The organism is Sphingopyxis sp. CR5 (assembly GCF_059693785.1).
Map to the genome: position 1 here is coordinate 57,249 of NZ_JCATIE010000006.1, position 54,566 is coordinate 111,814.

General features: G+C 63.8%; 63 protein-coding genes and 2 tRNA genes (2 of these 65 cut by a window edge). 25 read left to right on the forward strand and 40 right to left on the reverse strand.

The window, feature by feature from the left end:
* The 4 genes from AC58D2_RS10565 to AC58D2_RS10580 all read right to left on the reverse strand — a co-directional run.
* Positions 1–1,231, reverse strand: partial view of a pilus assembly protein TadG-related protein gene (locus AC58D2_RS10565; RefSeq protein WP_497390071.1) — the 5' portion only. 395 nt of this gene lie to the left of the window's left edge; only the first 1,231 of its 1,626 coding nucleotides appear in the window; it begins with the start codon at positions 1,229–1,231; its stop codon lies off the left edge, out of view.
* Between the two features lie 5 nt (positions 1,232–1,236).
* On the reverse strand, positions 1,237–1,605 hold the full coding sequence (locus AC58D2_RS10570; RefSeq protein ID WP_497390073.1) for a TadE/TadG family type IV pilus assembly protein: 369 nt from the start codon (positions 1,603–1,605) through the stop codon (positions 1,237–1,239).
* Positions 1,606–1,850: 245 nt separating this feature from the next.
* Complete coding sequence (gene yghU, locus AC58D2_RS10575; RefSeq protein WP_497390075.1) at positions 1,851–2,735, reverse strand: glutathione-dependent disulfide-bond oxidoreductase; 885 nt, start codon at positions 2,733–2,735, stop codon at positions 1,851–1,853.
* Positions 2,736–2,809: 74 nt separating this feature from the next.
* Positions 2,810–3,988, reverse strand: a complete 1,179-nt coding sequence (locus tag AC58D2_RS10580; RefSeq protein ID WP_497390077.1) for a CaiB/BaiF CoA transferase family protein — start codon at positions 3,986–3,988, stop codon at positions 2,810–2,812.
* 146 nt (positions 3,989–4,134) lie between these two features.
* On the opposite strand from AC58D2_RS10580, the gene AC58D2_RS10585 reads away from it, so the two are divergent.
* A tRNA-Ser gene (locus AC58D2_RS10585) sits at positions 4,135–4,224 on the forward strand.
* Positions 4,225–4,376: 152 nt separating this feature from the next.
* On the opposite strand, the gene AC58D2_RS10590 is transcribed toward AC58D2_RS10585, so the two are convergent.
* Positions 4,377–4,577: a DUF6961 family protein gene (locus AC58D2_RS10590; protein ID WP_497390079.1), complete on the reverse strand. Its 201-nt coding sequence runs from the start codon at positions 4,575–4,577 to the stop codon at positions 4,377–4,379.
* Between the two features lie 156 nt (positions 4,578–4,733).
* On the opposite strand from AC58D2_RS10590, the gene AC58D2_RS10595 reads away from it, so the two are divergent.
* From AC58D2_RS10595 to AC58D2_RS10605, 3 genes are all read left to right on the forward strand, one after another.
* The gene (locus AC58D2_RS10595) at positions 4,734–5,855 is read left to right on the forward strand and encodes a DUF6551 family protein (protein ID WP_497390081.1); all 1,122 of its coding nucleotides are present in this window, start codon (positions 4,734–4,736) and stop codon (positions 5,853–5,855) included.
* 101 nt (positions 5,856–5,956) lie between these two features.
* Positions 5,957–7,081 carry a hypothetical protein gene (locus AC58D2_RS10600; RefSeq protein WP_494227216.1) on the forward strand — a complete coding sequence of 375 codons (1,125 nt, stop codon included), beginning with the start codon at positions 5,957–5,959 and terminating at the stop codon, positions 7,079–7,081.
* Positions 7,082–7,086: 5 nt separating this feature from the next.
* Positions 7,087–7,593 carry a hypothetical protein gene (locus AC58D2_RS10605; protein ID WP_494227215.1) on the forward strand — a complete coding sequence of 169 codons (507 nt, stop codon included), beginning with the start codon at positions 7,087–7,089 and terminating at the stop codon, positions 7,591–7,593.
* A gap of 21 nt (positions 7,594–7,614) precedes the next feature.
* Here the strand turns inward: AC58D2_RS10605 and AC58D2_RS10610 are convergent, their stop codons facing one another.
* The 6 genes from AC58D2_RS10610 to AC58D2_RS10635 form a co-directional block, all read right to left on the reverse strand.
* A complete protein-coding gene (locus AC58D2_RS10610) occupies positions 7,615–9,567 on the reverse strand; it encodes a hypothetical protein (protein ID WP_494227214.1) in 1,953 nt (650 codons plus the stop codon).
* Between the two features lie 155 nt (positions 9,568–9,722).
* Entirely contained in the window at positions 9,723–9,905 is a 183-nt protein-coding gene (locus AC58D2_RS10615; RefSeq protein WP_494227212.1) for a hypothetical protein, read from the reverse strand.
* Positions 9,902–10,957, reverse strand: a complete 1,056-nt coding sequence (locus AC58D2_RS10620) for a hypothetical protein (protein WP_494227211.1) — start codon at positions 10,955–10,957, stop codon at positions 9,902–9,904. Before AC58D2_RS10620 ends, AC58D2_RS10615 begins: the two co-directional genes overlap by 4 nt.
* Positions 10,957–11,625 (reverse strand): hypothetical protein, encoded by a 669-nt coding sequence (locus tag AC58D2_RS10625; protein ID WP_494227210.1) that lies wholly within the window; start codon positions 11,623–11,625, stop codon positions 10,957–10,959. The genes AC58D2_RS10620 and AC58D2_RS10625 overlap by 1 nt, the downstream gene beginning before the upstream one ends.
* 193 nt (positions 11,626–11,818) lie before the next feature.
* Positions 11,819–12,031, reverse strand: coding sequence for a hypothetical protein (locus AC58D2_RS10630; protein ID WP_494227209.1), 213 nt, complete (start codon positions 12,029–12,031; stop codon positions 11,819–11,821).
* Positions 12,032–12,162: 131 nt separating this feature from the next.
* Positions 12,163–12,384: a helix-turn-helix domain-containing protein gene (locus AC58D2_RS10635; protein WP_494227208.1), complete on the reverse strand. Its 222-nt coding sequence runs from the start codon at positions 12,382–12,384 to the stop codon at positions 12,163–12,165.
* Between the two features lie 131 nt (positions 12,385–12,515).
* Here AC58D2_RS10635 and AC58D2_RS10640 point away from each other — a divergent pair, with 131 nt between their 5' ends.
* The 4 genes from AC58D2_RS10640 to AC58D2_RS10655 are packed head-to-tail and all read left to right on the forward strand — an operon-like array spanning position 12,516 to position 14,351.
* On the forward strand, positions 12,516–12,950 hold the full coding sequence (locus AC58D2_RS10640; protein WP_497390085.1) for a hypothetical protein: 435 nt from the start codon (positions 12,516–12,518) through the stop codon (positions 12,948–12,950).
* Entirely contained in the window at positions 12,947–13,552 is a 606-nt protein-coding gene (locus tag AC58D2_RS10645; protein ID WP_494227206.1) for a hypothetical protein, read from the forward strand. Before AC58D2_RS10640 ends, AC58D2_RS10645 begins: the two co-directional genes overlap by 4 nt.
* The gene (locus tag AC58D2_RS10650; protein ID WP_494227205.1) at positions 13,549–13,947 is read left to right on the forward strand and encodes a hypothetical protein; all 399 of its coding nucleotides are present in this window, start codon (positions 13,549–13,551) and stop codon (positions 13,945–13,947) included. The genes AC58D2_RS10645 and AC58D2_RS10650 overlap by 4 nt, the downstream gene beginning before the upstream one ends.
* Entirely contained in the window at positions 13,944–14,351 is a 408-nt protein-coding gene (locus AC58D2_RS10655; protein ID WP_494227204.1) for a hypothetical protein, read from the forward strand. The genes AC58D2_RS10650 and AC58D2_RS10655 overlap by 4 nt, the downstream gene beginning before the upstream one ends.
* Positions 14,352–14,464: 113 nt before the next feature.
* Here AC58D2_RS10655 and AC58D2_RS10660 read toward each other — a convergent pair whose 3' ends face one another.
* The 9 genes from AC58D2_RS10660 to AC58D2_RS10700 all read right to left on the reverse strand — a co-directional run bounded on the left by AC58D2_RS10660 (position 14,465) and on the right by AC58D2_RS10700 (position 21,199).
* Positions 14,465–14,638, reverse strand: coding sequence for a hypothetical protein (locus AC58D2_RS10660; RefSeq protein WP_494227203.1), 174 nt, complete (start codon positions 14,636–14,638; stop codon positions 14,465–14,467).
* Entirely contained in the window at positions 14,592–15,419 is an 828-nt protein-coding gene (locus AC58D2_RS10665) for a hypothetical protein (protein WP_494227202.1), read from the reverse strand. The genes AC58D2_RS10660 and AC58D2_RS10665 overlap by 47 nt, the downstream gene beginning before the upstream one ends.
* Positions 15,420–15,523: 104 nt before the next feature.
* A complete protein-coding gene (locus AC58D2_RS10670; RefSeq protein WP_494227201.1) occupies positions 15,524–17,413 on the reverse strand; it encodes an AAA family ATPase in 1,890 nt (629 codons plus the stop codon).
* Complete coding sequence (locus AC58D2_RS10675) at positions 17,410–17,616, reverse strand: hypothetical protein (RefSeq protein WP_494227200.1); 207 nt, start codon at positions 17,614–17,616, stop codon at positions 17,410–17,412. The genes AC58D2_RS10670 and AC58D2_RS10675 overlap by 4 nt, the downstream gene beginning before the upstream one ends.
* Positions 17,613–17,987: a hypothetical protein gene (locus AC58D2_RS10680; protein WP_494227199.1), complete on the reverse strand. Its 375-nt coding sequence runs from the start codon at positions 17,985–17,987 to the stop codon at positions 17,613–17,615. Before AC58D2_RS10680 ends, AC58D2_RS10675 begins: the two co-directional genes overlap by 4 nt.
* Positions 17,988–18,408: 421 nt before the next feature.
* A complete protein-coding gene (locus AC58D2_RS10685; protein ID WP_494227198.1) occupies positions 18,409–18,603 on the reverse strand; it encodes a helix-turn-helix domain-containing protein in 195 nt (64 codons plus the stop codon).
* 92 nt (positions 18,604–18,695) lie between these two features.
* Positions 18,696–19,316 carry a hypothetical protein gene (locus tag AC58D2_RS10690; protein WP_494227197.1) on the reverse strand — a complete coding sequence of 207 codons (621 nt, stop codon included), beginning with the start codon at positions 19,314–19,316 and terminating at the stop codon, positions 18,696–18,698.
* 92 nt (positions 19,317–19,408) lie between these two features.
* The gene (locus tag AC58D2_RS10695) at positions 19,409–20,662 is read right to left on the reverse strand and encodes a phage integrase central domain-containing protein (protein ID WP_494227196.1); all 1,254 of its coding nucleotides are present in this window, start codon (positions 20,660–20,662) and stop codon (positions 19,409–19,411) included.
* A 463-nt stretch (positions 20,663–21,125) separates the two neighbouring features.
* Positions 21,126–21,199 (reverse strand) — tRNA-Gly (locus AC58D2_RS10700).
* Between the two features lie 100 nt (positions 21,200–21,299).
* Here AC58D2_RS10700 and dinB point away from each other — a divergent pair.
* Positions 21,300–22,424 (forward strand): DNA polymerase IV, encoded by a 1,125-nt coding sequence (gene dinB, locus AC58D2_RS10705; RefSeq protein WP_494227195.1) that lies wholly within the window; start codon positions 21,300–21,302, stop codon positions 22,422–22,424.
* Between the two features lie 22 nt (positions 22,425–22,446).
* Here dinB and AC58D2_RS10710 read toward each other — a convergent pair whose 3' ends face one another.
* Both AC58D2_RS10710 and AC58D2_RS10715 read right to left on the reverse strand, forming a co-directional pair.
* Positions 22,447–24,042, reverse strand: coding sequence for a peptide chain release factor 3 (locus AC58D2_RS10710; protein WP_494227194.1), 1,596 nt, complete (start codon positions 24,040–24,042; stop codon positions 22,447–22,449).
* Positions 24,043–24,160: 118 nt separating this feature from the next.
* On the reverse strand, positions 24,161–24,802 hold the full coding sequence (locus AC58D2_RS10715; RefSeq protein ID WP_494227193.1) for a YIP1 family protein: 642 nt from the start codon (positions 24,800–24,802) through the stop codon (positions 24,161–24,163).
* A 167-nt stretch (positions 24,803–24,969) separates the two neighbouring features.
* On the opposite strand from AC58D2_RS10715, the gene hspQ reads away from it, so the two are divergent.
* Entirely contained in the window at positions 24,970–25,353 is a 384-nt protein-coding gene (hspQ, locus tag AC58D2_RS10720; RefSeq protein ID WP_494227192.1) for a heat shock protein HspQ, read from the forward strand.
* A 16-nt stretch (positions 25,354–25,369) separates the two neighbouring features.
* Here the strand turns inward: hspQ and AC58D2_RS10725 are convergent, their stop codons facing one another.
* Positions 25,370–26,242: an ABC transporter permease gene (locus tag AC58D2_RS10725; RefSeq protein ID WP_494227191.1), complete on the reverse strand. Its 873-nt coding sequence runs from the start codon at positions 26,240–26,242 to the stop codon at positions 25,370–25,372.
* A gap of 123 nt (positions 26,243–26,365) precedes the next feature.
* On the opposite strand from AC58D2_RS10725, the gene AC58D2_RS10730 reads away from it, so the two are divergent.
* Together AC58D2_RS10730 and AC58D2_RS10735 are read left to right on the forward strand one after the other, a co-directional pair.
* Positions 26,366–27,061, forward strand: a complete 696-nt coding sequence (locus AC58D2_RS10730; RefSeq protein WP_497390093.1) for a GcrA family cell cycle regulator — start codon at positions 26,366–26,368, stop codon at positions 27,059–27,061.
* Complete coding sequence (locus tag AC58D2_RS10735) at positions 27,058–27,459, forward strand: PaaI family thioesterase (RefSeq protein WP_497390095.1); 402 nt, start codon at positions 27,058–27,060, stop codon at positions 27,457–27,459. The genes AC58D2_RS10730 and AC58D2_RS10735 overlap by 4 nt, the downstream gene beginning before the upstream one ends.
* 55 nt (positions 27,460–27,514) lie before the next feature.
* Here AC58D2_RS10735 and AC58D2_RS10740 read toward each other — a convergent pair whose 3' ends face one another.
* On the reverse strand, positions 27,515–28,348 hold the full coding sequence (locus AC58D2_RS10740) for an outer membrane protein (protein WP_497390097.1): 834 nt from the start codon (positions 28,346–28,348) through the stop codon (positions 27,515–27,517).
* A 174-nt stretch (positions 28,349–28,522) separates the two neighbouring features.
* Here AC58D2_RS10740 and parE point away from each other — a divergent pair, with 174 nt between their 5' ends.
* The 4 genes from parE to AC58D2_RS10760 all read left to right on the forward strand — a co-directional run bounded on the left by parE (position 28,523) and on the right by AC58D2_RS10760 (position 33,011).
* Positions 28,523–30,502, forward strand: a complete 1,980-nt coding sequence (gene parE / locus AC58D2_RS10745; RefSeq protein ID WP_497390099.1) for a DNA topoisomerase IV subunit B — start codon at positions 28,523–28,525, stop codon at positions 30,500–30,502.
* 81 nt (positions 30,503–30,583) lie between these two features.
* Positions 30,584–31,108, forward strand: a complete 525-nt coding sequence (locus AC58D2_RS10750; protein ID WP_497390101.1) for an RNA polymerase sigma factor — start codon at positions 30,584–30,586, stop codon at positions 31,106–31,108.
* The gene (locus AC58D2_RS10755; protein ID WP_497390103.1) at positions 31,105–31,686 is read left to right on the forward strand and encodes a hypothetical protein; all 582 of its coding nucleotides are present in this window, start codon (positions 31,105–31,107) and stop codon (positions 31,684–31,686) included. The genes AC58D2_RS10750 and AC58D2_RS10755 overlap by 4 nt, the downstream gene beginning before the upstream one ends.
* Positions 31,686–33,011: a serine hydrolase gene (locus AC58D2_RS10760; RefSeq protein WP_497390105.1), complete on the forward strand. Its 1,326-nt coding sequence runs from the start codon at positions 31,686–31,688 to the stop codon at positions 33,009–33,011. The genes AC58D2_RS10755 and AC58D2_RS10760 overlap by 1 nt, the downstream gene beginning before the upstream one ends.
* Here AC58D2_RS10760 and AC58D2_RS10765 read toward each other — a convergent pair.
* The 7 genes from AC58D2_RS10765 to uvrC form a co-directional block, all read right to left on the reverse strand.
* On the reverse strand, positions 33,008–33,799 hold the full coding sequence (locus AC58D2_RS10765; protein ID WP_497390107.1) for a LysR family transcriptional regulator: 792 nt from the start codon (positions 33,797–33,799) through the stop codon (positions 33,008–33,010). The two genes, AC58D2_RS10760 and AC58D2_RS10765, sit on opposite strands and share 4 nt — an antisense overlap.
* Positions 33,796–34,197 carry a Co2+/Mg2+ efflux facilitator ApaG/CorD gene (gene apaG, locus AC58D2_RS10770; RefSeq protein ID WP_497390109.1) on the reverse strand — a complete coding sequence of 134 codons (402 nt, stop codon included), beginning with the start codon at positions 34,195–34,197 and terminating at the stop codon, positions 33,796–33,798. The genes AC58D2_RS10765 and apaG overlap by 4 nt, the downstream gene beginning before the upstream one ends.
* Before the next feature lie 17 nt (positions 34,198–34,214).
* The gene (locus AC58D2_RS10775) at positions 34,215–35,420 is read right to left on the reverse strand and encodes a trans-sulfuration enzyme family protein (RefSeq protein WP_497390111.1); all 1,206 of its coding nucleotides are present in this window, start codon (positions 35,418–35,420) and stop codon (positions 34,215–34,217) included.
* On the reverse strand, positions 35,417–36,472 hold the full coding sequence (gene leuB / locus AC58D2_RS10780) for a 3-isopropylmalate dehydrogenase (protein WP_497390113.1): 1,056 nt from the start codon (positions 36,470–36,472) through the stop codon (positions 35,417–35,419). The genes AC58D2_RS10775 and leuB overlap by 4 nt, the downstream gene beginning before the upstream one ends.
* 48 nt (positions 36,473–36,520) lie before the next feature.
* Complete coding sequence (recO, locus tag AC58D2_RS10785) at positions 36,521–37,258, reverse strand: DNA repair protein RecO (RefSeq protein ID WP_497390115.1); 738 nt, start codon at positions 37,256–37,258, stop codon at positions 36,521–36,523.
* Complete coding sequence (locus AC58D2_RS10790) at positions 37,246–37,638, reverse strand: PaaI family thioesterase (protein ID WP_497390117.1); 393 nt, start codon at positions 37,636–37,638, stop codon at positions 37,246–37,248. The genes recO and AC58D2_RS10790 overlap by 13 nt, the downstream gene beginning before the upstream one ends.
* A 158-nt stretch (positions 37,639–37,796) precedes the next feature.
* On the reverse strand, positions 37,797–39,731 hold the full coding sequence (gene uvrC / locus AC58D2_RS10795; RefSeq protein WP_497390119.1) for an excinuclease ABC subunit UvrC: 1,935 nt from the start codon (positions 39,729–39,731) through the stop codon (positions 37,797–37,799).
* 72 nt (positions 39,732–39,803) lie between these two features.
* Between uvrC and AC58D2_RS10800 the strand changes: the two genes are divergently transcribed.
* Both AC58D2_RS10800 and AC58D2_RS10805 read left to right on the forward strand, forming a co-directional pair.
* Positions 39,804–40,523 carry an SDR family oxidoreductase gene (locus tag AC58D2_RS10800; RefSeq protein WP_497390121.1) on the forward strand — a complete coding sequence of 240 codons (720 nt, stop codon included), beginning with the start codon at positions 39,804–39,806 and terminating at the stop codon, positions 40,521–40,523.
* Positions 40,524–40,533: 10 nt separating this feature from the next.
* Positions 40,534–41,190, forward strand: coding sequence for a glutathione S-transferase family protein (locus tag AC58D2_RS10805; protein WP_497390123.1), 657 nt, complete (start codon positions 40,534–40,536; stop codon positions 41,188–41,190).
* Between the two features lie 97 nt (positions 41,191–41,287).
* On the opposite strand, the gene AC58D2_RS10810 is transcribed toward AC58D2_RS10805, so the two are convergent.
* The 8 genes from AC58D2_RS10810 to AC58D2_RS10845 form a co-directional block, all read right to left on the reverse strand.
* Complete coding sequence (locus AC58D2_RS10810; RefSeq protein ID WP_497390125.1) at positions 41,288–41,824, reverse strand: F0F1 ATP synthase subunit B; 537 nt, start codon at positions 41,822–41,824, stop codon at positions 41,288–41,290.
* On the reverse strand, positions 41,817–42,314 hold the full coding sequence (locus AC58D2_RS10815) for a F0F1 ATP synthase subunit B family protein (protein ID WP_497390127.1): 498 nt from the start codon (positions 42,312–42,314) through the stop codon (positions 41,817–41,819). The genes AC58D2_RS10810 and AC58D2_RS10815 overlap by 8 nt, the downstream gene beginning before the upstream one ends.
* 96 nt (positions 42,315–42,410) lie before the next feature.
* Complete coding sequence (locus AC58D2_RS10820; protein ID WP_067108963.1) at positions 42,411–42,641, reverse strand: F0F1 ATP synthase subunit C; 231 nt, start codon at positions 42,639–42,641, stop codon at positions 42,411–42,413.
* 41 nt (positions 42,642–42,682) lie between these two features.
* On the reverse strand, positions 42,683–43,465 hold the full coding sequence (locus tag AC58D2_RS10825) for a F0F1 ATP synthase subunit A (RefSeq protein ID WP_497390445.1): 783 nt from the start codon (positions 43,463–43,465) through the stop codon (positions 42,683–42,685).
* A 56-nt stretch (positions 43,466–43,521) separates the two neighbouring features.
* Complete coding sequence (locus tag AC58D2_RS10830; RefSeq protein WP_497390130.1) at positions 43,522–43,854, reverse strand: AtpZ/AtpI family protein; 333 nt, start codon at positions 43,852–43,854, stop codon at positions 43,522–43,524.
* A gap of 207 nt (positions 43,855–44,061) precedes the next feature.
* Positions 44,062–44,466 carry a YdbL family probable chaperone protein gene (locus AC58D2_RS10835; protein ID WP_497390132.1) on the reverse strand — a complete coding sequence of 135 codons (405 nt, stop codon included), beginning with the start codon at positions 44,464–44,466 and terminating at the stop codon, positions 44,062–44,064.
* A 29-nt stretch (positions 44,467–44,495) separates the two neighbouring features.
* On the reverse strand, positions 44,496–44,705 hold the full coding sequence (locus AC58D2_RS10840) for a YnbE family lipoprotein (protein ID WP_497390134.1): 210 nt from the start codon (positions 44,703–44,705) through the stop codon (positions 44,496–44,498).
* Positions 44,702–47,857: an intermembrane phospholipid transport YdbH family protein gene (locus AC58D2_RS10845; protein ID WP_497390136.1), complete on the reverse strand. Its 3,156-nt coding sequence runs from the start codon at positions 47,855–47,857 to the stop codon at positions 44,702–44,704. Before AC58D2_RS10845 ends, AC58D2_RS10840 begins: the two co-directional genes overlap by 4 nt.
* A 200-nt stretch (positions 47,858–48,057) precedes the next feature.
* Between AC58D2_RS10845 and radC the strand changes: the two genes are divergently transcribed.
* Together radC and rnk are read left to right on the forward strand one after the other, a co-directional pair.
* Positions 48,058–48,750: a RadC family protein gene (gene radC, locus AC58D2_RS10850; protein WP_497390447.1), complete on the forward strand. Its 693-nt coding sequence runs from the start codon at positions 48,058–48,060 to the stop codon at positions 48,748–48,750.
* 217 nt (positions 48,751–48,967) lie between these two features.
* Positions 48,968–49,372: a nucleoside diphosphate kinase regulator gene (gene rnk / locus AC58D2_RS10855; RefSeq protein ID WP_497390138.1), complete on the forward strand. Its 405-nt coding sequence runs from the start codon at positions 48,968–48,970 to the stop codon at positions 49,370–49,372.
* A 103-nt stretch (positions 49,373–49,475) separates the two neighbouring features.
* On the opposite strand, the gene AC58D2_RS10860 is transcribed toward rnk, so the two are convergent.
* A complete protein-coding gene (locus tag AC58D2_RS10860) occupies positions 49,476–50,093 on the reverse strand; it encodes an EF-hand domain-containing protein (protein WP_497390140.1) in 618 nt (205 codons plus the stop codon).
* A gap of 204 nt (positions 50,094–50,297) precedes the next feature.
* Between AC58D2_RS10860 and purB the strand changes: the two genes are divergently transcribed.
* The 5 genes from purB to trpB form a co-directional block, all read left to right on the forward strand.
* A complete protein-coding gene (gene purB, locus AC58D2_RS10865) occupies positions 50,298–51,614 on the forward strand; it encodes an adenylosuccinate lyase (protein WP_497390142.1) in 1,317 nt (438 codons plus the stop codon).
* A 60-nt stretch (positions 51,615–51,674) separates the two neighbouring features.
* Complete coding sequence (locus AC58D2_RS10870) at positions 51,675–52,019, forward strand: lipopolysaccharide assembly protein LapA domain-containing protein (RefSeq protein WP_497390144.1); 345 nt, start codon at positions 51,675–51,677, stop codon at positions 52,017–52,019.
* Positions 52,016–52,690 carry an orotidine-5'-phosphate decarboxylase gene (gene pyrF, locus AC58D2_RS10875; RefSeq protein ID WP_497390146.1) on the forward strand — a complete coding sequence of 225 codons (675 nt, stop codon included), beginning with the start codon at positions 52,016–52,018 and terminating at the stop codon, positions 52,688–52,690. Before AC58D2_RS10870 ends, pyrF begins: the two co-directional genes overlap by 4 nt.
* 93 nt (positions 52,691–52,783) lie before the next feature.
* A complete protein-coding gene (locus AC58D2_RS10880) occupies positions 52,784–53,470 on the forward strand; it encodes a phosphoribosylanthranilate isomerase (RefSeq protein ID WP_497390148.1) in 687 nt (228 codons plus the stop codon).
* Positions 53,467–54,566, forward strand: partial view of a tryptophan synthase subunit beta gene (gene trpB, locus AC58D2_RS10885; RefSeq protein ID WP_497390150.1) — the 5' portion only. It continues 112 nt past the right edge of the window; the window shows 1,100 of its 1,212 coding nt (coding positions 1–1,100); its start codon is at positions 53,467–53,469; its stop codon lies off the right edge, out of view. Before AC58D2_RS10880 ends, trpB begins: the two co-directional genes overlap by 4 nt.

Consider the following 54,566-nt stretch of genomic DNA (forward strand, 5'->3'; position numbering starts at 1 on the left):
TCATGTCCTGAAAAGTTCCGGCATCGACCGTTCCGATCGCGACCATCCCCGGCGATGTCGTGACTGCCAGCGACACCGCAGGGTTCGCGTTGCGGCCGCAGTCGATCGAAGAGATCCGCGCCGCCGCCGAGCCGAGTTCGGCCACCAGCGGCAGATTGACGCTCGCAAGCGGGGTCGCGATCGTCGCCCCGATCTTTAGCCGCACCTGCGCGGTACGCACGATCACGTCCCGGTCGTCGGTCACGGCGATCAACGGCGAGTTCGCGGGCGGCTCGCCGATCAAAAGCGCCACGTCGATCCCCGATCCGCCCGGAAGGTCGCTGGCCAGCGACAGGTCGAGCTGGCGGTCGGCGCTGCCGAGCGCGAGCATCGCCTGAAGCAGGCTCATCGCGTTGACGCGCACCGGGTTGGCGGCATCGACGCGGATGTTCGATGCGCGCGGGCCGAGATCGATGGCGCGCGACGGAACCAGCGACCGGGGCAGCGCACCGTCGGCGAGGGTCTGGAGAACGGTCGCTACCTGCCCGTCGCTGGCGCTCGCAAGCGCGGAAATCACCTGCGGCAGCGTCGCTTCGGCGTCGAGCGTCTGTCCGAAGGTCAGCGCGTCGGCGTCGAGTTCGGTGCGCAGCGCGTCCGAAAAGGCGAGCAGGTCGACATCGGCGCTCGCAAGCGCCTGATAATCCATCAGCGACAGGTTGACCTGGCTGCCCGTCAGTGCCGAAAGCACTGCGTTGACCGCACCGCCGTGCAGGGACGCGACGCGCGACCCGAGCGAGAAGGCCGCATAGCCCTGCCGCGCGCTCGTTGACGACGCGCTGATGACGCTGTCCTCGCGCCCGGTCAGAAAGCGGCCGAAGAAGAGCGGGCGCTTGCGCGTCAAAACGATGTGGATGGCGTTAGGCGCGCTGCCACCCGCCGAAAAGCGGCTTTCCGCGGCGACCGTGACGTCGCGCTTGTACGTACCCGCGACGAACGTCCGGATGGCGATGCCGCAGTCGCAATTGGTCGCAATGATCCGTTCGGCGGCGGATCGCGCGTTTTCGGGATGCTGGACGGCCGCGAGGACCGCTGCATCGGCGATCCCTTGCAGCTTGCGGCGATCGAGATACAGCGATCCGACATCGACCGCGAGCGCGGCGGATCCGACCAGCATCGTCAGCCCCAGGGCGACCATGACGCTGATACCGCCACGAGAGTCGCCGGCAAGGGTAGAGAAGAGGAGGCGCCGCATCGCCCTCAATCCGCCGGCAGTTCGAAGGTCGCGCGGGCGCGGATGACCGTGTCCGGCGACGGGATGAACGAAGAGCGCAGAAAATCTTCGTCGGGAACATTGAAGGTGACGGCGACCGTGACGGTATCGGCTGTTTCCGAGACCGCGACCGCGCGCGCGTCGGTGGAGGCTCCTGAAACGCCAGCGAGGCTGCGGTCGACCGCGCGAACCGCAATCGCTTCGCGGTCGCCCGCATCGAGCCCCGTGATCGCCGCGCGGGCGCCGTCGTTCGCCGCCTGCTGCACGCTGTGCGCGAGCATGAAATAGCGGCCATAGACCAATATGCCCGTCGCGAGCGCCAGAAACAGCGGCAGCACGAGGGCCATTTCGACCATCGCCGCCGCCCGCTCGCCGCGCAAGAGTCGCGAAGCGGCCGAAGGCAGCGAGCGAGCGGGGCACCGACGGAGACGGATCGGACAGGACATGCCATCAGCATCGCCCCAAGCCATCAATATCGCGTCGCCCGCACTATCCGGCGATTTACGCAATTTGCGTCAAATATCGCCGCGATTTCGCGCCGATCGCCCCGTCTCTTGGCGCATCGTTAACGCCCGGCGCGGTGCGGGATACGCAAAATGCGCTATTCGGCGGCGGGTTCGGGGGCGATCCGGTCCTGCGTCCGCAGTTCGAAATCCGACGCATCGTGGCGTTCGTGAAGCTGGCTGGCCGGGTCGCCCATCACGCGATTGACCATGCGGCCGCGCTTTACCGCCGGGCGGGCGGCGACCTGATCGGTCCAGCGCTGGACATTCTTATAGTCCTGAACCTGGAGGAATTCGCCGGCGTCATAGACAAGGCCCTTGGCGAGCGCACCATACCAGGGCCAGATCGCCATATCCGCGATCGTATAATCGTCGCCCGCTATGAAGTCCGTCTCTGCGAGGCGACGGTCGAGAACGTCGAGCTGGCGTTTCACTTCCATCGCATAGCGGTTGATCGGATATTCCTGCTTGAACGGAGCATAAGCGTAAAAATGCCCGAAGCCGCCGCCCAGGAAGGGCGCGCTGCCCATCTGCCACATCAGCCACGACAGCGTTTCGGCGCGCTTCGCCGGATCGGTCGGCAGAAAAGCGCCGAATTTCTCCGCCAGATAGACCAGGATCGCACCCGATTCGAAGACGCGGATCGGTTCGGCCCCGCTGCGATCGACCAGCGCGGGGATCTTGCTGTTCGGATTGGCTGCAACGAAGCCGCTCGAAAACTGGTCGCCCTCGTTGATCCGGATCAGCCACGCGTCATATTCAGCATCGGCGTGACCCGCCTCGAGCAGTTCCTCGAGCATGACGGTAACCTTCACACCATTGGGCGTTCCGAGCGAATAGAGTTGCAGGGGGTGCTTGCCGACTGGAAGATCCTTGTCGTGCGTCGGTCCGGCGACCGGCCGGTTGATATTGGCGAAACGCCCGCCGCTGTCCTTGTCCCACGTCCAGATTTTCGGGGGGACATAGTCGGTCTCATCGCTCATCGCTGGCTCCTGCGCTAAATTCTATACTGAGCGGTATCTAATGCACGGCAGCCGCCGCGTCCACCCTCGAGCCTTCAAATTATCCTTTGTGAGCGGAAAGCGGCGATAGCCGCGTCGTCATAGCCGAGTTCGCGCAGGATCGCGTCGCTGTGCTCGCCAGCGCGCGGCGCGGGCTGCGCGGCCGCCTTGGGGCTGGCGGAGAGCGAGATCGGGACGCGGATCACCGGCGCCGCACACGGCGTACCGGGATATTCGACCTCTTCGACGAGTCCCATCGCCGCGACTTGCGGGTGCGACAGCGCCTCGGCGGGGCGCACGACCGGCGCCGCGGGGACGCGCGCCGCGGCCAGCTCGTCGACTGCTTCGTCGTTGGTCCGCGTAATGCACCATTGCTGCATGATCTCGCTCAGTTCGGCGCCATTGTCGCCGCGCGCGATGTCGCTGGCAAAGCGCGGATCGTTGACCAGTTCGGGATGTCCGACCAACGCGGCCCAGCGTCGGAAGATCGGGGCGCCGACGATCTGCGTCACGATCCAGCCATCGCGGGTGCGAAACAGGTCGGTGGGCGCCGAGCTGAAGCTGCGGTTGCCGATCGGGTGGCGCTCGACGCCGTTGAGGGCATGATCGATGGTCAGCGCATTCGACATGGCGAGCGCGGTCCCGAACAGTGACCCCGAAACGCATTGCCCCTTCCCCGTCGATTCGCGTTCGCGCAGCGCCAGCATCACCCCGAACGCGCAATGAAGCGCGGTCCCGAAGTCGACGTAATTGACCTGGGCGCGATAGGGCTGCCCGGGCGTCCCGGTCAGGTGGACCGTGCCCGACATCGCCTGCCCAACCGCGTCGAAGCCGACCCGCGCGGCGAGCGGCCCGTCGCGCCCGAAGGCCGAAGCCGTCGCCAGGATGATGCGCGGGTTGATCGCGGCGAGGCTGTCATAGTCGAGCCCCAGCTTGACCAATGCCTCGTGGGGGAGGTTCGCGACGACGACATCGGCGGTCTCGACCAGGCGCCGCACGATCTTTCGTCCCTCGGGCGATCCGGGCTTCAGCGTCAGGCAGCGCTTGTTCCGGTTCATCTGCAGGAACATCGCCCCCGATCCGTCATCGGCCACCGGAACCGTGTAGCGGTCGTCGTTGCCCCCGGGTGCCTCGACCCGGATCACGTCGGCGCCATAATCGGCCAGCAACGCGGCGCAATATGGCCCGGCGATATAGCGCCCGAAATCGATTACCCTCACACCCGACAAAGGCATGGCCTGCTCCCGAATTCTATCACTTATGATAGTGGGCTAGCAGGCCCCCACCCCGCTCGCCAGCCCGTTCGCGGGACGGCGCGAAAATTGTGACGAGAGGGTTGCAAGATCGCGCGCGCGTCGCTAGTTGGCCCCTGCCTCAGCGAGGAGAGTTGGCTGAGTGGTCGAAAGCGTCGCACTCGAAATGCGAAGTGCCCGCAAGGGTACCGAGGGTTCGAATCCCTCACTCTCCTCCATTTTCCTTCCCTAGTGGATTGAAATCGCTAGCCTTTCGACCGGCTGGCTTAATTCGTTCCCTCATTCGTGCCCACATAAGAATTTCTTAAAGTCCGGATCGGGGATTTTGACGCGCCGATCCGGCGTATCGTCCCGACCGCTTCCCTTACCTTCACATCGGCATTGGTCGCTCGCCGGTCCAGAGCAATGAAAGCTTTTCGGCGATGGCCTTCCATCGGGCGACACCGGCGGCGTCGCCTTCAGATGCAAGAGCGCCGATACGCTCCGCAATGTAGATAGCGGCGTTGTCACCCTGCTTGCGTTCAATGAGCAAGGCGCATGCCCAAAGTTCGCGCTCGGGTGTGATTGACACTCGTTCCTGCCTCCCGCGTATCCGAAATTGTGGACCTCTCCGGCACCCATAGGCGGAGCGGCCCAAAATCAAGATCGCCCGATTCGGTGCTCCTGTTTCCCTGGCGCACCTTGCGCGCCCGCCCGCATCCCGTGGGCGAGGATCAAGGAGACGGTCATGAATATGCACACTCGCATCGATTTACCGCAAGGTGTCCGCTATTGGACCCACGACGGCTCAGCCCTTCCCGATTGGGTGTTGAGCGATGTCCGCGGCGAGATGTCGCCCAACGGCACCTTCCTTATCAAGACGCCGGTCGGAACGGCGCGCGTTCATCTGGGTAATGTCGTGATCCAGCACCAAGGCGACCTCTGGTGCAGAAATGCCGAGGAGGTACCCGATTTGGTTGCCGGGCTACGAGCTGAAGAACTGGACAACGTGACAGCGATCGGGCCAGGAAAATCCGCGCAGTTCGGGACAAAGAGCAAATCCGCAGCGAAGAAGGGCTTCCGGGCCATCGTGGGCGCGCCACCAATCATTGAATGGGTGGCACCTGGACACCTCAGCGTTGATCCCAGCTATCAACGGTCCATCGATAATGCAGCGTCGCGGCGGCTGATCGCCAGCATCGCGGCCTCATTCGACTGGCGGCTCTTTTCCTCGCTGATAGTCTCAGCTCGACCGGACGGCAGCCGGGTCATCATCGACGGCCAGCATCGGTGGGCGGCAGCTGTGCGGCGTGGTGATCTGACCCACCTGCCCTGCTGCTCGTTCTCCTATCCATCGCCCGAGGATGAAGCGCGCATGTTCATCACCGCCAATCGCGCGCGGAAAGCCATGAATCGGCTGGATGACTTCTATGCAGCCCTTGCCGCAGCCGACGAGGATGCGCTGGAGATTCACCGGCTGGTCACCGACGCTGGACTCGTCATCTCACGCAGCATGTCGGTCGTTGCCCGCAAACCCGGCGAGATCACATTCACCTCATCGATCGCAACTGCGCTACGCCGTCACGGGGATCAGGTAGTGTCCGCTGCCTTGACGTCGATGGCCGAAGCATTCGCCGGGAGTGTGATCGCTCAAGGATCGTCGGTCTTTAATGCGCTGGTGCTGCTGTTCGTGGCGCCTCCGGAAGACTTCGATCCTGACGCGCTTGTTCCAGCACTACGCCAAATTGATATGGCGGGATTCCGCAATGTCATCCGCGACGTTCAGGGTAGCGAGGAACGAGCCGGCGCGCTGCGAACTGCAATCGTGTCTGCGCTACGCAGCAGTGAGCAGGTAGCGAAGGCGGCTTAGCCGATGGCAGGCGGCGCTCAATCGCCGCCTGCTTTTACTGGCAGATTGACTCTGGCGATTGTGAACGGCATTCCTCCCCCAATATTGGGGGAATATTTTCAATGTCGAAGATCGTTGTGGACCTCGATGCGTACGTCATCGACAATAGCCACAAAGTTTACAAATGCTCGCCGGGTAAGACCTATCGGTTTTACAAGGAAGTTCGCCGCACCAAGACTGTGTTTCTGGATATCCGCGGACTCGACGCTTTGCCGGAAGACACATCTCTCTGGAAAGATGCCGACATTCTGAAGCTCATAGCGGATGATCGTTGGTCGAGAGAGCTTGAAAGCCGCGAGAAGGGTAACGAACCAGTCGGAACCGAAGGCGTTGGCCGCGCTGATCGTACCCGTCTCGGTTTTCTAAAAGGTCTTCTTTTCGAAGCGAAAAAAGGCGACCTCATTGTCGTGCCGGTCGATGGCTATAACAAGGACGTTCTCATCGGCGAAGTCCTGGACGACGCTGGCGATATCCGCCGCATTGAAGCGACCGACGACGAAGATACCTTCATTTATCTTGGACGTAGGGTCGAATGGCGCGCTGCCATGCCAAAGAGATTCTTGGATGAAGACCTCATCAAGGCGATCCACACCCAGACAGCGTTCTTCCTTCTCGGCAGAAGCCTCTACGAAGGCATCTACCGCCTGGCATTTGGAAATTTCATTTTCGACGGCCAGTTCATATCTGAATTTAAGACGTCCAAAGAGAGATTCACCGCCGAAGATCATGCCGTCGTTTCGACATGGATCAACGGGTTGGACGTATTGTACAATTCTCCGGAGTTTCACGCCTCCGCGGCGTCTGCCAAAAATCTCCCCAGCTTCTTCGAACTGGGCCTGAAAAAGCTCGATGACGACATCTCAGCCGAGGTGAAAATTGACATTCAGTCTCCCGGCGAGATCTTCGTAAAGACTGCGGGACCGTTCGCCCTGGCTCTGATGGCGATGTTCGCCCTCTCCGGCTGCGATTCTAAGGCCGTCATCGATAATCGCGTTACGGTTAAACTGAAAACGGTCGGCTCAGCCGACGGTGGGAGCAAAGCTGTCTCAGATTGCGTTAACGCGATGGCAATCGCGCTTGGGCAAAGTAGGCTCGATCAAGAATGTTCCCTTGGCAAACGCGCTAGCGTGGATGCGAAACTAACCACGGGGGCAACCTTGAAGTCCGGTGGAAAAGGGAGCAAATAGGCGATATGGCCACCGCCCCATCCGTACCCAAGATGACGCGAGAGCAGGTAATCCGCTACGCCAAAGTCGGCGCCGGCGCGATTGTGACTGCGTTCTTGGGCGGGCTATTTGCGGCGATTTTCACCTACTATGCCACGGCGAGACTCAACACGGAGTCCGCCCTCCAGCAACAATATTTGGTGGCGATTCAGGACTTCTCGTCTACTGGCGCCCAACTGGACGCAAGCATCACTGAATTGGCAGACACCGTTCTGGACGGAGAAGAGCTTACCAAGGCTCGCCGAGATGCCAGACAGGCGATTGCGGCTCACGCCGCCGCGACTCAAAGTCTGTCTCAGGTAGTAGGCCAAGGAAATGTCGATGAATATGCCAAGGGGCTGGCGACCCTGCGCATTATGGTAGACGATACCGGTGATCGGAGCGGCGCGCTGAAAACCTCACGCGCGCGATTTGACCTGATGCACAATCGACAAATCATGATCACAGAAGCCCGCGCACGCGTTTACGAATAGGTCGATATTTCGGCTGACGGCCTATTGGGCCAGTTCAAATCCCTCTGGAAGCGGCGGCACATCGCTCTTGCGCTTCCTGCCCTCAGGTCTGGCGTCAGGCACGGGCTCACCAGTAAAGATGTTCGCCTTCGCCGCCTTGGTCGCAGCCGTCATCGTTTTCCGGATTTCTTCAACCTGATCGTCGACAGGCAACGAGCGATATTCCGGCGCATTGAACAGCTTGCCGAGCCAGCTTCGCGCAATCGTGCCGCGCTTCTCCAGCAGCTTGTCATAGTCCTGCGGTGAGAGATCGCCCTTTTGCGGAACGGACACCGACCCGCCGACACGCAGAACCTCTCGAGTAATAGGATCATTCTTCGCGGTGCTGGTCCAGATCGGCGAGACGATATCCGGACCAACGCCGCCTTCCCCGACGATAGGCTGACCCCACACGTCGCGCCTCGGCAGCAGATCATCGGTCATGCCGGGAATGCGAGCTTGCACCGCCTCCGCCACGCCATCAGTCTGGCGCATCGTCGGATCGATCGTGCGCGCAACCTGAGCCAAGCCTGTAGGCACCGAGGCAGAACCCGCGAGTCGCTCGATGAAATTACCCGAGTAGCGTTCAGGATCGCGGATGGCCGCCAGCGCGTCCGTGATGCCCGACAGCCAGGTCTTGTTCGTCAGGTTCGAAATGATCGAGCCGACTACAAGCCCCACGCCCTCCTCGCGCTGTTTTTCGCTCATCCCGTCCCCGAGCGTGGCAATATCGGCAGCGGTGCCGAACGTCATCGCGAACGGATCGAGGCGCCGGTAGGAATAATATTTGTCTCCGATCCGGAGCGAATATGGCTGCCATCCGTCGGCCATCATCAGGCGGCGGCGATTGTCATCACTCGGCGCCGAGCCGGTAATCATGCCCTGCGCGGCCAACTCCGCGATAACCGCTCCAATACCGCTACCGACAGCGGCGCGGGCGACGGCGATGTCCCGACGCGCTCCTCCGGCAGCGAAATCCTTGCGCCACTCGCGAAGCAGCGGAGCAGCAGGTGATCGCTCGACCGTGAACTTGATGAGGTTCGTCGGAGTGCGGATAAACGGCAGGACGGCTTTCAGGATCGGCATTTCGTTGGTGATGGCCGACAACTTCGATCCCACCGGCCCGAGCTTGCGCTGGAACGTCACATAACGGGCATAATCCAGAGCTTCCTCAAACATGCCGTCAGGGGGCTTGTTGACGAGGTCACTGGCGTAGCGAGCAGCCTCGTCCCCTTTCAGCCCCTTTTGACCAGCAGCGCGAACAGCTAGGCCAGCCAAAGCCTGCCGCCGCGCGATAGCCTTGAACAGCTCATCTTCCGCCGTCAGCAGCCGGGTCGGCACTCGGATAATTTCACCGGCCAGCCCACCGATGGCTTTCTGCTCCTGCCCTTCGATCTTGCTCACAAAGTCCGACGGCTCGCCCGTTCGGAATGCCTGCGCGAAAGCCCGAAGCCCCTCGCGCGTCCCCTGCAACAACCCGGTTGCGCGGGCGCCGACTTCCGAAAAGGTGACCCGGTCGGTATCCGCCTTGCCGAAAATTCGCCGCCCTTGGCCGATCAGCGCCGCCGCGCCATGTTCGGGGATCTGCGCGAGACTGGTCAGGGTGTTCGACAGGACGTTGACGGCATGGGTCTGCGGTCCCGACAGCAACCAATTATACCAAATTTCCACTGCCTTATCGCGGAAACGCGGCTTTGCTGCCTTCTCCACAAATCGGTTCAGGTTGGCGGGATCGCGTTCCAGATCAATGATCGCCTCGGCCGCCTGTTTGATCCGATCTGCACCACTCCCGCCGTTGACGAAGCCTTCAAGCACTTTCCCCGACACCTGCCGCCCGTTCGCCATCTGCCGGAACTGCTGGAGCGTTCGACCGGCCTCGGCGGTGATACCCGCAATCTGCTCCTGAATAGCCGTGTGGCGAACCATTACCCCGGCGGTGCGGGTGATCCGATCCACCTAATCTACCAGTGCGTCACGGCGAACGAGGTCGCGCAAGTATTCCGAAAGGCTCATGCCTCTCTCTGTCGCCTTGATCTCGGCGGCGGAAACCAGCCTATCCGCCAAGCGGAATGCGATAAAGCCATTGTGAACAGGTGCGCGGGAACGAGACATCAGTTTGACTTTCCTCTTTGAACACCAATTCCATCAGGATTGAGAGCCGACAGATCGGCGGGCACATAGAACCCCTTCGCTCCGTCAGCCCGTGCGCGATCGATCCGTTGTGCTTCGCGGGCAGCCTTAATGATTTCGCCGACCTCGGTGCCGGCGGCCCAATCCAGACCGAAGAGGCTCATGGAATCGGCTCCCATTTGCCATTGCGCAATATCCGCCGTTCACCAGTCTCCGGGTTCACAATGATCGGCGGCGGTTTCGTGGGCGATTTCGACGAGGAAGCAGGTGGCGGCCCCAATATCTCATCGACCCTGCGTTCCACCGGGCTCAATCCGCCCTTCGATCGCTTCTTGCCGATGTAGGAGCGAACCTCACCCACGGTCACTTTTTCGACCGGCTTCCCAAGCGAAGCTGCCCGCTTGGCAATCATGGAGCGAATATTGCCCAACTGGGCATTTGATTTGGCGACGGCAGCGGCGTTCTTCATTTCCTGCCATGCAGAATTGTTCTCTGCGATGGCTGCATCAGCAGTCTGCTCGCGCGCTCGTCCCCCATAGTAGGACGGGGCATTCGCCGCCTCAGCCTCCGCCGTAGTGGCATCGGCGGCTTCTTTCCGCAATTGGTCGGGCAGCCGAGCGCGAGCGCGGTCCTCGTCGAAGAATGCGTTCCAGTTTTCCGCAGTGAATTTTACGCCTCCCGCTGTAGCCATCTGAGCGATCAGCAGGCCGACAGCTGCCTGTCGCTCATCTTCGTCTCCTTCGCGAAGAATCCGCATTAGTTCGTAGTCGCTTTCATCCGCGTGACCGGCTTTCACGTCGGCGTCGATCAAGCGCTCGACCCCTTTGCTCGCTAGATCCCAGCGGCCGTTCCTTGCCCACGATACGATCTCTGCGAGGTTCGATGTGGTTTTTGCGCGGTCATTCTCGTCCCATCCGCTGAATGCGGAAGAGATCGCCTGGTGCTGCTCGGGGAAGCGAAGCTGCAAATCCCGGAATTTATCGTGGCTTGGGTTGGCACCGAGATCAGCGACGGCGTTGAGATATTCCGCTTGCCGCTGCTGTTCGGTGGCAAACTTGCTCGCCTCGATATGACTCGTCTGGCGAGTCGCCGCGGCCTGAGCAGCACGTAGCCTATTGAGAAGTTCGGCCTGAACCTGCTCGGCATAATCTGGGACGATCGCACGCCCCGACCGCAGGATGTCGGCGTCGTTGAATCCGAGCTGGGAAAAGGCCATCAGAAGATGCTCCCCGGCGTCTTCGCGAGCGATTTGATCCCGCCGGAATTTCCACCGCCGAAAATCGAACTGACGAGATTGTCAGCGAATAGTCCGGCGTTGTTCCAGAGCTGGGCGTTAATGCCGCCGCGCGTGAGGATGCCCTGTTTACGCGTCTGGCCCTGAAGATTGAGAAGGTCAGAGACTGTGTTCGCCGTGTTCGCGCCGAATGCCGAGACGCTATCGGTCGCGCCCTGTCCAAGTCCGGCGAGGCCAGCAAGTTGCGCAATTTTTTCCTGCAATTGCTTGGCAAAGGCATCCGCGCGAAAATTTGCCAGACTTGTTTCGGTATTGCCGCCGCGCAAGCCGCCGGTCGCGGATGCGTTCTGCAAGACCGCTTCTTCGCCGTTGCGGATGATCGCCGCCAGTTCGGGACTGTTCTGAATGTCGACGAGCCCCGCCGCCTGCGCATCGGCCCCGTTCACCCCGATCAGATCGCCGAGGTCGGAAAGGCCCGCGAGGCCTGTCGTGAGATACGGCTGATAATCGGACCGGGTAAGGTCGAACTGGCGGCGTTGCTCAGCAATCGCCTTTTCTTGGGCTTCGATCTGCGCGGCCTCAGCCTTACGGCTGGCCTTTTTGGCTTTGCCGCCGCCGATCAATCCCGAAACAAACGAAAAGATCCCCATAACTCGCTCCACAAAGCCGTTTCGAGATCGGACTACCAATTATTGGAGGTCCGGTCATTTTGGCGTTTTACGAGCGTCAACAATGGAGGTCATTGCCCCGAATTACAGGTCAATAGATTACATCAGTTGGTGGCATGCCCAAATATGGCACGCGGCTTAAACATTGGCTGCAAAACTCCCCGCGCGGGTGTGTCTAAAGCAAGCCCAGCAAAAATGTGATCGATGCGAGGAGCATGGCGAGGCCAGTAGACGCGGCTGCTTCGGGAAGGTGGCGCCAGGTGGGCTGTTGTCCGTGCCCTGTTTGCGCACTGTGCGAAGAGACGAGGCGCAGCCAATAGATGCCGGCCACGGCCCCGGCCAGTGCCGCGAGCGCATATACCGCCGTGAAAGCGCCAGATGCGGACATTATCCCCTCCATACCGAGAGATGGAATCTCGTCTAAGCTGGCGGTGGCGTCAACCTTTACGTGAACGGGCGATCCCAGGGCAATACTGGAACTGCACTCAACAGACGGATGCGATTTTCTCGGCTCGCCGATTATTCCGGAACCATTACGCCGACGCGCCCAGTTCGACGGATAAACTCCGCACCGGCACCCGCCAGCGCGACCTGCATCTTGTGGATCGTATCGGCGCCGGTAACGCCCTCACCCAGTTCAAAGCGTGCCACAGTTGCGCGACCCACGCCGGACTTTGCTGCGAGATCGGAGAGCGACCATTTTAGCGCAGCGCGCGCCATACGTGATTGTGCGGGTGTCATGACGATAACATTAGTATCATTTGGTCATTGACGCAATCCGCTTAACTATGATAACAATGTTATCGCCAAGGCCAGAAGCCAAGGCGGCCAGCCGAGGGACGGCAATCCCAGCGACTGGCCTATCGCAACCCTTGATCAGAAGGGATACGACTATGGGAGCTGATAGCACCCGCGCGCCCGATGGCGCCACTACCTTAACCACGAAAGACGATGCCAACATTATCGCGGCATGGGCGACCTACAATCAGGCTCGCGCGATATATGACGCCGATCCTGATCATGGTCCGCACATCATGGGATTGAACGCCGTGCAGCGCGAGCAGGCCGATATCATGGGCGCCGCAAGCGATACGATCGGAGAGAGCGTTCCGGCTACGCTGCGCGGGATCGAGGTTCTGCTTTGGTCAATGCTCGTCCATTCGGCTGACACGCAAGTTGCTGCGACCCTTGCGCGCACCGAACAAATCGACGTTTGCGCCGATCACTTCGACTGGATCGACTGCCATGCACTCAACGCGATCCACGCCATCCGCGTGATGATCGCCCAGGAAGGGGGTGCAAAGTGAGCGCGCCCCAGAACGTGGCAGACGCCATCCGCAACGTGCGCCTGATCAATGGGGCATGGGATAAATGGCACAACCGGCAGCCCGACGACGACGCTCCGCAAGACGAAGCGGATGCGTGGCAGATCGCCTGGGACGCCTTCGGCTCCGCGCATGAAGCGGCCAGCGAGATTGTGCGTGAAATGCCGTGCGACAATCTTCCCGAAGCGGCGACGAAAGCGCGCTTTCTCGTCGATGAGATGAAGGACTGCACCGAGCCGTGGCGCTGGGCGGCGCTCGATCTGTTGGCGACCGACCTTGCGAAGCTGTGCGACCGCTCGACGCAAGACGCGTTCGCCGTGAAGCTGCGCACCTATCAACGGGCCGCGCAGGACTGCGACGAGGCCAAAGCTGCTGGCGCAGACGATGCCGTCATGGGGCCGCTCTACAGCGCCGCATTCGATTGCGGTAAGGCCGTGTTGCTCGAACCGGCGCCTGACATTTCGGCGCTGATCGAGAAGCGCTGCATCTTCGACGCCCTGCAATACGACGAGGACGCCGACGCGCCCACCGTCACACACCGTCTGTTTGCCGACGCCATCGCGCTCGCGGGGGGTGCGAAATGAGCGCCATTGTGATGCTGCCGACTGCTGCGAACGCGCCGGTCCGTCAACCAACCGACGTCGCAGCCCGCCGGGCATACGCCGCACTCGTGAACAGCCAGAAATTCAGCTTTGAACGGCGAGCGCCAAGGCCGCGATATCGCGACGAGCTTCTGGATTTCATGGGTGGTCCGCAGATACCCCGATATTACACACGAGTTGCGGTGGTTGCGGCTCTCGAAAAGCAGTTCCCAAAACACATCGCGACGATCCGCGCCGCCGTCGAAGGAGGTGATTTGAACACGCTGGACGAAGACTTGCTCCAAGTCGTGATCGATATTCGCCGCCTGACCAAAGGCGAGATTTCGCGGCTCTGGAAGCTTTTCCCCGGGAATGTCAACCGGGAGGCGCGGCCATGAACGCGCGGCTCTCGATCGCGTTCGGAAGGGGGGCTTCGCGGCTCCCCGCCGACATCGCGCTGTCGATTGTTCCCTCGCTGCCTCGGCCTGTTCTCGAAAGGCTGGCGCAGCAGATCATCGATCGGCTCGACGACATGGACGCGCCCGACGAGGATTGCGAGGACGACGACCCTTGCGGCCAAATGGACGAGGACGAACTGACAACCGGGCCGGGGCTGGTCTACACGCACGGCGACGCCCATGACGGTCCCGGCTGTCCGATTGCTGATCCCGGCGGCTATTCGGTCGGCGAAGGCAGTGATCCGCGGCGGTTGCCGCCGCCGACCTATGACGGGGAGGATCAGAACATCATCATCCTGCCCGCACCAAAGGGTTTCGAGCAGACTCGGTATCGGGTGAGCTAGCTGGGGGGGGGGGGGCGCTGCGCCTCGTCGCTAGCACAACGGGGTTCCAACTCCACTACACGGGCCACATTGCGGAATGGTTTTGGGCAGCGAGCCGAAACCCGCTGCCCCTATTACCTCACCAACGCCATAATGGACTGCGCATTGCGCAACGTCTCGCGAAGCAGGCGCTGCTCCTCCATCGCGGCGGCAGATCGCAGACCATGCTTCCACGCATTGCGATTGCCGGCCTGCGCGCCGCTACCCTTCGCACCGCCGTGCATCCGGCATCGCTTTTTGCCTCTCACCGCCGGGGACCGGCACTCCCCGCCCGAACGGGTCCGCGCCAAGCATCGCGGCGCTGCCGCCAATATCCTCGGCTGCATGGACTTGATCGGTACTTCTGACATTTGCCCCCCCTGTATGGACGGTATCTGCGACCACGGCTTGGCCGCCCTCGTAAACGTGAACATGCTTGATAATCTGGGTGCCTCCACGCTGTAACTTATTCAGCGTCTCGCCGAGCATAGCGGACGTGCGCAGAAGCTTGTTCGCAATCTCGCTGTAGCTCTTAGCATTGTCGATCATGACGCCCTGCCCGATCATCGAAAGCGCCCGCATTGCGGCGTCGTGAGCAAGTGCCATCTGCACGGCAATTGTCGCCTGCATTTCGTTCTGAACCGAGCAGCCGCCCACGAACGCGAGAATCTCGTTCATTGCTCGATCGGTAACGCCCCGACTGTTGTTCTTGGTCAGGTAGTTAGAGATTGTGTCGATCTGGCCCATGATGAAATCTTCGGACGAGGACGCAAAGGTCCTACACATGCGGACCCAATAGAGTGTTCCGCTGGTTCCCTCCTTCCGGGTGACCATCGTCCCCTTCCACGTAATCGCGGCTCGTTTCGGCATCGCATCCATCGCGGTGACGCCTTCGATGATTTCCGTCTTGGTAGCATCAGGCAGACGCTCCCAGTCCTCGATACGAGGAGCGAGAATTGCGGCCGCCTTCGCCTTGTCCTGGGTGGCCGGCGCCACCACGACCGGCACAGCTTCGTCGGCTCGATCAACAATTTTCGAAAGTTTGGGCATTCATCGTTTTCCGTCCAGTTCTAGGCTGGCGCGCGGACCCGGAGGCCGCGCCAGCCCTATACGTAGTATAGGGTGTGTGTTGCCCGCAAACGCCGCAAGGAATATCAAACACTTGCGCCACCATTTCCCGCATTTCCGCACAGTGTTTGCGCACCATTTCCCGCAACATTTCCCGCACCCCATCCGGGGGTTTCCCGCAGGCCATAAATGGTCTTGCGATCAGGTCCGCGCCACAGTTCGCCGCGCTCGATCCGACCAATCCGATAGAGACGATCCATAGCGGCTTCGAGGCGAGGTTTGCCGATTCCCCGGCTCTCCGGCATCCGGGTAAAGACGAGAGGGGCGAACCCCTTGCTGGGCTTTTCCGAGACGGCCCGCTGTTGCTTCGTCATCTCGCGCAGGCAGGCAATGAATAGCTCATTGTCGTTGCTGGCCTGCACCGTCGCCGCCAGTTCCTTGCGCGTGTCGGCCGGCAGATCGTTATCAAGGCGCAGCGCGAAGTCGTGCCAGCGGAACCGCAATTCCTGCCCCTGCCGTGCATAGTTCGCCTTGCCCAGCGTCAGGATGCGTTCGTCAGGGTCATAACTGCCCTCTGGCCGCGACAGGACGATTTGCGAGCGGACCGCGTTCAGCCACGCCGTAGAGCCTGAATAGGTGTCGCCGGCCTTGTTCGAGTGCGCAACGAGGACGACCGTCACCCCGAGGTCTTGGCACAACGAATAGAGCAGATTGACGAATGCCGTCACCTGTTGGCGATCGTTCTCGTTCCCTGCGAAAAGGTGGGCGGCATTGTCGAGTACGACGAGCCGGGCGCCAGTGCGCTCTATGGTCGCACGCAGGATCGAGAACGACGGGGAGGGACGCAACTTACCTTCAAGGTCGAATGTCGCGATCTCGTTGCCCAGCCGTCCGCGCAGCGATGCCAGGTGCAGCTTGCCCGAGAGGCCAGACAGGCTCGCCCCCACCGCCATGCAGATATGCGCCTGCATCCAGTGCAATCGGTCCTCGTCGTCTTCTGCCGTGATGTAGAGAGCGTTGCCCTGCATCACATCGACCCCGAGCATCGGCAGGCCTGCCGCAACACAGGTGGCGAGTTGCTGCCCGAACGTGGATTTATTCGCACCGCCCGCGCCGGTCGCCAGCGTCAGTTCCCGCGAAGGGATGAATCCTGTCATGAGGAAGGGCTTCGGTTTCGGATCCGAACGCTCCCACGCTGCCAGATCGGCGAGCAGGAAGGTTTCGGCAGGAGGGTTTATCAAGGCGTCGAAATCGGCCGGTGATCCCGTCCAGTCGATAATATCGCCCTTAGGGGGCAGTCCGGGAAGTTCGACTATGCGGGGCTCGCCGCCGGCGCGCTCTATGTCGCCGGCGGCTTTGTCGGCGAATGCGCGGCCTTCATCGTCGTTGTCGGGGAGGATGACGACGACGCACCCTGCCAGCACATCCGCATAGGATTTGCGCCAACCCTTGCAGCCGAACGCGCAGGACGTGGCGATATAGCCCCATGACGTGAGTTTATCGGCCTTGCGTTCGCCCTCAACGAGAATGACGAGCGGCTTGCCCACGCGCTTCGCCGCTTCGATGTCCGGCAGGCGATATAGGACGCGGGCAACATCGCCCAAGCCGTTCTGCCAGCCACCGCGGCCATCTGGGCGCTGAGCCTCGAACCGCTTGCGCTTGCCAGGCTGTTCGATGCGGACGGTGCGATAAAGCACCTCGCCGTCAGCATTCGCATACTCGTAGATCCCGGCTTCCCGGCGCTGGTTATCATTGGCGCGCTGAAACTCGGGCAAGAGGCCAATCCGGCGACACTCATCCTTGATCTCGCGCCAGTCAGCGCCATTGAAGGAGTGAAAGACCACATCGCCGCCGCCCTCGGCATCGCGCACGGTGACGCCGCGATCGTCTGAACTATGGCCGGGGGCCGGGAACGCGCCCCATGAGCCATGCCAGTCCCCGCGATAGTGTCGGGTTATATTCTGCGCCAGCGTCACGCCGCGCCACCTTTTCGCTTCTGGTCGATCACCGGCCAGCCGGTTGCCTTTGCGAGAAGGCGCGCCGTATCGCTAGAGCCCCCATGCTCCGCGAATGTCCGGGGCCGGTTGAAGTCGATCGGAGACAATGTGCTGTTGGTGAACTGGACGCGGAAATATCCGTCGCCCTTGGTGATCAAGATGGCGGGAGTCGGGTCGTTCATGCCGCCTCCCTCCCGAACAGATCGCCCTGCCCGTCGTCCGTCGTGACGTAACGAGCGGCGATCCAGACATTGACGTCCACACCGTCGGCACCGGGACGGCGCTCGCCAGACTTCGCGATCTTGCCGAGCTTCTTCAATTCGCTCAGTCGGGCACGACAAAGTGCTAGTGTGCTGAAAGGTGATCCGGGGGCGGCGAACACCTCGTTTGACGTGACACCCGCTGGCCCGGCACGCTCGACCGCCGCCAACGCAAATTCGCATTGGGTGGCCCGAGTGCCGTCACGATTGACCTTGCGGGCACCGTCCCTGCTGGCCTCGTCATCGCGATAGGCCGCGCCCTGGGGATATCCAGGCAAGCCATTGTCGTTCATTTCGCTTGCTCCGACAATTCGGGCAGACCAGCGCGAGCAAGGATCGATCCCAGCCAAGACCGCTGTTTTCCTGAGAGATCTCGATCGGCGACGCAGCATTGTCCGAGGAAAGCTCCCTCCTTCCACGTCCGTCCGTCCGCATGATCGTTGAGGACAGCGAGCGCCGCAGCGCGCACCGTCTGGAATGGTCGCGGCGAGGTCATACCAATCTCCCCTGCCGAAGCATCCGGGGCGGGTAAGCGAGGCGCTTCCACGTCGGGCGAACACGGCGCCAGCCGTGCGACAGGCATTGCAGCCGCACGACAGATCGACTATTCAAAGGGAACCCAATGCCCGCCAGCTTTAGGGTTTCGAGCCGTCCCGCACTCACGGGGCGGCTCAATCGTTTACGGGGCCGACGCCCTTCCTGACGCACCATGATTCATGCCGCCACAGCGCGCGCGGCAAGCTGTCGGGCGATATAGGCCTCGATACTGGCGACGGTGATACGAGTGGCGCGGCCGATCTTGAACGTATCCAGCTCACCAGCCGCGATAAGGCGATAGCCCTGCGCGGGGCTGACGGGGATCATTTGAAAGCCGTCTTTCAGGGTAACGGCGAGAGGCTTGATAGACATATCATGCTCCAGAACGTTGCCGCACTATCGCGGCGCATCTGGAGCTATCTGGCGGCGGGCCCCGTCGTCGCTTGATCAATTTTGATCAATATTTATGGCAGAATTACGCGACCATCCGGGTGATACATCAATGCGTATGTCCGGCGAATGCCATGCTCGATACTGGCATCCGAGCGAGTGGGGTCAGAAGGAGCAACCTGCCGAAGGGCGTCTGATAGCCTAGCGCCATTCCGAACCAACTCGGCAGCGTCATGCGCAAATTGTTCGTCGCGCCGCTCTGCGGGCTTGGCGTTCGCGGGCAGACGGCCCCGCGCGGGTCTATCATTACCATCCGATGCGGCGGGCGCAACAATGGCAGATGGCTCCATCCCGTCAATTTCAAAGAATGAACGCAGATCGCTTAGGTCGAACGACAAGCCCGACAGGGTGATCTTGCCGGGGTGTCCTGGCGTTGCCCCGAATTGCGCCGTGTATTCGTCCAACCGCAAGCTCAACGTGCTGTCCATGATGCTAGCGCCCCAAACTGAGCGCGGCGCATCCCAGTCGAGAAACTCTTCGCCCCCAACCGCTGCAAACTGGACCCGACAACGGATGATGCCGCTAGCGAGCGCGAATCGCATTCGTTGCAGGACTTGCCATTGCTCTAAGCCTTGCCCCAACAGGATCTCTAGCGTTGCTCGCGCCCTAATCCTGTTGCTTGAATTCTCGTTCATCCACCCCTCCGTAGGGTGACCGCTGATCAAAACGAGGCGGCAGGCTGGGCGGAAACCAGCCGTTCAGGAGCTACCCTAGCCGCCCCGCCTGTTCATGCTCGCCGGTCGACGAGCTGAACGACGTTTGTCCGATCGCTCAGGATGAAAGCGGACCAGTGATCCAGTAGCGTCCGGCGCATCTCTAGAAATTTGGTCCGCTTGTAGGCGGCAATCACGGCATCGGGGACGCTGTGAGATAGCGCGGCCTCTGCAACCGGGTCGGGAATCTCGGGATGCTGTTCGGCCGACCAATCACGGAAGCTGGAGCGAAAGCCGTGCGGGACAGCCGAGAGGCCCGCGTCTCGCATCACCTTGCTAATGGTCATGTCGGAGATTGGCTTGCCCTTGCCGTTAGGCAGCAGCAGCGTCTCCGGTTTCGACGGGTCCGAAATCTCCGCGATGTGCGCCAGAACCCACAAAGCCGCATCGTTGAGGGTGACGGTATGCGCCTCGTTATTCTTGCGCATCAGTTCGGCGGGGCGGTTCCAGTCCCGCTTGTCGGTCACAACATGCTGCCAACGCGCCTCACGAACCTCGATGGACCGCGCTACCGTGGCAATCGCCAGCATCAGGCCAAGACGCCCCTTCGTCGGGGCTTCGTTCATCAGGCTTCGAAAATAGCCTGGCACGTCCGCATAGGGCATGGCCTCGAAATGGCCGCCCTTCTTCGTCTTGCCGGTGAGCGCGCCAACGGCCTTGCGCGGTGCTTCCGTCGCTCGCCAGTTCTTCGCCTTGGCGAAATCAAGAACGGTAGCGATCCGCTGGCGGACCTTCTTCGCCATGTCGGGCTTTGTCGTCCAGATCGGCGCGAGCGCGTTGGCGATATGCTCGGCCTCGACCATATCAACCCGCATCTTGCCCAGCGTCGTGTAGGCGTGGGTTTCGAGCGACGACAGAAAGGCGTCCGCCGTCTTTTTCGACCAGCTATGTGATGCCGTCTGCGCTTTGTGTGTGGCTATGGCTGCGTCCTTGAACGACGGAGGCGCCTTCCTGTCCTTCTTGCGTTCGGCTGCCGGATCGCGACCGGCCTTTGCAGCATTACGCAACCGCGCCGACAATTCGCGGGCTTCGGCCAGCGTCAACCGGCTCTTTTCCTCAAGGGGTATGTCGCTGCCTATGTCGCTGCGTAGGGCGAGCGCCGACGTTTCGACCGAACCAAGCCCAATATCGCGGCGCCGGCCATCGACCTGCACGCGCAGCAACCACGACCGGGCGCCGGTCGGCTTGACGAGCAGATACAGCCCGCCGCCGTCAGCATGGCGACCAGCCTTGGCGCTCTGCACAGTCTTGGCGGTCAGCTTAGCCATGTTCCCACAACTGTTCCCACAGAATCCTTGAGCAACCCGGATAGCGCCAGATTGTTTGGGATAGCATAAAGCGACCGGAATCCCGCGCAAGTGCGGAGTTTGGGATAGTGCCAGATATTTCGGGAGAGCAAGGGTTATGTTCCCTCACTCTCCTCCATTTTTTACATGTCCCTATATCCTCGACCACCGGCAGAAAGCCTGGGGTCAGCCGGGATTTCCGGCTGATTCGAGTTCCCATACCGCCGTGCGATGCGGACCCGCATATTTGCTCTCGCGCACGAGCGACGTTCGGGCGAACGACATCCGCGGCTTGATGATCCGAACCGTGTTTGAAGAGATTTGGCCGGCAAAGGCCGAACGGCGCCGGCGGACGTGGAGATACGTCCGCATTAACAGGGACGCATAAAAATCGACAGAAATCAGACGTTTTTTGGATGTTTCCGGACGTCCTCGGAAAGAGCCCTGGAGCGGGTAGCGGGAATCGAACCCGCCTAGCTAGCTTGGAAGGCTAGAGCATTACCACTATGCTATACCCGCTTATCCAAGGCTGGCGGCGATTGCCATTTTGACGCGCCAGCGTCAAGCGATACGCGCACTGGCAATTGAGAACATCGTGGCAACATGCTATTTTCGCGGCGTGGATCAGCTGGACTCAATCGATAGCGCCCAAACGGAAGCCCCCGTCCGCAAGATCATCCACGTCGACATGGACGCCTTTTACGCGTCGGTCGAACAGCGCGACGATCGGCGCCTGCGAGGCAAGCCGGTCGCGGTCGGCGGCTCTTCGCGCCGCGGCGTCGTCGCCGCCGCCTCCTATGAGGCGCGCAAATACGGGGTGCGGTCGGCGATGCCGAGCGTCACGGCGAAGCGTCAATGCCCCGAGTTGATTTTCGTGCCCCCGCGTTTCGAAGTCTACCGCGAGATATCGCAGCAGATCCGCGCCATCTTTCGCGACTATGCCGACGAGGTCGAACCGCTGTCGCTCGACGAAGCCTATCTCGACGTCACGCGCGACAAGGCCGGCATGGGCAGCGCCACGGCCGCGGCAAGGGCCATCCGGCGCCGCATCCTCGACGAAACGGGTCTCACCGCCTCTGCCGGGGTGTCGTACAATAAATTCATCGCAAAGCTGGCCTCCGACCAGAACAAGCCCGATGGGCTGACCATCGTCCCGCCGCGTAAAGGAGCCGCCTTCGTCCAGACTCTGTCGATCCGCCGCTTCCATGGCATCGGCCCCGTCACGGCGGCGAAGATGGAAGGGCTTGGGATTTATTCCGGCGCCGATCTCGCCGCGAAGGACATGGCGTGGCTTGCGACGCATTTCGGCAACAGCGCCGAATGGCTCCACAATCTCGCGCGCGGGATCGATCACCGCCGCGTCAAGTCGAACCGGCCGCTGAAATCGCTCGGCGGCGAGCGGACCTTTTTCAACGACCTCGTCGCCGACACCGAAATTCGCGAAGCGCTTGCGCATGTCTGCACCGTCGTATGGGATCGCGCCGCAAAGAAGAACGCCCGGGGCCGCACCGTAACGCTGAAGCTGCGCTACGCGGATTTCCGCACGATCACGCGGGCAAGATCGGTGGCGGCCCCGATCGCGGACGGGGCGGCCCTGCTGGCGGCCGGCGAAGCGATCCTTGCGCCGCTCCTGCCGGTCGAGCAGGGCATTCGCCTGCTCGGCATCACGCTCAGCAAATTCGAGGGCGAGGAAGACGACGCGCCGGACGCAGCTGTACCTGCGGACCTGCTGAGTTTGCTTTAGGGGCTAGACTCTTGTCCGGGCCCTATCCCGCTGGCGCGAACACCCGTTCCTTCGTCGCGGTGAAGCGGATCGACGGATTGCGCTGGGTGACATAGCCAACCTCCCACGCATCCTTCGCCATGAACACCGGCGCGCCATCGCGATCGGTGGCGGCGGCGCCCCGGTTGTCCGACTGAAATTGCTTGAGAGCGGCCGCATCGTCGCTCGCGATCCAGCGCGCGGTATCCCACGGGCTCGCTTCGAGCTTGGCTTCGACCTTATATTCGGCCGCAAGCCGGCTGATGAGGACGTCGAGCTGAAGTTGCCCCACGACGCCGACGATCATGTTGGCGCCAATTTCGGGATAGAACACCTGAATGATCCCTTCTTCGGCCATGTCGTCGAGTGCCTTGCGCAGCTGCTTGGTCTTGGTCGGATCGACCAGCGCGACGCGGCGCAGGATTTCCGGGGCGAAGTTGGGAAGCCCGGTTATTGTCACATCGCTGCGTTCGGACAGCGTGTCGCCGACGCGCAAGGTGCCGTGGTTCGGAATGCCGATGATGTCCCCCGGCCACGCTTCTTCGGCCATTTCCCGGTCCTGGGCGAGGAAGAGCATCGGGCGGCTGATAGCAATCGCCTTGCCCGTTCCCCCCTGGGTAAGGCGCATCCCGCGCTCGAACTTGCCCGAACATAGCCGCATGAATGCGATGCGGTCGCGATGCGCGGGATTCATGTTGGCCTGCACCTTGAAAACGAAACCGGTGACGGCGGCATCGTCGGGTTCGACCGGCGCCGGCTCGGCGGGTTGGGGCTGCGGGCCAGGCGCGTGCGCGGCAAGCCCCGCGAGCAGTTCGACGACCCCGAATTCCTTGAGCGCCGAGCCGAAATAGACCGGCGTCAGGTCGCCGCCGCGGTAGGCGCCGGCATCGAAGGGCGCATAGCCCGCCGAGGCAAGCTCTATTTCCTCGTTGAACTGATCGAGCGCGCGGGCATCGACCGCGGCCGCCAGCTTGGGGTCGTCGTGACCGCTCAGCGCGATCCGTTCCCCCTCGAACGCGCGCGACGCTTCCTGGCCGGGGACCGCGAGCGACGGTTCGACGAGGTCGTAAAGCCCCGAAAAAGTGCCCCCCATCCCGACCGGCCAGTTCATCGGCGCGACGTCGAGCGCCAGCCGGTCGGCCACTTCGTCGAGCAGTTCGAACGGGGATCGCCCCTCGCGGTCGACCTTGTTGATGAAGGTGATGATCGGCACCGAGCGCAGGCGGCACACTTCGAACAGCTTCAACGTCTGCGGTTCGATGCCCTTGGCGGCGTCGATCACCATCACCGCGCTGTCGACCGCGGTCAGCGTGCGATAGGTGTCTTCGCTGAAGTCCTCGTGCCCCGGGGTGTCGAGCAGGTTGAAGACGAGGCCCGCATGCTCGAACGTCATCACCGACGAGGTGACCGAAATGCCGCGCTGCTGTTCGATCTTCATCCAGTCCGACCGCGCGCGCCGCGCCTGCCCGCGCGCCTTGACCTCGCCCGCCATGTGGATCGCGCCGCCCGCAACGAGCAGTTTCTCGGTCAGCGTCGTCTTGCCCGCGTCGGGGTGCGAGATGATGGCGAAGGTGCGGCGGTCGGGGCGAGTGCTGGACATGGCGCGGGCGCCTAGCAGGTGGCGCCGCAGGTGGGAAGAGGCTGGCGGAACGGCGCAGCAGGGAGGCGCAGACCCCCCGATGGATATGCTCGTCCCTGATCCGGATCGATGCCTTCCGTTACAGCCCGCCGGAGAAGGCCGGATTCCCGCCGATCGAAATCGCCGCGAGGATGCCGCTGACCACGAAAATGCACACCGCCGTTACGACGACGACGACGATCGTATAGACGATTGCCTTGTGTTCGGGCGCCTTCATCAGCCGGGGAAGGCCCAGGTACAGCAGGTAGAGGCTGTAGAATCCCAGCAATCCGAGTATCGCCAGGCCGGGAACGAGCGAGAATATCCCCGCGACCCAGCCCGCGGTGGCCGAATAGACCGCGACCTTGAGTGCCTGGATGCGATTCTTCTGTCCGTCGAAGGTCGGCGCGAGCGCATCGATGACAAGCGCGACGATATAGACCCCGACGAGGGTCAGGCCATAGGACAGCAGCGCGGTAACGATCGCTCCCGCCAGCGGCGGATGATAGCTGAAACTGAGCGCGCGATACCCGAAAACCTGTCCGCCGATCAGGCTGGCGAGCGGCCCGATCGCGGCAAGGACGAGGACATAGGGGACATAGAGCGATTGCACTGTCTCTGCCTCGCCCTCGATCGCCGCCCAGCTTTCCTTGGGTTTCAACAGCATGTCCTTGGCGCGCTGGATGACGGCCCGGCTCGGCTGGCGCGGCGGGACCGGTTTAATGGATGGTGTCTCGGTCATTTTGCGTCTTTCCCCTGTTGCTCGTGTTAATAACGAAACGGAAGTCGCGAACCCGCCTATTCGCGGCTCGAAATCGTGCGGTGATCGACGTCACACCTTCTTTCGACACGGCCGCGCCGCAGGTCGATAGAGCTTGAAAGATCGACCGGCGGGCATAGATTGAGCCCATGATAGCAAAAGATCCGTCCGGTTATGAACATGAAATCGACCCGATCGCCGCGCCGCTGATCGAACGCGCGCACTTCGCGCCCGGCGACATCGTGCGTCACCGCATGTTCGACTTTCGCGGTGTCGTGTTCGACATCGACCCGGTCTTCGCCAACAGCGAGGAATGGTATCAGGCGATTCCGGAGGCGATCCGCCCGGCCAAGGAGCAACCCTATTATCACTTGCTCGCCGAAAACGACGAATCCTCTTACATCGCCTATGTCAGCCAGCAGAATTTGATCGCTGACCCCGATCAGGGGCCGGTCGACCATCCCCAGATCGACGCGATGTTCGACGGCCTGGACAAGGGGCGCTATCGCGTTCGCCCGATCCACCGACATTGAGCCGGCGACGGCGGCGTCAGGCCTTTAACTTCCAGCCCGTCGCGAGCAGGCGATAGGTGATCAGGCCGAGCAGGATGTTCACCCCCAGCAGAGCGAGCACCGCGATCGCCACCGGATTGGCGATCGTCGAGTCGACGGTGCCGATGAAGCCATAGCGAAAGCCCATGATCGCGTAATAGACGGGGTTCATGTGGGCGACCGACTGGAACCAGGGCGCGAGGCGATCGACCGAGTAGAAGGTCCCCGACAGAAGCGCGAGCGGGGTGACGACGAAATTTGTTACTGCAGCCGCATGATCGAACTTTTCGGCCCAGACCGAGGTAATCAGGCCGAGAAAACCGATCATCGTCGCCCCGAGCAGTCCGAATGCCACGACCGCCCAGCCGTGCTGCGGCATCACATGCACCCCCGGCCACAGCAGCATGGCGAACCACAGCGCGAGCCCGACGAATACGGCGCGCGTCACCGCCGCGCCGATCAGCGCGATCATCAACTCGCCGACCGCGAGCGGCGGCATCAGATAGTCGACGATCGTGCCCTGGATCTTTCCCACCAGCAAAGAGAAGCTGGCGTTGGCAAAGCTGTTTTGCAGCATCGCCATCATGATCAGCCCCGGCGCGATGAAATCGGCGAAGGGCACGCCGATCACCGTGCGGCCCGCGCCGCCCAGCGCGACGGTGAAAATGACGAGAAACAGAAGCGTGGTGACGGCGGGCGCCCAAATTGTTTGGAGCTGCACCTTGAAAAAACGCCGGACCTCCTTGACATAGAGGGCCTGCAAGCCGGGCAGGTTCAGGGTGCGGATATGCGGAACGCCGGGTTCGGCAAAAGCCGGAACCGCGTTGCGATTGTCCGAGTCGGGGCGCGAAATTTGGGGCTGGTCGTTCATGGCGATCTCGCCTATCGCCTCCCCGACTTTACCGCAAGCTGGGCCGCGCCCGCGCGGGGATCGATATCCCCGCCGAACGGCCGCCGCGTCGCCCGCGGCGCAAGAGGAACGAGGAAGTATAGCATGTCATGGACTGACGAGCGCATCGAGCAACTGCGCAGCATGTGGGAAAAAGGCCTGACCGCCAGCCAGATCGCCGACGAACTCGGCGGTGTGAGCCGCAATGCGGTGATCGGCAAGGCGCATCGGCTGGGGCTGAAATCGCGCCCGTCGCCGGTCAAGGCCACCGATAAGCCCGCGAAACCGGCGAAGGCGCCCGCGGCCCCGAAGCCGTCGGCGCCCGCGCCCGCGCCCGCGCCGGCTCCGCGCGCCTCCGCGCCGGCCGCTCCCCGCCCCGCGGCGCCCGCCGCCCCGAAATCCGAACCGAAGCCCGCAGCGGCGGCGCCGGCGGCCGGCGGCGACACCCCGCCCAAGTCCGACGCGCCGCGAATCGTGTCGATCGGGCCGGGCGGTTTCATCCGGCAAGGCCCCGGCGACCAGCAGGCTCCGATCCCGCCCGCTCCGCCCCGCCGGCTCGTGCCCGCAAAGCCGAGCCCCGAGATCGCCGACAAGACGAGCCTCCTCGACCTCAACGACCGCATCTGCCGCTGGCCGATGGGACATCCGGGCGAGCCCGATTTCCATTTCTGCGGCCAGGCCGTGAACCCAGGCTTCCCCTATTGCGTCGAGCATTGCGGGCGCGCCTATCAGGCGCAGCTGCCGCGCGGAACGCGTCGCCCGCCGCCGCCGCCGCCGTTCGGCGGTCCGCGCGTCCGGTGAGGCCGTTCGGGCAGGAATTCGAATTCGCCCGTTTCCTCGGCTTCGAAATGGTCGAGAGGGGCGGCGGCAAGTGCCGCATGGCGATCGATATCGACCGCGCGCGCCATTTCAATCCGCAGGGCGTCGCGCACGGCGGCGTCGCCTATTCGCTCGCCGACACGGCGATGGGCGGCGCGCTGACCAGCGAACTCGACGACCATTTCTGGTGCGCGACGCTGGAGATCAAGTTCAACTATCACGTCGGTGTGCGTGAAGGCCGGTTGACGTGCGACGCGCGGGTGTTGCACCGCGGCAAGCGGATCGCCAACATCGACGCGCGTCTTTTCCAGGACGACCAGCTGGTGGCGAGCGCCAACGGCAATTTCGCGATTTTCCCGGCGCCCGCCGCCGCCGCATGAAAAAGGGCGCCGGCTTCGTCGTGAAGCCGGCGCCCTTCCCGTTCGCCTCTGGAAATCAGAAACGATAGCTGAGCGTTCCGCGCACGCTGTGGGTGCGGAAGTCGTTCGAGCTGCGGATGATGTTCGTTCCGCCCGCATCGAGCAGGAACGGATTGGTGTCGGGGGCGGTGCCCTGACCCACTTCGACCCGATAGTCGTTGTCCTTGAGGTCGGTGTAGAGATATTCGAGGCCGAACGACAAGTTGTTTGTCATCATGATCTCCGCACCGCCGCCGACGCTGTAACCCCAGGCGTTGGTCTTGCCCGTATCGGTGAAGCTGTTGGCGCCGTTGCTGGTCGTAAAGCTGTTCTTCATCCGCGCATAGGCACCGCCGCCGGTGACATAGAACAGCGCGCCGCCACCGGGCGTGTAGCCGGCGCGCAGCCGCACGCCGCCCTGATATTCACCGCGGCGGGTCAGCGTGTAATAGGCGGGCGTCGTCGAAAAGCCGGTAACGCTGTCCTTCGCTTCGCTGCGGCCGCCTTCGATCAGGGCGCCGACAACGAAATTGCCCATGCGATGATCGGTACCGATGCGCGCGAAATATTCGGCGCCGTCGGAATCGTTGCGGCAACCGCTCGTGGGCTGCGAACTGGTAGCGCGTCCGCCGCAGAAGCCCGGCGAAAAGGCATCGGCGCCCGTGGTGGTACGCACGGTGTCGCCGTAATTGCCGTCGAGGTCGGTGTCGAACAGCAAGGTTTCGTCGCTGTCGCTCGGCTGCAGCGAACCGCCGCCGACAACGCTGATGTAGGGGCCGTTGAAATCCTCCGCGGGATCGCGGTCCTGGGCCGCAGCGGGAACGGCGATCGCTCCGGCGGCCACGGCGGTGAGGAGAGTTGCGAACTTCATATGTTATTACTCCAAATATTTGAGTGACTTTGCAGTCGCCTCCCCAACCCCCCGTCCGCGTGGGGAGTTCCGATTAATGACGGAAATGCGACGAACCGAGCGTACGGCTTGCTGGATCGAGCGCGCCGAAAACCGTGCTTGCCAGCGGGGTTTCGCGCCCCCTATAGCCAGGGCATGAGTCACGATTTGTTCGACAGCTCCGCCCCCGCGACCGAAAGCTACAACGCCTCGCAGATCGAGGTGCTGGAAGGACTCGAACCCGTCCGCCGCCGTCCCGGCATGTATATCGGCGGCACCGACGAACGGGCGCTCCACCACCTCGCCGCCGAGGTGATCGACAACAGCATGGACGAAGCCGTGGCGGGCCATGCGACGCGGATCGAAATCGAACTCGACGCCGACAACCGGCTGATCGTTATCGACAATGGTCGCGGGATGCCGGTGGACCCACATCCGAAATTTCCCGACAAGTCGGCGCTCGAAGTCATCCTGACGATGCTCCATTCGGGGGGCAAGTTCGAAGGCAAGGCCTATGCGACCTCGGGTGGTCTTCACGGGGTCGGGGTCAGTGTCGTCAACGCGCTCTCGGTCGAGACCGAGATCGAGGTGGCGCGGAGCAAGCAACTCTATCGCCAGCGGTTTGCGCGCGGCGTGCCGATCAGCAAGCTGGAGGAACTCGGACCCACCCCCAATCGGCGCGGCACCAGCGTGTCCTTCATTCCCGATCCGGAAATATTCGGCGAGCATGGCCGCTTCAAGCCGCAGCGCCTCTATCGCCTTGCCCGCTCGAAAGCTTATTTGTTCGCTGGCGTAGAAATCCGGTGGAAATGCGCCGCGGAGCTGATCGGCGACGACACCCCGACCGAAGCGGTTTTCCAGTTTCCCGGCGGGCTTGCCGACCATCTGAAGGAACAGATCGGCAGCCGGGAATGCGCGACCGCAGAGCCCTTCGTCGGACGGCAGGAATTTCCCGACGAACAGGGGCGCGCCGAATGGGCGATCGCCTGGCCCTTGTGGTCCGACGGATCGTATAGCTGGTACTGCAACACCATCCCGACGCCCGCGGGCGGCACCCACGAGGCGGGCTTGCGCGCCGCGTTGACCAAGGGACTGCGCGCGTTCGGCGAGTTGATCGGGCAAAAGAAAGCGGCGCAGATTACCGCCGACGACGTGTTCAACGGCGGCGAGATGATGCTGTCGGTCTTCATCCGCGATCCGCAGTTTCAGAGCCAGACCAAGGACCGGCTATCGAGCCCGGAGGCGGCGCGGCTCACCGAAAATGCGGTGCGCGACCATTTCGATCATTTCCTGTCGGATAATATGGACCGCGGCCGGGCGCTGCTTGGACTGATCCTCGAACGGATGGAAGAGCGGCTCAAACGCAAGGCCGAGCGCGAAGTGAAGCGCAAGACCGCGACGAGCGCGCGCAAGCTGCGCCTTCCCGGGAAGCTCACCGACTGTGCGAACGACGGCCCCGAAGGCACGGAATTATTTATCGTCGAAGGCGACAGCGCGGGCGGCAGCGCCAAGCAGGCGCGCGATCGCAAGACGCAGGCGATCCTGCCGATCCGCGGCAAGATCCTGAACGTCGCGAGCGCCAGCGCGGACAAGATCCGCGCCAATCAGGAAATCGCCGACCTCGCGCTCGCATTAGGCTGCGGAATGCGCAAGGACTGCGACGCCGACCGGCTGCGCTACGAAAAGATCGTGATCATGACCGACGCCGACGTCGACGGCGCGCATATCGCGACGCTGTTGATGACGTTCTTTTTCCAGGAAATGCCCGACATCGTGCGAAACGGCCACGTCTATCTGGCGCAGCCGCCGCTCTATCGCCTGACCGCCGGCGCCACGTCGGCCTATGCCCGCGACGACGCGCATCGCGCCGAGCTGGAAGCGAGCCTGTTCAAAGGCAAGAAGGTGGATGTCGGCCGGTTCAAGGGCCTGGGCGAGATGAACCCGAACCAGCTGAAGGAAACGACGATGGACCCGGCGACGCGCAGCCTGCTGCGCGTCACGCTGCCGCAGGAATATGAAGAACGGCATCTGGTCAAGGACCTGGTCGACCGTTTGATGGGCAAGCACCCCGAACATCGCTTTCAGTTCATTCAGGCGAATGCGGCGAGCCTCGACGAGGCGGCAATCGACGCCTGAGGAAAAATTTCAGGTCCTGCGTCAGAAATTCGCGTCGCCGCCGACTAAAGGGATATGCGACACGAAATTCCGGAGCGCGCCGTGGACGAATGCGAACAGGATCGGGTCTTTTCCGAAGCGATCACGCGCTTTGGCCCCGCGCTTGCCCGCATGGCGCGCGGCTATGAGGCCGACCCCGATCTGCGCCGCGACCTCGAGCAGGACGTGCAGGTCGCGCTTTGGCAGAGCCTTGCCCGCTTCGACGGCCGCTGCGCGCTGAGCACCTGGGTGTGGCGCGTGGCGCACAACCGCGCGACGTCGCACATGCTGGCGCATCGCCGTCGCAACGCAGCGGGCTGGACCAGCCTCGACGAGATCGAACTCGCCGACGATGCCCCCTCGCCTTTCGAGGCGGCCGAGAGCGACCAGGCGATGGCGCTGATATTGGCGATCGTCGATCGGCTCGATCCGCCCGATCGCCAGATATTGCTGCTCTATCTCGAGGGCGTCGCGGGCGCGGAAATCGCCGACGTTACCGGCGTCTCGCCCGACGTCGTCGCAGCCAAAATCCACCGCTTCAAGGCCCGGCTGACGCGCCGCTTCGCCCACGAAGGAGACATTGCATGACCGCACCCGACGACCCGTTGGCCAGGCTGTGGCAAAGTCGAGAGGCCTCGCTCGCTCCGTTACCGCTCGAAGAGGTCAAGCGTCGAGCCGCCACTTTTGGCGATGTCGTCGCTCGCCGCAACCGCCGCGAATATGGCGCGGCGGCGTTCGTGGTGATCGTCTTCGCCCTCTATGCCGTCTTCCTGCCCGGAACATTGCTCAAGACAGGCAGCGTACTGGTCATCGCCGGCGCGCTGTTCGTCGGCTGGCAGCTGGCCCGCCGCACGTCCCGTCCGGACCCGGAAGCCGAAGCGGCCGACGTCCGTGCCTTTTACCGAAGCCGCCTGGTCGCCGAAGAGCATATGCTGGCGCGCGTCGGCGGCTGGTATATCGCACCCATGCTTCCGGGTTTGCTGGTCTTCCTGGCCGGGACGGCGACGCCCGCGCGGTTCGGTCCGATCGTCGCGACATTGGTCGTCGCCGTCCCGACACTGCTGATCTTCGCCGGTATCTGGTGGCTCAACCACCGGGCGGCCGCCCGGCTGCGCGACCAGATTGCACGGCTCGACGCCCCGCCCTCGTTCGAAGGAGAAAATTGATGTCCCGCATTCTGATCGCGCTTGGCCTGACCGCCGCCGCCCTGTCCCAGCCAACCGCCGCGGCGTTCGCGCAGCAGGCGGACAAGGCTGCACCGGCAGGCGAAACGGCGTTCGATCGCCGCGCGGGGCAACTCGTCGACCTGTTCGCCGGACGCCTCGTCTACGCCGACTATTTCGCGCCGACCTTCGAGCAGGCCGTCCCCGAAGCGCAGTTCAAGACGTTGGCCGCCAATCTGATCGCCCAATATGGCCAGCCGGTCGCCGTCGAATCGTTGAACCCGCTGGGCGACCGGCGCGGGACGGTGGCCTTGCGGTTCGAAAAGGCGGTCGGCACGGTCGCCCTCAGCGTCGAAAGCGGTCCCGACCAGCGGGTCGACGGTCTGCGCATCCAGAATTTCGAAATGGCGAACGACAGCTTCGAAGCCGCGGCCGCCGAACTGGCGGCGCTGCCCGGCAATACGGGCTTCCTCGTCGCGGAAATCGACGGAGCCGCGATCCGCCCGGTCGCCGGAGCGCATCAGGACGAACAGTTCGCGGTGGGATCGACCTTCAAGCTCTATGTCCTCGACGAACTCGCTGCCCAGGTTGCTGCGGGCGAGCGCCGCTGGGACGATGTCGTGCCGCTGTCGCATCTCAGCTTCTCGTCCGCCGCGACCGCGGGATGGCCGCAGGACACGCCGGTTACGCTTCAGACGCTCGCGAACTGGATGATTTCGGTCAGCGACAATGGCGCCGCCGACACGCTGATCCACCTGCTCGGGCGCGAGCGGATCGAAGCGCGGATGCGCGCTGCTGGAAACAGCGATCCGTCGCGCAACATCCCGTTCCTGACCACGGTCGAGGCCTTTGCGCTCAAGGGCGATAACTTCGCGTCGCAGCGCGAGGCGTTCCTGGCCGCCGATGACTCCGCCCAGCGGCGGGTGCTGGCCGATAATCGCGATCGGCTGATCCTCGCCAACGTCGACGGGGCGAGTTTTGGCGGCAAGCCTCGCTTCATCGACAGTATGGAATGGTTTGCTAGCCCCACAGACGTCGCGCGGGCGATGATCGACCTGAAGGGGCACGGATCACCGCAAGCGATGGCGGCGATGGCGATCAACAGCGGGGTCGGGCCCGCAGCGGCGGCCGACTGGCGCTACCTGGGCTACAAGGGCGGATCCGAACTGGGCGTGCTGTCGATGAGCCTGCTCGGACAGCGCAAAAGCGACGGCAAATGGTTCGTCGTCACCGCGAGCTGGAACAATCCCGACGGCGATGCCGCGGCCGAAACGATAACCGGCCTCGTCGCGCGCCTGCTGGCGCTAGCCGCGAAGAGCCGATCCTAGCTCGTCAGGGCCGCGACGAGCGCCTTCACCTTCGCCTGTCGCCATTGGGGCAGCGGTGCGACGAGCCAATAGCCGCGCTTGGCGGCGAAGGGCTCGTCGAGCGCGCGCACGCGCCCCGCCGCGATGTCGGCTTCGGCGAGCATCGCCGGAACGCAGGCGCGGCCGAGACCGTTTGCGGCCGCGTCGATCGCAAGGCCGGCATCGCCCAGGCGCAGCGCGGGCTCGCCGTCCTCGACCGGGCAACCCGGCCAGGCGATCCGCGTATCGCTTTCGCTGGCGGGCCCCGCGACGGTGATCATCCGCGGATCGGCGAGCGGGACCCCTTCATGCTCGCCCGCGCCGTCGGTCCAGAAAATCGCGATGTCGAGATTGGCTTCGGTAAAGTCGATCCCGCCATCGGAGGATACCAGCGTGAAACGCACATCGGGGGCTTGCTGGCTGTAGCGCGCAAGCCGCGGTGCTAGCCATTTGGCGGTGAGATCGCGCGGCGCCGCGATCGTCAGCGATTGCGACGATTGTCCCGCCTGCATGGCCCGAACCGACTCTTCGAACTGCAGGAAGCCGTGGCGCAGCGCATCGAGCCCCGCCATCGCCTCGCCGGTGAGTTCGAGCCCCTTTGGCGTACGGCGAAACAGGACGACGCCCAGCATATCCTCGAGCGCCCGTATCTGCTGTCCCACCGCCGCGGGCGTCACCGCCAGCTCGTCGGCGGCGCGCGTGAAGCTCAGATGCCGGGCGGCGGCGTCGAAAACGCGCAGCGCGTTCAGTGGCAGGTGGGTGCGCTTCATGACGCGGTCGCGGGTGCGACGAGCGGGAATTGCGGGATCGCGACCAGCACCTGCGACCCGTCGCCGAGTTCCATCATATAGCTGCCCACCATCGATCCCTCCGGGGTCGGCAGCGGACAACCCGATACATAGTCGAAGGCGCCGCCGGGCGCGATCAGCGGCTGTTCGCCGACAACGCCCTCGCCCTCGACCTCGCTGACCTGTCCCTGCCCGTCGCTGATCCGCCAATGGCGGCTGATGAGCTGGGCACTGACGTCGCCCTCATTCTCGATCCGGACGTGATAGGCCCAGAACCAGCGTCCGAGCGCGGGGTGCGACTGTTCGGGCAGGTAGCTGACCGAAACCCGCACCGTGATCGGCCCGGTGGTCGCCGCAAAGGGGAAGAAGGAGTCGATCATCGCGGACATAGCGTCGCCTATAGCCCTATCTTGGTCAATGCCTGGTCGAGGTCGGCGATCAGGTCGCGGGGATCCTCTAGCCCGATGTTGATCCGCAGCATTCCCTCTTCGACGCCCATGTCGGCCCGCGCCTCGGCGCTGACGCTGTAATGGGTCGTCGATGCCGGGTGACAGCACAGGCTGCGCGAATCGCCGATATTGTTGCTGATGTCGACAAGCTCGAGCGCGTTGAGGAACGCCATTGCCTGCGCGCGGTCTTCGAGGATGAAGGCGAAGATCGGCCCGCACGCCTCCATCTGGCGCATCGCCAGATTATGCTGAGGATGGCTGGCAAGGCCGGGATGCAGGATGCGCGGCACCCGGCCTTCGATCGCCTTGCCGACCGCGAGCGCGTTATCCGACTGGCGCCGCGCGCGCAGGTCGAGCGTTTCGAGCCCCTTCAGCACCACCCACGCGTTAAAGGGCGAGAGGTTCGGACCGGTGTTGCGCTGAAAGGGCAGCAGCACGTCGTTGATGAACGTGTCGGTCCCGCAAACGGCCCCGGCGAGCACGCGGCCCTGCCCGTCCATCAGCTTGGTCGCCGAATAGGCGACGACATCGGCACCGAAATCCATCGGCCGCTGGAGCACGCTCGTCGCGAAGGCATTGTCGACCACGGTCGTGATACCGTGCGCCCTGGCAAGGCCGCAGACATGCTCCAGATCGACGATATCGAGCGTCGGATTGGCCGGGGTTTCAAAGAAGAAGACCTTGGTATTGGGCCGGATCGCCCGTTCCCAGGCGTCGTTGTCGCGCCCGTCGACCACGGTGGTTTCGATCCCGAAGCGGGGGCAGAGCTGGTCGACGAGCCAGCGGCACGATCCGAACGCCGCCTTCGCCGCGACGATATGGTCGCCCTGCGACAATTGGCACAACAAGGCGGTTGTCATCGCGGCCATGCCGGTGGCCTGTACGCGGCATGCCTCGGCGCCTTCCATCAGCGCGATCCGCTCTTCGAGCATCGCCACGGTCGGGTTCTGGAGCCGCGAATAGGTCATACCCTCGGCTTCGCCGGCAAAGCGCGCCGCGACCTCTTCGGCGCTGTCATATGTATAGCCCGAGGTCAGGAACAGCGCTTCCGACGTCTCGCCATGCTCGCTGCGCCACGTTCCGCCGCGCACCGCCTGCGTGGCGGGATGCCAGCGGCGCGTCGTGTTGCGATCGAAGCCCGTATGTTTCTTCATCTGCCTTGTCCGTTCAAAGCCGCCACGACGGCATCGCCGAGCGCGCTGGTGCCCATCGTTCCGCCCAGGTCGGCGCCGCGGCCGCCGTCGGCCAGCACCTTTGCCACCGCGGCCTCGATCCGTGCGGCGTTCGCCTCGTCGCCACCCGAGTGGCGCAGCAGCATCGCAAGGGACAGGATCATCGCGAGCGGGTTGGCGATCCCCCTTCCCGCGATGTCGGGCGCGCTGCCGTGGATCGGCTCATAGAGCCCCCGCGTCCCTTCGCTGAGCGAGGCCGACGCGAGAAGCCCGATCGAGCCGACGCACATCGACGCCTGGTCGGACAGGATATCGCCGAACAGATTGCCGGTGACGACGACGTCGAACTGCCCGGGATTGCGCACGAGCTGCATCGCGGCATTGTCGACATACATATGGGTGAGTTCGATGTCCGGATAATCGCGCGAGACCTCGATCAGCACGTCGCGCCACAATTGCGACGTTTCGAGCACATTCGCCTTGTCGACCGAGCAGAGCCGCCCCCGTCGCCCCCGCGCCGCGCGAAAGGCGACATGGGCGATGCGCCGCACCTCGCTCTCGCTATACGCCATGATGTCATAGCCCTCGCGCTCGCCGCCGGCGGTGGTCCGCATGCCCTTTTCGCCGAAATAGACGTCGCCGTTGAGTTCGCGCACGATCAGCAGGTCGATCGCCGAAGCGACCTCGGGACGCAAAGCCGAACTGTCTTCGAGCCCCGCGAACATCTTTGCGGGCCGCAGGTTCGCGAACAGACCGAGCTCCGATCGCAGCCCCAATATCGCCTGTTCGGGACGCAGGTTCCGATCGACGTCGTCGAAGCGCGGATCGCCGACCGCCCCGAACAAGAGCGCATCGGCCGCCTTCGCCTTCGCCAGCGTCTCGGACGGCAGCGGGTGTCCCGTCGCTTCGAGGGCCGCGCCGCCAACCAGCGCGCGGTCGATGGTCACCGGAAGCGCCAGCGCAGCCAGCACCTTTTCCGCCTCCACCATGATCTCGGGACCGATGCCGTCGCCGGCGAGCAACAGGATATTCAACGCTTCACCCTTTCGTGTCTCGCGAGCCGCTTAAACAGCGCCCGCGCGTCACGCAACCGCCCTGCCCAGGCGAGCGATCAATCTTTCCCTCACCGCGAGCAAGTCCCGATTGCGCCCATCGAGAATGTCGCGGTCGAGGAAATGGCCGGTCAACGCCAGCGCATCGAGGATGTCGGGCATCGACGGTTCGGCGTTCTGCCCGCGCAGAAAGGGCGGCAGGCGCAGCAATCGCGCTTCATACCCCACCGCCGCCGCCGCACTGACGGCCCCGCCGGACTTCGGGCTGACGAACGCCAGCCCCTCGCCGCGTCCGGTCGCGACGCATTCGTCGAGATTGAGGCCAAAGCCCAACTCGGCGAGCAGCAACAGCTCGTAGCGCGACAGGGCCGCCGCCCACTGCCGCGCCGCCGGTGCGACCGCAACGGCGTCGAGCACGGCGCCGAGCGCGTCGAAAAGCGCCGGATAGGGCTGGCCTTCGGGCAGGGTCGCGGCGGTCAGGGTCGCGACCCACTCGATCGCGGCAGCGGGAAGCGGTTCGGCGAGCAGCGGGGCGCGACTCGCTATCAATTCCACTGTCGCGCCGCCGAGCTGGTCCTCGGTCCGCGCCCGCAATTCGAGCGCCACCGCATTGCCGGGCATCAGGATCGGTCGCAGCCGCCGCGAACGCCCGCCGCGGACATAGCCCGCGACGAGCCCCGCCTCGCGCGTCAGGGCGCGCAAAATCGCGCCATGCTCGCCATGCGCGCGCACCGCGCAGACGATCGCCTCGGCGCTCAGACTGGCCAAAGCACCATCTGCGTCTGCGTGACGAGCGCGACCTCGGCGCCATCCTCGGTGCGGATGCGCGTCTGCCACACCGACAGTCGCTTGCCGGTCTTGACCGGCGTCGCTTCCCCGACGAGCACTGTCCCGACCGGCCCGGCCCCGAGGAAATTGGTCTTGCTCTCGATCGTGGTCGTGCCGCTCGCGCCTTCGGGCAGGGTCAGGAAGGCTCCGACAGCGCCAAGACAATCGGCGAAGGCCATGATCGCGCCGCCATGGACGATATCGCCCGCGGTGCAGATGTCGGGCCGCACGGGCAGCCTGCCCGCGACGCGGTCCTTGCCGCCTTCGTCGATGGTGACGCCCAGCGTTCCGGCAAGCGGCATGGCGGCGGCGAAATTCATATCCTGTCCTTTCCCGACCCCAAAAGCCCTCCTCTTCAGGGGAGGGCAGCGAGACTTGGGAACTTGTTCCCTAGTCACAGCGGGTGGGATCTATCGGCCTCGCGCAAGGCCGAGGGACCCCACCCCAACCCCTCCCCTGAAGGGGAGGGGCTAAATCCTCATCCACCCGGATTATAGAAATCATACACCGCTTGCGCGACGCCCGCGCTGACCCCCGGAGCCTTCTGCAAATCCTCCAGACTCGCGCCCTTGATCGCGCGCGCGGTGCCAAAGTGCATGAGCAGCGCCTTCTTGCGCGCCGGCCCGATGCCCGGGACCTCGTCGAGGGGCGAGCTTCCCATCGCCTTGGCGCGCTTTTGCCGGTGCGCGCCGATCGCGAAGCGGTGCGCTTCGTCGCGCAACCGCTGGATATAGAAGAGCACCGCATTGTTCGTCGGCAGGGTAAACTCGCGCCCGTCGGGCAGGTAGAATGTTTCGCGTCCGGCGTTGCGGTCGGGCCCCTTGGCGACGCCGACATAAGGCAGATCGTCGATCCCGAGTTCGGCGAGCACCGCGCCTGCGGCCGACACCTGCCCCTTGCCGCCGTCGATCAGCACCAGGTCGGGCCATTCGCCCTTCGTCCGCTCGGGGTCTTCCTCGATCGCGCGCGCAAAGCGGCGCTGAAACACTTCGCGCATCATCGCGAAATCGTCCCCCGGCTGCGTTTCGGGGCGCTTGATGTTGAACTTGCGATAGGCGCCCTTGATCCAGCCCTCCGGCCCCGCGACGACCATCGCGCCGAGCGCGTTGGTGCCCTGGATATGGCTGTTGTCATAGATTTCGATGCGCTGCGGCGGATCGTCGAGGTCGAACAGGTCGGCGAGTTCGCGCCCGAGCTTCGCCTGGCTGCTGCTTTCGGCGAGCCGCCGGTCGAGCTCTTCACCCGCGTTGCGCACCGCCTGTTCGAGCAGGCGGCGGCGGTTGCCGCGCTGCGGGACGCTGATCTCGACCCTGCGCCCCGCGGTTTCGCCGAGCGCCTCGGCGAGAACCGGGCAATCCTCGGGCTCGCGATCGACGAGAACCAGCTTCGGCGGCGGAACGCCCTCATAGAATTGCATCAGGAAGCTCGCCATCACCTCCGCTTCGGGCACCCCCGCGACATGCGCGGGGAAGAAGCTGCGATGCCCCCAATTCTGCCCGCCGCGGATGAAGAAGCCCGCGATGCAAAGCTGTCCGCCCTTCGCCGCGAGCGCGAAGACATCGGCGTCGCCCAGTCCCTCGGCGTGGACAGACTGGCTCCCCTGGATGAAGGTGAGTGCCTTCAACCGGTCGCGCAGCACCGCCGCGAGCTCGTAATCCATCGCTTCGGCCGCGTGGGTCATGGCGTCGCCCAGCCGCTTCTGCACCGCGGTCGAGCGTCCCTCGAGGAAGTCCTGCGCGTCGTTCACCAGCTCGGCATAATCGCCCTTGTCGATGCGCCCGACGCACGGCGCCGAGCAGCGACGGATCTGGTAGAGCAGGCACGGCCGCGAGCGATTGGAAAAGAAGCTGTCGGTGCAGCTGCGAAGCAGGAACGTCTTTTGCAGCGCATTGAGGGTGCGGTTCACCGAGCCCGCGCTGGCGAACGGTCCATAATAGCGCCCCTTGGCGCGCCGCGCGCCGCGATGCTTCTGCACGCGCGGAAAATCATGGTCGGCGCGCAGCAGGATGAAGGGAAAGCTTTTATCGTCGCGCAGCAGGACGTTGTAGGGCGGGCGATAGCGCTTGATGAGCTGCGCCTCGAGCAACAGCGCCTCGGCTTCGCTGTTGGTGGTCACGATCTCCATCGCGCGCGTCTGCGCGACCATGCGTTGCAGCCGCTGCGGCAGACGCGCGACCTGCGTATAATTGGTTACGCGGTTCTTGAGCGCGCGCGCCTTCCCCACATAGAGCACGTCGCCGCGCCCATCGAGCATGCGATAGACGCCGGGACGCGTCGGCAGCTTCCGTACGACCCCGCGGATAACGTCGGCGCCGCGCGTCAGATCGGGCTTGTCGCCCTCTTCGCCGCTGCCGCGAACGACATAGGTCGCTTTCTCTTCGTTGAATCGGTCGGGTGCATTGGGGCGAGCCATGATTTTGCATGTAGGCGAAGCCGCCGCGACCCGCCATAGTGCGCGGGGTAAATCAGCCGTGGGAGGGGTCGCATGGAATTACGCGGAAAGCTGGCGCTGGTCACCGGGGGAAGCGACGGGATTGGCCGCGAAATTGCGCTGCAATTGCAGGCATCGGGGGCCTCGGTCGTCGTGACGGGACGTTCCGAAGCGAAGCTGCGCGCAATGGCGGCGCTGGATTTCGGGACGATCGCCAGCGACCTGTCGACCGTCGCGGGGATCGACGCGGTCGTCGAGGCGATCGCCGGCAAGCCGCTCGCGCTGCTCGTCAACAATGCCGGCGTCGGCAGCGATTATGACCTCGACCGCCCCGAAACGCTGGACGACGCCGCCCGGTGCATCCGCACCAATCTCGACGCGCCGATCGCGCTCTGTACGCGCCTGCTGCCGGTGCTGCGCGCTCAGGGCGAGGCCGCGATCGTCAATGTGACGTCGGGGCTCGCAATCGCGCCGCGGGCGGGCGGATCGATCTATTGCGCGACGAAGGCGGGCTTGCGCGCCTACACGCAGGCGATCCGCCATCTGCTCAGGGACGGCAATGTCCGGGTGATCGAGGCGCTGCCGCCGGTCGTCGCGACGAACATGACCGCCGGACGCGGCGGCAGGAAGATGAGCGCGCACGATTGCGCGGCGGAAATCGTTCACGGCATCCGCACCGGCAGGCGAGAGGTCAATGTCGGCATGGTCAAGCTGTTGCAGATGGTCCACAGCCTCTCGCCGGCGCTGGCGCGCCGGATCATGCTCAAATTCTGAGGAGTGCGTCGTGATCACCGTTTATGGCGAGGGGCGCGGGTTCCGGGTCGTGTGGCTGCTCGAGGAAATGGCGCTGCCCTATCGGGTGCGGCCGGTCGACCTGCTCACCGGCGTCGAGAATGACCGCGAGTTTCTGGCGATCAATCCCGCCGGCTTCATCCCGGCGATCGTCGATGGCGCCACGGTCATGGTCGAATCGATCGCGATCCTCGAATATCTGCTGGCGACGCGTGGGCCGAGCCCGCTGGCGCCCACCCCCGACGATCCGGCCTTCGCAACCTATCAGCAATTTCTGCATATGAGCGAAGCGGGACTGGCCGGGCCGATCAACGCGATCGTCGCGACCGAGATCCTTGCACCCGAGGGCGAAAAGCGGAACCGGACGACGGACTGGGCGCTGGGGGTCTTCGAAAGCCGGCTGGGACTCGTGCGGCGACAGTTGGGCCACACGCCCTACCTGGCCGGCGAACGCTTCACCGCCGCCGATATTTCGGTGACCTATGCGCTGGAATTGGCCGAGCGAACCGGCTGCTTCGCGCTCGGTCCCATCGAGCGGGCGTATGTCGCGCGAACGAGCGCGCGCGAAGCCTATGCGCGGGCGATGGATCATTGCCTGGCGACGAAGGCGTGGGCAGCCGAGGTCGCAGGTAGGCGGTCGGAGGGATAGGCGGGTCTGTTCAATTTGAACTACGGCCGGAAACCAATTCAAAACAAGAACGCCCGCGGAAGACCGCGGGCGCCTTGGTTCGGCAATGCCGAGAGATTCAGCCCTTGGTGACCGATGCGATCGCCTGGTCGACCAGCGCCTTGTCGGCCGCCGCGTCATGCTTGGCCGCGATCAGCGTAGCCGCGGCTTCGGTCGCCGCCTTCGCGGCTGCCGTGCGCACTTCGGCGAGCGCATTGGCTTCGGCTGCGGCGATGCGGTCTTCGGCCATCTGCTTGCGGCGCGCGATCAGCGCGGTCGCATCATCCTTCGCCTTGGCAACGAGCGCATCGGCCTCGGCTTCGGCGCGGGTGCGCATGTCTTCGGCCTCGCGCGTCGCGTCGGCGAGCTTGGCTTCATATTCGGCCTTGAGCGATTCGGCATCAAGGCGCAGCTGCTCGGCCTCGTTGAGCTGCTTCGAGATGTCGGCGATGCGCTTGTCGAGCATCGCGCCGATCGAACCCGGTGCCTTCTTCCACAGCAGGATGCCGAAGAAGATGAGCATCGCGAGCGCGACCCACCAGCTTTGCGACGACAGGAACGATCCGCCGCCATGCTCCGCCACGCCAACGGCTTCGGAAAAGATCAGATCAACCATGGAGCACCGCCTTCACAGCCTGCTTCGCATCCGCCGCCGCGACTTTGACGCCCGACAGCTTCGCAACCAGGTCGCCCGCAGCTTCCGCGGCCACGGATTCGATTTCGGCCATCGCCGAAGCGCGCGCGGCCGAGACGTCGGCCTCTGCGGCCGCCATCTTGTCGGCGAGTTCGGCGTCGACCTTGGCGAGACGCTTTTCGGCGTCGCGAGCGGCCTTGTCCTTCGCCGACTGGACCGCCGCCTGCGCCGCGGCACGCGCCGCATCGCTTTGCTGGCGATAGCGATCCTCGATCGTGTCGGCCGCGGCGTGCGCCGCCTTGGCCGCCGCCAGATCATCGGCGACCTTGCGATCGCGCGCGTCGACCGTCGCTTCGATCTTGGGATACATGCCAAGACCGATCACCACGAAAACCGCGCCGAAAATCAGCGCGAGCCAGAATAGCTGCGAGGCGAAATACCAGTTTTCCGCGAGCTGGTTGATCTGTGGCATAATATTTCTTCCGATTGACGACTGTACGATGCGCACCCGCGCATCGAAAGGCCCCGCGCCGTGCGGACATCAGGCCCGCACGGCGCGGCGTCGGCCTCAGGCCGCCTTCAGATAGAGCAGGATCGCGATCAGGAACGACAGCAGGCCCAGAAGCTCCGCCGCGGCGAAGCCGATGAACAGGCGGCCCTGCTGACCGTCGGCGGCCGCCGGATTGCGCAGCGCGCTTTCCAGGAAGCTACCGAAAACATTGCCCACGCCGATGGCGGCCATACCGGCGCCGATAGCGGCCAGACCGGCACCGATGAGCGTCGCTGCTTGTGCGTCCATGAACTTAACTCCTTGAGGTAATCGTTTGGTTTAAAACGGGATTAGTGAAGGTTGACTGCGTCGTTGATATAGAGCGAGGTCAACAGAGCGAAAACATAAGCCTGGATCCCCGCGACGAGCAGTTCGAGCGCGCTGATCCCGATCATCAGCGCCAGGCTGGCGAGCCCGACCGGCAGGCCGATCGCGGCGCCGGCGCCCGAGCTCTGGATGATGAAGTTGGCAAACACTTCGAGCAGCACGTGCCCGGCGGTCATCGCGACGAACAGTCGCAGGCCGAGGCTGAACGGGCGCACCATGAACGACACGAACTCGATCGGCGCGATGAACGGGATCATCGGCCACGGCGTACCGTGCGGGACGAAAAGCGAAAAGAAATGCAGCCCGTGACGCCAAAACCCGACGATCAGCACGATCGAAAAGGACAGAATGGCCAGAACGCCGGTGATCGTGAAGTGGCTCGTCACCGTCAGCGGGTGCATGCCGCCGATCGCGAAAGGCATCAATCCCAATATGTTGCAGAACAGAATGAACATGAAGAGCGAAAAGACGTAGGGGGTGTATCGGCGTCCCTCCGGCCCGATGTTCGTCGACATCATCGACGAGATGAAGCCCGTGAATCCTTCGACCGCGGCCTGCCAGCGGCCCGGAACGAGCTGGCGCTTCATTCCGCCGAGCATGAACACCCAGAGCAGGATCGCGGCAGCAGCCATCCACAAGGCGCTGGTGGTCAGCCACACTTCGCGCCCGCCGACCGCGAACAGCTTCGCGACCGGTTCGACGGTGAACTGGTGCATCGGGTCGAATTTACCGGCCTCTGCGGACACGCGCGTCACTCCAAACTAGCTCCCGAACGCCTTGCGTCGCCGGGCAAAATTCCGACCTATTCCGTTCCGCCACCGCGCGACGCGCCGTTGGCGATCCGGAATATGTTCCTGAAGGCAACGACAACCCCAAGGGCCAGCATCCCCAACAGACCCCAAGGCGAGGTGCCAGCGAACCGGTCGATCAGCCAGCCGATCAACGCGCCGCCCAGCATCCCGCCCAGCAATTCGGCCAAAACCCGATTTCCGAGCCGGTAGTTGGCATCGGATTCGGGTGCGCCGGTCCCGGCCCTTTTCGCTTCTGCGGCTTCGGCCCGGTCCAATCGCTGTTGCAGCGAGACCAGACGCGAATCCTCCGAAGCTGGTTCCGGATCGCTGCCATTCCCCGTCATTTTCCGCCATCCTCCTGAAACGAAACGGGAATTTACCCGATTCCGCCTGCGAAAAAAGGCCCGAAAAATCGGGGAACCCCTAAGGCGCGGTCCGTTTAGGAATGCCGCCCGATTAAGTCAATGCTTGGCAGCGCCCAATAAAAATGCCGCCGCGTTTAGGGGCGCGGCGGCATATGGTGCCCGCGGGCACCCTTGAAAAATCGACGCTTACGGGCAACGCGTATCGCGAACCGGGGCACCGCTATCGCGCGTCAGCCAGCGGCCATCGGGCGCCTGGTACTTTTCGCCTGGCTTCGTCTTTGCGATCAGGTTGCATCCGGTCGCAAAGGCGAATTGTTCGACGGTGCTGCCGGCGGGCGCATTGTTGGTGTAGGCGGCTTTGCGCTTGATATTGATATCGGTGACGATGTCGCGCACCTCTTTGCTCGGCGACGTGACAAAGCCCAGATAGCCGTCGGGCTGCTCGCCGATCTGGCCGGCGGCACGCGCCTGTTGATAGGCTGGATCGCGTTGGGCCATCGCCGAGGGCACGGCCACGGCAACCGCTGCGGTCATCGCGATCGCGGCCATTGCCAAGCCGCCGGCTTTCCACTGTTTCAGTCGCTTCGTCATCACTCGTCTTACCCCATAATCCCGATCGATCAGAAGATATCGCCATTCTGCTCGATCAATTTCTTTGCATCGCCATCAAGCTTGTACACGATTTCCTGCTTGATGTTGATGTTGAGGTTGATTTCGATCGGCTTGTCCGGCGTGTCGACCTGAACGCAGGCTCCCAAAGCGGACGCCGCACCAAAGATCGCCAGAAACCGTCCTCCGATCATCCATCTCCTCTTGATCATGGTCTTCATGGCATAGGCTCGCTTTCTGGTGGCTGAACGGGTGCGCTCGCGCTCGTCGTAGCGGAATCGACTTGCTCCTGCACCCGAAGCAGCGTCGGCAAATTCTGTTCGATCAGCACCGTCGGGTCATAGAAACCCTTGGCCGACGTAATCAACTGGCGGAAGGGGGCATGGATTTTCAGGTTGAAGACGAAAGGCAGTTTGGCGACCTGCCTGGTCAGGAAGTTCCGCGTCGCCCCCTCGCCCTGTCCAACGCCGCCGAACCGGATGTCGGTGACCATCTCGCCGTCGAGATCGCCGTTGAGCAGGATCGAGAGGTCGTCATATTTCAGCGACCGCAAAGCACCGAACGCGAAATTCGCCATCGTTCCCAGATCGTGATTCGACAATTCCCCGACATAGGCGAGCGTGCCCCCGCCCTGCCGTGCGTCGATTCGCCCATCGACGATCCGCCCGCCGAGCCCGCCGAATTCGACAGGCAGCGTGCCGTCGAACACCCCGCTGGCATTGATGTTCTCGAAGTCGAATTCCTGCAAAAAGACAGCCGCATCGACACCGACGAGGTCGAACGACAGCCGCCGCGTCTGGGTCGCGTTGAAGTCGAGCGTCGCAGGGTGCAGCACAAGCTCCCCGCCTGCAAAGGGCCAGCGCCCCCCTTCGATCCGGACGCGATTGTCGCCCAGCAGCTGATATTCGATCTTGCCGTCGACCACCGGAATGCCCGGATTCACATTCGCAAGGGTCGCAATCTGTCCCGGCGCCGAATGGAGGCCGATCAGGTCGTCGAAGGTCAGCGTCGCGGTCAGGCCCGTCACCGGTCCGAAGGCTGCGGCCAGGTCGGCATTCGCGGTTGCAAAGGTTCCCCGGCTCGTCACCCCGTCAGGCGTCCAGTCGATCCGTCCGTCGCCGACCACCGATCCCTGGACGTTGGCGACCACGCCGAGCGCCAGGCTGGTCAGCTGGTCGGGCTGGAAATCATCGCCAAACCGCAGCTCGTCGACCCTCAGGTCGGCATGGCCGGTCCCGCTGGAGAGGTCGTGCGTGATGACCGTGTCGAGAATCTTCGTGCCGCTTTTGCGTTCGTCGAGTTCCGCGGTTGCATCAATCCTGCCATCGGCGAAGCGCAACGTCGCATTGTCGCTGACCAGCGGCGCGAAGCGCGGATCGGGCGCGGCGTCGGTCACGACGAGGCCGCCGTCGAGCGCCAGCACTCCCTTCGCCCAGCGCCAGTCGCCTGCGATGTCGGACATGATAAGCGGCACCGCCCCGATCTTGCCGGTCGCGCCCGAAAGGGTACCGGTCAACCCTTGCGCGCCACCGCGTCCCGTGATCGCATCGGTGGTGAAATGCGTCATGTCGTCGCCTTCGCCCAGCCGGATATCGGCTTTGCCGAGGGACCAGCGCATCGACGCCAGGTCGATTTCGCTCCGCCCGGCATCGAACGCGAAAGGAGACGATCCGCTGGCGCCGCGCAGCGCCAGACGCGGAACCACGACCGTCCCCTGCACGCCGCCTGCATCCGCGCTGAGCAGGGGCGCGCCTGGGCGGCTGCACAGGTCGAAAGCGGTGCGACCTAGCCGAAAGCCGGATACGGCGGCGCGATCGAAGCCAGTTCGCCTGCATCCCCCGTCGAGTGCGATAGCGCCGGTCGGCGCGATCGTCCCCGACAACGGTAGAGCGAGTCCCTCCACTTGCCCGTCACCAAGCGGCCCCGCCAAATCGGCGTGCGTCGCAAAGCGAACACTTCCGCCTCCGGCGCTCGAGAAACTGATCGGCGTCAGGGTCAGTCGCGCATCGCCGGCAGCATAGCGGTCGAAAACGGCTTGCCCGGACACGCTGCCGTCGGCGCGCCGGTCGAGGGACAGATCGCCCGAAGGCAAATCGCCGCCGCCGAAATGCCAGTGTCCATCGATCAGCAGCGCGGGCCGGTCGGCGCCGATGAGCCACGACACCCGGCTTTCGTCGTCGCTCGACAGACGCGCGCCGCTGGCGCTGGCGATTTCCGCCGCGATCAGGTCGAACCGCTGCGACTGCCCCTCACCGGCGAGCGCGAAGCGTGCGCTGCCGCCGGCTTCGGCCAGCATTGCGGCGACGGCACGCGTCGCCTTGGTCGCCAGCGGCCCCACGGGCGTCGCCTCGAGATCGGCGGCGGCGCCCACGATCGAACCGCGCAATTTGGCGCTCGCCCCCGCGCGCGCAAAGCGGATAGTGCCGGTCAGTGCCGGCGCATTGGAGCCCACCCGGCCCTGCGCATCGAGCGCGACCGTTTCGGCGGTGAAGCCAGAGCCGCGCAGGCGCGCCATCTCGGCATCGATATCCAGCTTCGTCTGCCGGGACGTTCCGTCGAACCGCGCGAGCAGGCCGATCCGGTCGGCAGACACTGCGTCCGCGGCAAGCCGGCGGATGCTGGCATCGGCCGTCCCGCGCCAACTCGTCAGCGTTTCATCGAGCGAGAGGTCGAGTGCGACCTGGGGCGCCTCGGCCGTGACCCGACCACCCGGGCAGGCAAGGCTCGTTCCGCGCAGCGGTCCCTTCAGCGTCGGCCGGACATCGCGAACCAGCACCGAGCCGTAAAAGGAAAGATTGCGCACACGGCAGTCGCCGAGCGCGATGCGCGGCGCCACCAGGGCGAGCTTCCCGTTGAAATTCTCACGCAGGTTGCCTCCACCGTTGAGCACCGCGCCTATGGCGCCCCAGGGCGTCTCGATCCGCGCCCGCGCATCGGTGAGCACCGCTGACAGGTCAGGCAAGGCGAACGGCGATGTGTCGGCGGGATCGCGAAACCTGTCGAGCGAACCGAGCGAAACCCGCCCGTCGACGACGCGGCCGTAAAGGCGAACGCCGTCGGCATGGATCGCCGAGACATAGGGGCCACCAAAGCCGTAGCCGAGCCGGACCTCGACGAGCTTTGCGGTCAGGTCGGGCCGGGCGGGATCGCCTATCACCAGATCCCTGAGACGCTCGGTGCGAAATCCGATCTGGTCGATGGTGTAGCGCGCCGGCACGCCGCGGCTGTCGAGCTGTTCCCGGATAAAGCGATCGGCGATGGGTTCGCGCGCCATCCAGAGGCCGGTGGCGAGCGCCGCCACGGCGCCCGCGGTCAGCCAGCGCTTCTTGAACAATCGCTTGGGGGGCGGGGCCGGTCCCGATTCGTCGATCATGTGCGAGATGCCGCAGGAAACGGCCAGGACCCAGCGAAAGCCGATGACGTCATGAAGTGCAAAATCCGTCCCTCGACCGCTAACCCATGGACCTGACCAACGCCGGAAGTCCGCTTTCGATGCAGAAGATTGGTCCGCATTGCCGTCGGTCGATGTCTATGACCGTTGAGCATCACCGACAAGGCGGTTATTCGATCGTCATGGCCGATGATCCCGCCCCTGTCCCGGACCATGCGGGGCACAGAGCCCGTATGCGCGCCCGCCTGCTCGGAAGCGATGCCGAAGGGCTGGCCGATTATGAACTCGTAGAATATTTGCTCGCGCTGGCCATCCCGCGCCGCGATACCAAACCATTGGCCAAGGCGCTGCTCCGCGAATTCGGCTCGCTCGCGCAACTGGTCAGCACCGATCCCACGTCGCTGCGCCGGGTCTCCGGCATGGGCGATGGCGCTATCGCAGCGCTGAAGATCGTCCAGGCGACCAGCTTGCGCATGCTCAAGGGCGAAGTCCGCGAAAAGCCGCTCCTTTCAAGCTGGGATTCGCTGCTCGACTGGCTGCGTGCCGATATGGGGCCGATCGACATCGAGCGCGTGCGCGTGCTCTACCTCAATTCGCGCAACATGCTGATCCGCGACGAACTGGCGAGCGAAGGGTCGATCGACCAGTCGGCCATCTATGTCCGTGAAGTCATCAAGCGCGCGCTCGAACTGGGTGCGGCGGCGATCATTCTGGTCCATAACCATCCGAGCGGCAGTCCAGAGCCGAGCCGCCAGGACATCGCGATCACGCGCGATATCGCCGAAGCGGCGGCCAAAATGGGAATCCAGCTTCACGACCATATCATCATCGCGGGAGGCAATTATCGAAGCTTTCGCTCGCTCGGCCTGCTGTGAAGCCGGAAGATGGTTTGACTTGGCGAAGCGGGGGCGACATCATCGCGCCATGCAGAGTCGACATCATTCGTCGCGACTTCATTCGCACGCGGGCCAGCTGCTTGCCGGCACCTAACCCCGGGTCCGGAGCATAGCGCCCCGAACCCGGGGCCGGCTTTCCTTTTCAAATCCCGCGTAGCGGCAGGCATGCCCTGCCCTCGACCGAAAGCTTCATGCAATGACCCAGCGCGCACCGGCCAAGCGGCCGCCTATTCACATGATCGATACCGAAGCCGACACTCTCACCGACCTGGCGCTCGCACGTCAGGAGCGGTCGCCCGCCGTCGCCGACCTGTTGCTTCAGGAAATAGACCGCGCAAAAATCCATAGTTCGCGCAAGATTCCCGGTGACATAGTGACGATGCACAGTCAGGTCGAATTCGTCGACGAAGGCAATGGGGCTTCGCGGACCGTCGAACTCGTTTATCCCGCCGACGCCGACATCTCGGCCGGACGGATATCGATCCTCACCCCGGTGGGCGCGGGACTGATCGGGATGCGCGAAGGACAATCGATCCTGTGGCCCGATCGCGACGGCCAGCAACGCCGCCTGTCGATCGTCAAGGTGGTGCGGCCGCAATGAAAAAGCCGCCGGATCGTTCCGGCGGCTTGTTCATCTCTGCCGCTTGGCGGATACAGCCGCCGGACATGCCGACGGCTGTACCACCCCGTCATGGGCGCCCGATTCAGGCGCCGCGCGACAGAAAGCCGGTCAGTTCCTGTTCCGTCACGCCGCCCGACTTGTCGGCATCGGCGGCGGCAAAGGCCTGACCAATCCAGCTCTTCACCTGTTCCGATTCGGGATCAACCGACGGATCGGTCGCGGTCCGCAGCTTCTTCATCCACGTTGCGAACTCGGTTTCGTTGAGTTCCTTGGTCGCGTCGGCGTCATAAGTCGGAAATTCCTGACTCACGATCTGCGCGACCTGATCGGGGGTAGCGGCACTTGCCGTTGCACCCGGATCGGTGGCCGGATCCTCCGCCGGCGGGGTCGTGGCCGGATCGGCCGGGGCCGGTGCCATCGGGTCGGCGGGAGGCGTCGTCGTATCATCGGGCGCCGGAACCGGGTCGGTCGGCATCGTCGGATCGGTCGGGGTTGCCGGATCGGTGGGCATCGTCGAAGGGTCGGCCGGCGGCATCGTCGTATCGGGCGTCTGCGGCGCCGGCGTGGTGGTGTCGGTGGGATCAGCCGGCGTCGTCTGTTCCGCCGGCGGCATCATGTCGTCGGCGGGCGGCGTCGTTTCCTGGGCCATCGCCGGCAGGCTGATCGCGGCTGCGCCGATCAAAAGCATATGTTTCAGCATCTTACATCTCCTGTTCTGAACGGCGGATGCAGCGGGAGTGCGATCCGCCGCCGTTTATTGAGGGGGCAGCGGATCAACCCCGGTGTGTTTTCGAAAGTTGCCGATTCCGGCCGATTGGAAAAACGTCCGACCCCTGCTAGGGCGCGCCCTGCCGCAATTTCGGGCCGAATGTCCGACAAGCCGCCCCAAAAGGAAGGAAATTCAATGGTTCCGCGCTATGCCCGACCGGATATGACCGCCATCTGGTCGGCCGAGAATCGCTTGTCGATCTGGTTCGAGATCGAGGCACACGCGACCGAAGCCCTGGCCGAACTGGGCACGGTGCCGAAATCGGCTGCAAAGGCACTGTGGGACTGGTGGGCGACCAATCCGACGATCGACGTCGCGGCGATCGACGCGATCGAAGCGGTCACCAAGCATGACGTCATCGCCTTTTTGACGTGGGTTGCCGAACAGGTTGGCGAGGAAGCCCGCTTCATGCACCAGGGCATGACCTCGAGCGATGTGCTCGACACCTGCCTCGCGGTGCAGTTGACCCAGGCCGCGGATATATTGCTGGCCGACCTCGACGGCCTGCTGGACGCGCTCAAACGCCGCGCCTACGAGCATAAGTTGACTCCGACCATCGGTCGCAGCCACGGCATCCATGCCGAACCCGTGACCTTCGGCCTTAAACTCGCCGAAGCCTATGCCGAATTTTCGCGCTGCAAGACGCGCCTCGAAGCCGCGCGCGCCGAAATCGCGACCTGTGCGATCTCGGGCGCGGTCGGGACCTTCGCCAATATCGACCCGCGGGTCGAGGCGCATGTCGCGGCGAAACTGGGCCTGGCGGTCGAGCCGGTCTCGACCCAGGTAATCCCGCGCGACCGCCACGCGATGTTCTTTGCGACGCTGGGCGTGATCGCGTCGTCGATCGAGCGCCTCGCGGTCGAGGTTCGCCACCTGCAACGTACCGAGGTGCTCGAGGCCGAGGAATATTTCTCGCCGGGGCAAAAGGGATCGTCGGCGATGCCGCACAAGCGCAATCCCGTGCTCACCGAAAATCTGACCGGCCTTGCGCGAATGGTCCGCAGCGCCGCTATTCCGGCGATGGAAAATGTCGCGCTGTGGCACGAACGCGACATCAGCCATTCGTCGGTCGAGCGCTTCATCGGCCCGGACGCGACGATCACGCTCGATTTTGCGCTCGCCCGCCTGACCGGGGTCATCGACAAGCTGCTCGTCTATCCCGAGCGGATGCAGAAGAATCTCGATCGCATGGGCGGTCTCGTGCATTCGCAGCGCGTGCTCCTTGCCTTGACCCAGGCGGGAGCGAGCCGCGAGGACAGCTATGCGCTCGTTCAGCGCAACGCGATGAAGGTCTGGGAATCGGACGGCACGCTGTCGCTGCTCGACCTGTTGAAGGCCGACGCCGACGTGACCTCGCGCCTGTCACCCGACCGGCTGACGGAACTTTTCGACCTTGGCTATCATATGAAGAATGTCGATGTGATTTTCGAACGCGTCTTCGGCACCGCATAGGCTGGAAACGCGCGTGAAACTCGCTTAGAAACCGGGTGAGGGTGCACGAGGAGTAACGAAGTGGGAATCCTGCGTACGATCATCTGGGTCTTGCTGACCGCGGTGCTCATCATCTTTTCGATGGCAAACTGGAATGTAGTACGGGTCACGATCTGGCCTGGCTGGGAAGCTGAAACGAAACTCCCCGTCATCGTACTCATCTCGTTCCTGATCGGCAGCATACCGCTGTGGATCGCGCTGCGCGCGTCGCGCTGGACGCTGAATCGCCGTCTCGACCACAGCGAGCGGCAACTTTCGGATCTGCGCGCCGTGGCCAACCGGCCCGCCGATCCCGTTCCCGCCCCGCCCCCGCCGGCGTCGCCGCCGGTCAACGACATCCCTCCATCTCCGCTGGAAACGCAATGACCTCTCCGCTTTATCTCGCGATCGATACCCCGCATCTCGACGCCGCCCAGACGCTGGCGCAAAAGGTTCGGCATCACGTCGGCGGATTGAAGCTGGGGCTCGAATTCTTCTGTGCCAACGGTCATCATGGCGTGCACGAAATGGCGAAAATCGGGCTGCCGATCTTTCTCGACCTGAAACTGCACGACATCCCGAATACGGTCGCCAAGGCGATCCAGGCGCTGCGCCCGCTCGAGCCGGCCGTGCTGACGGTCCACGCTGCGGGTGGCCGCGCGATGCTCGAAGAGGCAAAGGCGGTGGCGGGCCTCAATACCAAAGTCGTGGCGGTGACAGTGCTGACCAGCCTCGATTCGCCCGATCTCGACGATATCGGCGTCGGCGGCACGCCGCACGATCAGGTGGTTCGCCTGGCCGCGCTCGCCCGCGAGGCGGGGCTCGACGGCATCGTCTGTTCGGGCCAGGAAGTGAAGTCGGCGCGCAATGCCTGGCCCGGCGGCTTCTTCGTCGTTCCGGGTGTTCGCCCCGCGAACGGCAAGGCGGGCGACCAGAAACGCATCGTCACCCCGGCGCAGGCGCTGTCCGATGGGGCGTCTATCCTGGTGGTCGGGCGTCCGATCAGTCAGTCATCCGACCCCGATCTTGCGGCGCGCGAGATCGAGGCGACGCTCTAAACCACCCCATCTTCCGTTTGTATCGAGCCCTTCGACTGCCTTGGCAGGCGCTCAAGATAAACCAAAGTCGAGACACCCCATCGGACCAGCGCAATGTCGAGTGGCATCTCGACTTCGCTCGATGCGAACGGAATAAAGAAGTTCCTGATCATGCCCCCACTCGTCAAATTCTGCGGCCTAACCACCCCCGACGCGGTCGATGCCGCGATCCGGCTCGGCGCGACGCATATCGGGCTCGTTCACTACGAGCCAAGCCAGCGACACGTCGACCTTTCCACGGCCGCGGCGCTGCGCCAGCGGGCCGGATCAGCGGTCAAGGTCGCGCTATTGCTCGTCAATGCGCAGCCCCAACTCACCGGGCAGGCGGTAGCGGCCGTCAAGCCCGATATCGTTCAGTTTCACGGCAACGAAACGCCCGAATGGATCGCCGCGGTCAAACAGCATCTGCCCATCGAGGCGTGGAAGGCGGTAGGCCTGAAAGATGCCGGGACGCTCGAGCGCATGCAAAAATATCGTGGCATCGCCGACCGCATTCTCTTCGACGCGCCGGCCCAGGCGTTGCCCGGCGGCACCGGCACGCGCTTCGACTGGTCGCTGCTCAAAAATCATCGTCATACGATGGACTGGGGCATCGCCGGCGGACTCGACCCGGATAATGTCGCGGCGGCGATCACCGCGACCGGGGCGCCGCTGGTCGATGTTTCGACCGGGATAGAGCGCGCACCGGGCGTCAAGGATATGGACAAGATGGCGGCTTTCCTTAAAGCGGCGGGACGATGACCCAGCTTCCCAACAGCCTTCGCACCGGCCCCGACGCGCGCGGCCATTTCGGGCAATTCGGCGGCCGCTATGTCGCCGAAACGCTGATGCCGCTGATCCTCGATCTCGAGCGCGAATATCGTGCGGCGCAGACCGACAATGAATTCCGCGCCGAGTTCGAGCATCTGCTGAAGCACTATGTCGGCCGCCCGAGCCCGCTGTGGCTTGCCGAGCGGCTGACGGAAGAGCTTGGCGGCGCCAAAATCTATCTGAAGCGCGAGGACCTCAACCATACGGGCGCACACAAGATCAACAACTGCATCGGCCAGATCCTGCTCGCGAAGCGGATGGGCAAGACGAAGATCATCGCCGAAACCGGCGCGGGACAGCATGGCGTCGCGACCGCGACCGTCGCGGCTCTGTTCGGCCTGCCCTGCACGATCTTCATGGGGGCGGTCGACGTCGCGCGGCAACAGCCGAACGTGTTTCGCATGAAGCTGCTCGGCGCCGAAGTCGTCGCGGTGGAGAGCGGCGCCAAGACGCTGAAAGACGCGATGAACGAGGCGCTGCGCCACTGGGTCGCGAATGTCGACGACACCTTTTACATCATCGGCACCGTCGCTGGACCGCACCCCTACCCCGAACTCGTTCGCGACTTCCAGTCGGTGATCGGAGAGGAGGCGCGCGCGCAGATCCTTGAGGCCGAAGGACGCCTGCCCGACATGCTGATCGCCCCCGTCGGCGGCGGATCGAACGCGATCGGGCTGTTCCACCCCTTCCTAGACGACGAGGGGGTCGAGATCGTCGGCGTCGAAGCCGCGGGCGAAGGCCTCGAAAAGAAACATGCCGCGAGCCTTGCGGGCGGCAAGCCCGGGATTCTCCACGGCAACAAGACCTATCTGCTGCAGGACGAGGACGGCCAGATCACCGAAGCGCACAGCATCTCGGCGGGGCTCGACTATCCGGGGATCGGTCCCGAGCATAGCTGGCTCCACGACATCGGCCGCGTTCGCTACGAACCCGTGACCGACGAAGAGGCGCTGGCGAGCTTCCAGAAACTGACCAAGCTGGAGGGGATCATTCCCGCGCTGGAGTCGGCACACGCCATCGCCGCGGC

Bases quoted from the DNA above. Each gene is read 5' to 3' on its own strand.
- AC58D2_RS10740 (WP_497390097.1), bottom strand. From the start codon at position 28,348: ATGAAGTTCGCAACTCTCCTCACCGCCGTGGCCGCCGGAGCGATCGCC.
- AC58D2_RS10710 (WP_494227194.1), bottom strand. From the start codon at position 24,042: ATGTCCAGCACTCGCCCCGACCGCCGCACCTTCGCCATCATCTCGCAC.
- AC58D2_RS10665 (WP_494227202.1), bottom strand. From the start codon at position 15,419: ATGCCCAAACTTTCGAAAATTGTTGATCGAGCCGACGAAGCTGTGCCG.
- AC58D2_RS10840 (WP_497390134.1), bottom strand. From the start codon at position 44,705: ATGAAGACCATGATCAAGAGGAGATGGATGATCGGAGGACGGTTTCTG.
- AC58D2_RS10625 (WP_494227210.1), bottom strand. From the start codon at position 11,625: ATGGGGATCTTTTCGTTTGTTTCGGGATTGATCGGCGGCGGCAAAGCC.
- AC58D2_RS10650 (WP_494227205.1), top strand. From the start codon at position 13,549: ATGAGCGCCATTGTGATGCTGCCGACTGCTGCGAACGCGCCGGTCCGT.
- AC58D2_RS10605 (WP_494227215.1), top strand. From the start codon at position 7,087: ATGGCCACCGCCCCATCCGTACCCAAGATGACGCGAGAGCAGGTAATC.
- AC58D2_RS10685 (WP_494227198.1), bottom strand. From the start codon at position 18,603: ATGTCTATCAAGCCTCTCGCCGTTACCCTGAAAGACGGCTTTCAAATG.
- rnk (WP_497390138.1), top strand. From the start codon at position 48,968: ATGACCCAGCGCGCACCGGCCAAGCGGCCGCCTATTCACATGATCGAT.
- AC58D2_RS10880 (WP_497390148.1), top strand. From the start codon at position 52,784: ATGTCGAGTGGCATCTCGACTTCGCTCGATGCGAACGGAATAAAGAAG.
- AC58D2_RS10695 (WP_494227196.1), bottom strand. From the start codon at position 20,662: ATGGCTAAGCTGACCGCCAAGACTGTGCAGAGCGCCAAGGCTGGTCGC.
- AC58D2_RS10820 (WP_067108963.1), bottom strand. From the start codon at position 42,641: ATGGACGCACAAGCAGCGACGCTCATCGGTGCCGGTCTGGCCGCTATC.
- AC58D2_RS10600 (WP_494227216.1), top strand. From the start codon at position 5,957: ATGTCGAAGATCGTTGTGGACCTCGATGCGTACGTCATCGACAATAGC.
- AC58D2_RS10830 (WP_497390130.1), bottom strand. From the start codon at position 43,854: ATGACGGGGAATGGCAGCGATCCGGAACCAGCTTCGGAGGATTCGCGT.
- AC58D2_RS10580 (WP_497390077.1), bottom strand. From the start codon at position 3,988: ATGCCTTTGTCGGGTGTGAGGGTAATCGATTTCGGGCGCTATATCGCC.
- AC58D2_RS10635 (WP_494227208.1), bottom strand. From the start codon at position 12,384: ATGACACCCGCACAATCACGTATGGCGCGCGCTGCGCTAAAATGGTCG.
- AC58D2_RS10790 (WP_497390117.1), bottom strand. From the start codon at position 37,638: ATGAATTTCGCCGCCGCCATGCCGCTTGCCGGAACGCTGGGCGTCACC.
- AC58D2_RS10675 (WP_494227200.1), bottom strand. From the start codon at position 17,616: ATGAACGACCCGACTCCCGCCATCTTGATCACCAAGGGCGACGGATAT.
- AC58D2_RS10860 (WP_497390140.1), bottom strand. From the start codon at position 50,093: ATGCTGAAACATATGCTTTTGATCGGCGCAGCCGCGATCAGCCTGCCG.
- pyrF (WP_497390146.1), top strand. From the start codon at position 52,016: ATGACCTCTCCGCTTTATCTCGCGATCGATACCCCGCATCTCGACGCC.
- AC58D2_RS10810 (WP_497390125.1), bottom strand. From the start codon at position 41,824: ATGGTTGATCTGATCTTTTCCGAAGCCGTTGGCGTGGCGGAGCATGGC.
- AC58D2_RS10765 (WP_497390107.1), bottom strand. From the start codon at position 33,799: ATGAAGCGCACCCACCTGCCACTGAACGCGCTGCGCGTTTTCGACGCC.
- yghU (WP_497390075.1), bottom strand. From the start codon at position 2,735: ATGAGCGATGAGACCGACTATGTCCCCCCGAAAATCTGGACGTGGGAC.
- AC58D2_RS10845 (WP_497390136.1), bottom strand. From the start codon at position 47,857: ATGATCGACGAATCGGGACCGGCCCCGCCCCCCAAGCGATTGTTCAAG.
- AC58D2_RS10815 (WP_497390127.1), bottom strand. From the start codon at position 42,314: ATGCCACAGATCAACCAGCTCGCGGAAAACTGGTATTTCGCCTCGCAG.
- uvrC (WP_497390119.1), bottom strand. From the start codon at position 39,731: ATGGCTCGCCCCAATGCACCCGACCGATTCAACGAAGAGAAAGCGACC.
- AC58D2_RS10760 (WP_497390105.1), top strand. From the start codon at position 31,686: ATGTCCCGCATTCTGATCGCGCTTGGCCTGACCGCCGCCGCCCTGTCC.
- AC58D2_RS10725 (WP_494227191.1), bottom strand. From the start codon at position 26,242: ATGAACGACCAGCCCCAAATTTCGCGCCCCGACTCGGACAATCGCAAC.
- AC58D2_RS10835 (WP_497390132.1), bottom strand. From the start codon at position 44,466: ATGACGAAGCGACTGAAACAGTGGAAAGCCGGCGGCTTGGCAATGGCC.
- AC58D2_RS10570 (WP_497390073.1), bottom strand. From the start codon at position 1,605: ATGGTCGAAATGGCCCTCGTGCTGCCGCTGTTTCTGGCGCTCGCGACG.
- purB (WP_497390142.1), top strand. From the start codon at position 50,298: ATGGTTCCGCGCTATGCCCGACCGGATATGACCGCCATCTGGTCGGCC.
- AC58D2_RS10615 (WP_494227212.1), bottom strand. From the start codon at position 9,905: ATGAGCCTCTTCGGTCTGGATTGGGCCGCCGGCACCGAGGTCGGCGAA.
- radC (WP_497390447.1), top strand. From the start codon at position 48,058: ATGGCCGATGATCCCGCCCCTGTCCCGGACCATGCGGGGCACAGAGCC.
- AC58D2_RS10630 (WP_494227209.1), bottom strand. From the start codon at position 12,031: ATGTCCGCATCTGGCGCTTTCACGGCGGTATATGCGCTCGCGGCACTG.
- parE (WP_497390099.1), top strand. From the start codon at position 28,523: ATGAGTCACGATTTGTTCGACAGCTCCGCCCCCGCGACCGAAAGCTAC.
- AC58D2_RS10775 (WP_497390111.1), bottom strand. From the start codon at position 35,420: ATGAAGAAACATACGGGCTTCGATCGCAACACGACGCGCCGCTGGCAT.
- AC58D2_RS10595 (WP_497390081.1), top strand. From the start codon at position 4,734: ATGAATATGCACACTCGCATCGATTTACCGCAAGGTGTCCGCTATTGG.
- AC58D2_RS10800 (WP_497390121.1), top strand. From the start codon at position 39,804: ATGGAATTACGCGGAAAGCTGGCGCTGGTCACCGGGGGAAGCGACGGG.
- AC58D2_RS10715 (WP_494227193.1), bottom strand. From the start codon at position 24,802: ATGACCGAGACACCATCCATTAAACCGGTCCCGCCGCGCCAGCCGAGC.
- AC58D2_RS10755 (WP_497390103.1), top strand. From the start codon at position 31,105: ATGACCGCACCCGACGACCCGTTGGCCAGGCTGTGGCAAAGTCGAGAG.
- apaG (WP_497390109.1), bottom strand. From the start codon at position 34,197: ATGATCGACTCCTTCTTCCCCTTTGCGGCGACCACCGGGCCGATCACG.
- hspQ (WP_494227192.1), top strand. From the start codon at position 24,970: ATGATAGCAAAAGATCCGTCCGGTTATGAACATGAAATCGACCCGATC.
- AC58D2_RS10690 (WP_494227197.1), bottom strand. From the start codon at position 19,316: ATGAACGAGAATTCAAGCAACAGGATTAGGGCGCGAGCAACGCTAGAG.
- AC58D2_RS10620 (WP_494227211.1), bottom strand. From the start codon at position 10,957: ATGGCCTTTTCCCAGCTCGGATTCAACGACGCCGACATCCTGCGGTCG.
- AC58D2_RS10655 (WP_494227204.1), top strand. From the start codon at position 13,944: ATGAACGCGCGGCTCTCGATCGCGTTCGGAAGGGGGGCTTCGCGGCTC.
- AC58D2_RS10680 (WP_494227199.1), bottom strand. From the start codon at position 17,987: ATGAACGACAATGGCTTGCCTGGATATCCCCAGGGCGCGGCCTATCGC.
- AC58D2_RS10730 (WP_497390093.1), top strand. From the start codon at position 26,366: ATGTCATGGACTGACGAGCGCATCGAGCAACTGCGCAGCATGTGGGAA.